The organism is Vibrio coralliilyticus ATCC BAA-450 (assembly GCF_000176135.1).
Lineage (GTDB): Bacteria > Pseudomonadota > Gammaproteobacteria > Enterobacterales > Vibrionaceae > Vibrio > Vibrio coralliilyticus.
Map to the genome: position 1 here is coordinate 749,728 of NZ_ACZN01000017.1, position 57,671 is coordinate 807,398.

The 57,671-nt window shown below is 46.8% G+C and carries 39 protein-coding genes (2 of these 39 only partly in view); 26 read left to right on the plus strand and 13 right to left on the minus strand.

Annotated features, from left to right (window positions below):
- Positions 1-2,291, minus strand: the 5' portion of a protein-coding gene (locus VIC_RS18545; protein ID WP_006961672.1) for a glycoside hydrolase family 38 N-terminal domain-containing protein. 331 nt of this gene lie to the left of the window's left edge; only the first 2,291 of its 2,622 coding nucleotides appear in the window; the start codon lies at positions 2,289-2,291; its stop codon lies off the left edge, out of view.
- Between the two features lie 80 nt (positions 2,292-2,371).
- Positions 2,372-3,775, minus strand: a complete 1,404-nt coding sequence (locus tag VIC_RS18550; RefSeq protein ID WP_006961674.1) for a PTS fructose transporter subunit IIC — start codon at positions 3,773-3,775, stop codon at positions 2,372-2,374.
- A 172-nt stretch (positions 3,776-3,947) separates the two neighbouring features.
- Here VIC_RS18550 and VIC_RS18555 point away from each other — a divergent pair, with 172 nt between their 5' ends.
- Entirely contained in the window at positions 3,948-4,595 is a 648-nt protein-coding gene (locus VIC_RS18555; protein ID WP_006961687.1) for a MurR/RpiR family transcriptional regulator, read from the plus strand.
- Here VIC_RS18555 and VIC_RS18560 read toward each other — a convergent pair.
- Entirely contained in the window at positions 4,592-5,152 is a 561-nt protein-coding gene (locus VIC_RS18560; protein WP_006961688.1) for an SOS response-associated peptidase, read from the minus strand. The two genes, VIC_RS18555 and VIC_RS18560, sit on opposite strands and share 4 nt — an antisense overlap.
- Positions 5,153-5,388: 236 nt before the next feature.
- Between VIC_RS18560 and VIC_RS18565 the strand changes: the two genes are divergently transcribed.
- Positions 5,389-6,048: a nitroreductase family protein gene (locus tag VIC_RS18565; RefSeq protein WP_006961689.1), complete on the plus strand. Its 660-nt coding sequence runs from the start codon at positions 5,389-5,391 to the stop codon at positions 6,046-6,048.
- Between the two features lie 31 nt (positions 6,049-6,079).
- On the plus strand, positions 6,080-6,370 hold the full coding sequence (locus VIC_RS18570; protein WP_006961690.1) for a putative quinol monooxygenase: 291 nt from the start codon (positions 6,080-6,082) through the stop codon (positions 6,368-6,370).
- Positions 6,371-6,593: 223 nt separating this feature from the next.
- Here VIC_RS18570 and VIC_RS18575 read toward each other — a convergent pair whose 3' ends face one another.
- Positions 6,594-7,526, minus strand: coding sequence for a LysR family transcriptional regulator (locus VIC_RS18575; protein WP_006961691.1), 933 nt, complete (start codon positions 7,524-7,526; stop codon positions 6,594-6,596).
- A gap of 147 nt (positions 7,527-7,673) precedes the next feature.
- Between VIC_RS18575 and VIC_RS18580 the strand changes: the two genes are divergently transcribed.
- From VIC_RS18580 to VIC_RS18600, 5 genes are all read left to right on the plus strand, one after another.
- Positions 7,674-8,603 (plus strand): alpha/beta hydrolase family protein, encoded by a 930-nt coding sequence (locus tag VIC_RS18580; RefSeq protein ID WP_006961692.1) that lies wholly within the window; start codon positions 7,674-7,676, stop codon positions 8,601-8,603.
- Positions 8,604-8,644: 41 nt separating this feature from the next.
- Positions 8,645-9,460: an SDR family oxidoreductase gene (locus VIC_RS18585; RefSeq protein ID WP_006961693.1), complete on the plus strand. Its 816-nt coding sequence runs from the start codon at positions 8,645-8,647 to the stop codon at positions 9,458-9,460.
- Between the two features lie 281 nt (positions 9,461-9,741).
- Positions 9,742-10,440, plus strand: a complete 699-nt coding sequence (locus tag VIC_RS18590; protein ID WP_006961694.1) for an IclR family transcriptional regulator — start codon at positions 9,742-9,744, stop codon at positions 10,438-10,440.
- Between the two features lie 123 nt (positions 10,441-10,563).
- Positions 10,564-11,253, plus strand: coding sequence for an SDR family oxidoreductase (locus tag VIC_RS18595; protein ID WP_006961697.1), 690 nt, complete (start codon positions 10,564-10,566; stop codon positions 11,251-11,253).
- A gap of 188 nt (positions 11,254-11,441) precedes the next feature.
- Complete coding sequence (locus VIC_RS18600) at positions 11,442-11,780, plus strand: hypothetical protein (RefSeq protein WP_006961698.1); 339 nt, start codon at positions 11,442-11,444, stop codon at positions 11,778-11,780.
- 150 nt (positions 11,781-11,930) lie between these two features.
- On the opposite strand, the gene VIC_RS18605 is transcribed toward VIC_RS18600, so the two are convergent.
- Entirely contained in the window at positions 11,931-12,479 is a 549-nt protein-coding gene (locus VIC_RS18605) for a TetR/AcrR family transcriptional regulator (protein ID WP_006961699.1), read from the minus strand.
- Between the two features lie 207 nt (positions 12,480-12,686).
- On the opposite strand from VIC_RS18605, the gene VIC_RS18610 reads away from it, so the two are divergent.
- Positions 12,687-13,304: a hypothetical protein gene (locus tag VIC_RS18610; RefSeq protein ID WP_006961700.1), complete on the plus strand. Its 618-nt coding sequence runs from the start codon at positions 12,687-12,689 to the stop codon at positions 13,302-13,304.
- A 95-nt stretch (positions 13,305-13,399) separates the two neighbouring features.
- On the plus strand, positions 13,400-14,269 hold the full coding sequence (locus VIC_RS18615) for an SDR family oxidoreductase (protein WP_006961701.1): 870 nt from the start codon (positions 13,400-13,402) through the stop codon (positions 14,267-14,269).
- 148 nt (positions 14,270-14,417) lie between these two features.
- Here VIC_RS18615 and VIC_RS18620 read toward each other — a convergent pair whose 3' ends face one another.
- Positions 14,418-14,900, minus strand: coding sequence for an Lrp/AsnC family transcriptional regulator (locus tag VIC_RS18620; protein WP_006961702.1), 483 nt, complete (start codon positions 14,898-14,900; stop codon positions 14,418-14,420).
- Between the two features lie 121 nt (positions 14,901-15,021).
- Here VIC_RS18620 and VIC_RS18625 point away from each other — a divergent pair, with 121 nt between their 5' ends.
- Positions 15,022-15,621, plus strand: a complete 600-nt coding sequence (locus VIC_RS18625) for a LysE family translocator (RefSeq protein ID WP_006961703.1) — start codon at positions 15,022-15,024, stop codon at positions 15,619-15,621.
- A 92-nt stretch (positions 15,622-15,713) separates the two neighbouring features.
- Here the strand turns inward: VIC_RS18625 and VIC_RS18630 are convergent, their stop codons facing one another.
- From VIC_RS18630 to VIC_RS18640, 3 genes are all read right to left on the minus strand, one after another.
- Entirely contained in the window at positions 15,714-16,616 is a 903-nt protein-coding gene (locus VIC_RS18630; protein ID WP_006961704.1) for an AraC family transcriptional regulator, read from the minus strand.
- 665 nt (positions 16,617-17,281) lie between these two features.
- On the minus strand, positions 17,282-18,208 hold the full coding sequence (locus VIC_RS18635; RefSeq protein WP_039952188.1) for an alpha/beta hydrolase: 927 nt from the start codon (positions 18,206-18,208) through the stop codon (positions 17,282-17,284).
- A 42-nt stretch (positions 18,209-18,250) separates the two neighbouring features.
- Positions 18,251-18,649 (minus strand): hypothetical protein, encoded by a 399-nt coding sequence (locus VIC_RS18640; RefSeq protein WP_152472557.1) that lies wholly within the window; start codon positions 18,647-18,649, stop codon positions 18,251-18,253.
- Between the two features lie 265 nt (positions 18,650-18,914).
- Between VIC_RS18640 and VIC_RS18645 the strand changes: the two genes are divergently transcribed.
- Positions 18,915-19,832 (plus strand): helix-turn-helix domain-containing protein, encoded by a 918-nt coding sequence (locus VIC_RS18645; RefSeq protein ID WP_006961707.1) that lies wholly within the window; start codon positions 18,915-18,917, stop codon positions 19,830-19,832.
- An 88-nt stretch (positions 19,833-19,920) separates the two neighbouring features.
- Here VIC_RS18645 and VIC_RS18650 read toward each other — a convergent pair whose 3' ends face one another.
- Complete coding sequence (locus VIC_RS18650) at positions 19,921-20,805, minus strand: LysR family transcriptional regulator (protein ID WP_006961708.1); 885 nt, start codon at positions 20,803-20,805, stop codon at positions 19,921-19,923.
- Positions 20,806-20,922: 117 nt separating this feature from the next.
- On the opposite strand from VIC_RS18650, the gene VIC_RS18655 reads away from it, so the two are divergent.
- Entirely contained in the window at positions 20,923-21,594 is a 672-nt protein-coding gene (locus VIC_RS18655) for a type 1 glutamine amidotransferase domain-containing protein (RefSeq protein WP_006961709.1), read from the plus strand.
- A 52-nt stretch (positions 21,595-21,646) separates the two neighbouring features.
- Here VIC_RS18655 and VIC_RS18660 read toward each other — a convergent pair whose 3' ends face one another.
- A complete protein-coding gene (locus VIC_RS18660) occupies positions 21,647-22,030 on the minus strand; it encodes a winged helix-turn-helix transcriptional regulator (protein ID WP_006961710.1) in 384 nt (127 codons plus the stop codon).
- 149 nt (positions 22,031-22,179) lie between these two features.
- Here VIC_RS18660 and VIC_RS18665 point away from each other — a divergent pair, with 149 nt between their 5' ends.
- The 12 genes from VIC_RS18665 (at position 22,180) to VIC_RS18720 (ending at position 53,248) form a co-directional block, all read left to right on the plus strand.
- Positions 22,180-22,722 carry a nuclear transport factor 2 family protein gene (locus tag VIC_RS18665; protein ID WP_006961711.1) on the plus strand — a complete coding sequence of 181 codons (543 nt, stop codon included), beginning with the start codon at positions 22,180-22,182 and terminating at the stop codon, positions 22,720-22,722.
- Positions 22,723-23,102: 380 nt separating this feature from the next.
- Positions 23,103-24,167, plus strand: a complete 1,065-nt coding sequence (locus VIC_RS18670; RefSeq protein ID WP_006961712.1) for a 3-deoxy-7-phosphoheptulonate synthase — start codon at positions 23,103-23,105, stop codon at positions 24,165-24,167.
- Positions 24,168-24,452: 285 nt separating this feature from the next.
- The gene (locus tag VIC_RS18675) at positions 24,453-25,433 is read left to right on the plus strand and encodes a helix-turn-helix transcriptional regulator (protein WP_006961713.1); all 981 of its coding nucleotides are present in this window, start codon (positions 24,453-24,455) and stop codon (positions 25,431-25,433) included.
- Positions 25,434-25,593: 160 nt separating this feature from the next.
- Entirely contained in the window at positions 25,594-26,565 is a 972-nt protein-coding gene (locus VIC_RS18680) for a helix-turn-helix transcriptional regulator (protein WP_006961714.1), read from the plus strand.
- Between the two features lie 258 nt (positions 26,566-26,823).
- Positions 26,824-28,791, plus strand: coding sequence for a TonB-dependent receptor (locus VIC_RS18685; RefSeq protein WP_039952191.1), 1,968 nt, complete (start codon positions 26,824-26,826; stop codon positions 28,789-28,791).
- Between the two features lie 4 nt (positions 28,792-28,795).
- Positions 28,796-30,034, plus strand: coding sequence for an MFS transporter (locus VIC_RS18690; RefSeq protein ID WP_006961716.1), 1,239 nt, complete (start codon positions 28,796-28,798; stop codon positions 30,032-30,034).
- Positions 30,035-30,141: 107 nt separating this feature from the next.
- Positions 30,142-36,291, plus strand: a complete 6,150-nt coding sequence (locus tag VIC_RS18695; RefSeq protein WP_006961717.1) for a non-ribosomal peptide synthetase — start codon at positions 30,142-30,144, stop codon at positions 36,289-36,291.
- Positions 36,292-36,346: 55 nt separating this feature from the next.
- Positions 36,347-48,340 (plus strand): hybrid non-ribosomal peptide synthetase/type I polyketide synthase, encoded by an 11,994-nt coding sequence (locus tag VIC_RS18700; RefSeq protein ID WP_006961718.1) that lies wholly within the window; start codon positions 36,347-36,349, stop codon positions 48,338-48,340.
- On the plus strand, positions 48,333-49,418 hold the full coding sequence (locus VIC_RS18705) for a thiazolinyl imide reductase (protein ID WP_006961719.1): 1,086 nt from the start codon (positions 48,333-48,335) through the stop codon (positions 49,416-49,418). Before VIC_RS18700 ends, VIC_RS18705 begins: the two co-directional genes overlap by 8 nt.
- Entirely contained in the window at positions 49,415-50,251 is an 837-nt protein-coding gene (locus VIC_RS18710) for a thioesterase II family protein (protein ID WP_006961720.1), read from the plus strand. Before VIC_RS18705 ends, VIC_RS18710 begins: the two co-directional genes overlap by 4 nt.
- A complete protein-coding gene (locus VIC_RS18715; RefSeq protein WP_006961721.1) occupies positions 50,244-51,644 on the plus strand; it encodes a salicylate synthase in 1,401 nt (466 codons plus the stop codon). Before VIC_RS18710 ends, VIC_RS18715 begins: the two co-directional genes overlap by 8 nt.
- Entirely contained in the window at positions 51,641-53,248 is a 1,608-nt protein-coding gene (locus tag VIC_RS18720; RefSeq protein ID WP_006961737.1) for a (2,3-dihydroxybenzoyl)adenylate synthase, read from the plus strand. Before VIC_RS18715 ends, VIC_RS18720 begins: the two co-directional genes overlap by 4 nt.
- 55 nt (positions 53,249-53,303) lie before the next feature.
- Here the strand turns inward: VIC_RS18720 and VIC_RS18725 are convergent, their stop codons facing one another.
- Positions 53,304-54,992, minus strand: coding sequence for an ABC transporter ATP-binding protein (locus tag VIC_RS18725; protein WP_039952194.1), 1,689 nt, complete (start codon positions 54,990-54,992; stop codon positions 53,304-53,306).
- On the minus strand, positions 54,985-56,637 hold the full coding sequence (locus VIC_RS18730; RefSeq protein ID WP_006961753.1) for an ATP-binding cassette domain-containing protein: 1,653 nt from the start codon (positions 56,635-56,637) through the stop codon (positions 54,985-54,987). The genes VIC_RS18725 and VIC_RS18730 overlap by 8 nt, the downstream gene beginning before the upstream one ends.
- A 529-nt stretch (positions 56,638-57,166) precedes the next feature.
- Between VIC_RS18730 and VIC_RS18735 the strand changes: the two genes are divergently transcribed.
- Positions 57,167-57,671, plus strand: the 5' end (the start) of a protein-coding gene (locus tag VIC_RS18735; RefSeq protein ID WP_006961754.1) for a methyl-accepting chemotaxis protein. Its footprint extends 1,055 nt past the window's final position; the window shows 505 of its 1,560 coding nt (coding positions 1-505); it begins with the start codon at positions 57,167-57,169; its stop codon lies beyond the right edge, outside the window.

Consider the following 57,671-nt stretch of genomic DNA (forward strand, 5'->3'; position numbering starts at 1 on the left):
AATGGGCTATCAAGATATTCACTTTCCAGCTCTCGGATTGTCTGATGCTCAGCGTTGTCCGCCAACGCAATAGCAAAGCTGAACTGCATGGATTTTTGCAACTGAGCATCCGGCGTGTACACCACGGTGTTGTTGATGCCAGAGGCGCGGCCAGGTCGCCATAACAGGTCATCTTTACCAAGCTTGCCCGTTGCCTTGAACAAAGTCAGAGCAATCAAGTCACTGGTATCACCTTTCAGGATCTGGAACTCTTTCAAACCACGACCGTTAACAATCAAAGCTCGATCCTCTGCCGCTACCGCAATCGCGCCATCGGTGGTTTCAATGTCTACCGGACATTCGCGGAAGCTGTCACGCCAGCCATCAACATTTGGTGCCACTGGACGAGTCATCAACGCAAATGGCTGAGTGCTGATGGATGTATCGGTCTGAACATCTGAATTAATCAAAACGCGCACACGGTGATCATCAACCTGATTAAGCGTATCGATCTCTACTTCCAGCGATTGTTTACCTTGAGTAAGCGTCAAGCGAACGATAAATTCCGCTAGAACAGATTTTTCACCGTTCTGGCGAGCTTCTAGGTTTTCCGGAAGCTCAAGACTTGCTTTCAGGATCATCGACTGCTGGCTTTCACCCACATGAGATTCAACCCAGCTGAGTTCACTAGTGTACAGTGGCGTATCGCCTTCCAGCGGTGAGAAGTCATAAGAATCGCCGTCATCGGCCTGCTCTTCAAAGCGGATAAGCTGCTCAATAATACGCTCTGAACGTTTATCTTTAAGCTTAAGCTGACCATCTTCCAACCAAAGCGCTAGTTGGCTGTTTTCAATCTGAGTTGCAACAGATACCTGCACTTGGGTATCGCAATCTGTTTCCACTACCTGAAATACCTGATAACCCATTGCTGGCAGATCTGCCACATCAACATTGAGCTCAAATCGGTAGTAAGGAGGAACAGGCACTTCTTTTTCGCCATCCTTAGTCACTTCGATGACCTTACCGCCATCTAGTGTTTCACGAGTGACCACTTCACTGCTAAGGATTTTCTCGCCATCTCTTAGCGCGATGGATTCGTGCTTGGAAAACGCAACAACACGGGTAATGCCGCTAAACGGCGTTGTCTGACCGTTGAAGATCATCACTTCCGAATCATCACAGGCATTAGTGGCAATTTCTTTGACCACCAAGTTGTATAAACCATGACAGATTTCTTCCGCCTGCTTAAGACGATGCATGATATCAGCGTTGGTCGCATCGCTATTACAACCACCCATGCTGTCGTGCGCATGGCACTCAAGGATCTTCTTCCATGCCAAGTCCACAAGCTCTGTGTGTACCGTTATGCCCTGTGCTTTGGCAATCGCAATCACCACTTCCAGCTTCTTGAGCAAGAACTGTTCGATCTCAAAGTTAAGCTTTTTGATGTCGTAACGCACAGAACCAATGGTCTTGTGAATACGTGTGTAGCGTGGTGTTTTGAACTCACCATAGTAAGTCTCAAACCCTTCACTATTTCGGCGTAGGAAATCGACAAAGCTTTCCATCGAAGAAATAGAATACACATCGCCAGATGGAGAACGCTCAGACGCAGCCGCTAACGTGGCTGGCAAATTCGGGTCGATATTGACTTGGTCGCCACCCGATGGAATCAATACTTCATCAAGGCCTGACAACGACTTGATCTTCTCAATCATTGGGAAGATTTTCTTATCCAGATGCTCAGCATCCGGCACGATGTTCTTCGCTGCACCGTAACCATGAACTAGGTTGTAAGCGTATATCTTATCGCCACCGTGAGATTGCCACATGAAATGGGATTTGCTGACATGTTGGTCATAATCAATACCGCGCCAGAAGACGATGTTGTCGATACCCATACCGCGGAATAGCGTTGGCATTTGCGCGTTATGACCAAATGTGTCAGGCAGGTAGCCGACTTTCATGCTGTGGCCCAACTCTTCTGCGATGTGCATGCCGTATTTCAGGTTACGGATGATGGACTCACCCGCTACGTTGTAGGTATCGGTCTGGGTGTACCAAGGGCCAATGAATAGCTTTTTGTCTGCCACCAGCTGTGCCATACGCTCACGCATATGCGGCAGAACCTTCAGATAATCTTCTACAATCGCAGACTGACCATCAAGGTGATAGCAGCTGTAATCTGCCTGACTTTCCAAAGTTTCAATCACTTTGGTGAAGTTGTAAGTCGCTAAAACGTCACTGTCTTGCTGAGTAAAATACCACTCACGATCCCAGTGAGTATGTGGAATGACATGTACTTTAGTCATGGGAGTTTCTCTAATCTAAATTCTGATTCTTGTTACCAGAGGCTCAATTTTGGAGAGCAGAGCCTCTGGTAAGTGACGTGTTAGGCGTTAGCGCTTTGTGGCTTAGTACACAGCAGTAGTGCTACTGCAATAAATAGTGAGCCAGCGAAGACGGAAATGGTGTAGCTGATTGGGTCTGAAGATAGGAACCAACCCCATACAGCTGGTAGTGGCAGGCTTTGCCATACATCCAGTACAACCGCGAGCTGTGTGCCGATGATAGAACCCAGAATCATGATTGGAATCATCTTCGGATTCTTCAGAATGAATGGGATTGCGCCTTCTGAAATACCGATCATACCTAGCATCAGTGAGGTTTTACCTACCGTCTGCTCTTCAGGAGTAAAGACACGTTTGCGGAACTTGCCATCCAGAATCGCTGCCAGACCAACACCAATCGGCGGAATAACGATACCCAGTTCGCGAGCAATCAAGTCAAAGCCTTCGCCCATGCCGTTCAGGCCAAGTGCCACCGAGCCAGCAGCTTTGTTGATCGGGCCGCCAAGGTCAAACGCAGTACCCGCAGCAATCACCATTGAGTAGATACCGCGACCTGCATCACCTGCCTGAGTGAACAGTTCAATCATCGCAATGTTCAAAGCGCCAAAGAATGGGTTGATCACGTATTCCATGGTCAGCACCATCACGACACCTGTGACGGCTGGAACCAACAGCATAGTCTTGAGCGTGGTCAGCTCTGACTTCACTTTGATCACATCATTGAGGTAACGAACCAGATAACCAACAAGGAAACCAATCGCAATCGCGCCAAAGAAGCCCGATGGCGCCCAGCCTTCAAGGTCAAAGAAGCGCTTGTAGACCTCATCACTCATGATGCCGCCGATAAAGGCTGGAATCAGAGCCGGTTTACCCGCAATCGAATACGCCAGATACGCAGCAAAGATTGGGTACATAAACTTGATGGTCATAAAACCAAGCTTATCGAGCGTTTCGATTGGCGTGCCGGAGATATCGACAAATTCACCCGTGATCTTCGCGACTGCCATTAACAGGCCGCCAAGTACCACCACTGGCAACATATAGCTGATGCCCGTCATGATGTGGCCAATTGCCACCTGATAGGCGGAGCGTTTTTCTTCTGCCACTTCAATATCGGCGTCAGACTTCTCTTTACCGCGTAGGAAGACGGTTGGCAGGAGTTCATCTACGCGCTTAATCAATTCCTGAGTGCGAACTTTTAGCGGGTTGGCATTATCAAAACGTTCCATGTCCATGATCGGCACATCAACTGCCAGAACCACACCGTCTGCTGTCGCAATATCATGCGCTGTCAGCTTGTTCTTAACGCCATCACTGCCCTGGGTTTCAACTTTGACTTCGTAGCCTTGCTTCTCAGCCCATGCCTGAATTTTTTTCGCTGCCATAAATGTGTGTGCAATGCCGGTAGGGCAAGCGGTCACTGCAACGAGCTTTTTCTTACTCATGGTTGTTCACCGTATTCTTATCAACTCCGCCAAGTATATTTAGCCTCCATGTACCAAGGTACAGTTTCCTGATACAACCTACGTATGACGATACTTTTGTGATAGCAATCAAGGAAAATATTTGCTAGTTAGCGCCTAATAATGACAATTTCATTACTAATGATTGTATGCGATGAATACATTTAAGGGCATTGAGCGCGTTATCTATGAGTACTTGATCAGTCACGCGAGTGAGCTGGCTGAGATTTCTGCGAAGACCATTGCAAACAAAGCACTCACGACGACGACCTCAGTCAATCGTGTGTGCAAGAAGATGGGCTACGCCAGTTACACGGAACTCAGGTACAAGCTCGCCGATGATCTGAAAAAACAGACAAACTCTGTGATTGAAGAAGATGACCAGATTCAACGCATCGAAAAGATCGCCCAGTCATTAGATCAGTCGCCAGTGGTGTACCTATATTCCCGTGGCGCCTCGATTGTCAGCGTCTCTTACCTTTCGCGATTTCTATCACTGGCGAATGTTCCCCACTTAGTGATCACAGACATACACCAACTGGCGCGCGCCGAAAGTGGTACGGTTATGCTGATCAGCAAATCGGGAGAAACGCAGTCTGTGGTGGATATGGCCCACAATGCAAAACGCAAAGGCTTGAAAGTATTCGCGATCAGCCATACAGGGTCAACACTCGCAGGGATTGCCAGCACCAACTTAGATCTTGCTGAACAAGTCGATGGTATCTCGCCATACAGCCGAGAATCCCAAATCCACATTCTTGAACTCGTTGATGCCATTGGTCGCGCGTTATTAACGCATTAAACCGCAGTAATTAAAAGTTCATCGCTCCAAGCTAACTCAAGATAACTTTGTGCCTGTTGTGGCGTTGCCGTTAACCACTGCTCGACACCAATATCAGGGACAAGAAATGGCATACGATGATGGTATGGTAAGCATTGTGTGTTCGGGCTTGTAGTCAGAATGACCAAATTGCCATCATCCGCCAGAATTCCGGCCATATACAGAGGCATGCCATCTGAATTGGTAAACAAGAACTTGTTCTTTTTTCCTCCACTCTCACACCACTCATACCAACCGTTACAAGGCACAATGACACGCCTGCGGATAAATCCGTTACGAAATGTGGGCTTACTGGCCACCGTTTCTGACTGAGCGTTAATAATCAGTCGCTTAGCCCATTCAGGCCGAGTTCCCCACTTGATATCTTTCTGACAATACGCCTGTGCTTCAAACGCCACCACAGAGACATTTTCAGTCGGTTTCAAGTCAAGGTTCATCTGAGGGAAGAAGTCGATCCCCACCAGTTGGGAAACCACTCTTGCCAGTGGATCATCCGTTACATTCAAGCGTCCGCACATCTTGCTCCACCTCTTGTCGAGCACTCTGTCTAATTATGGACAATTATTTCCATAATGATTGGAAATTTTCGCTATTTTTCCCCTTCTTTAATGTCGTTAATCTACGCCCATCGACATTGTTCATATCGAAGTCTTCGAGTTTTTGAGCTTGTTCGTTTACTTGAAATAAGGGTTCAAAATCGTCCGAGCGGTTCGTGAGACCTAATGCAATTATTTAAATTCAACTAGGAGCCAACATGACTCACCCAATCATCAAAGATCTAAATACTCGTTACACAGCAAAAAAATACGACGCAAGTAAGCGTATCTCTGCTGAAGATATGGAAGTCATTAAAGAAGCGATTCGTTTATCTGCTTCTTCTATCAACTCACAACCTTGGAAGTTCATCGTTCTTGAAAGTGACGAAGCAAAACAACGTTTCCACAACACGTTTGCCAACATGCACCAGTTCAACCAACCGCATGCCAAAGAAGCGTCTCATACGATTTTGTTTGCTCACAACCCTCGCTTTACCAAAGACAACTACAAAAAAGTGGTCGATGCAGAAGTGACCTCAGGCCACCTGCCAGCAGAGCGATACAATGACATGCTAAATGGTGCGTTCGGCTTTGCGGAACTCAACACAGATGAGACAGGTTTCAACGGTAATTGGACAAAAGCTCAGACCTATATCGCACTGGGTAACACGCTACACACGTTGGCGCGTATGGGCATCGCTTCAACACCTATGGAAGGGGTAGACCCAGAGCTAATCGGTGAAGAATTCAAAGAAGAGTTAGAAGGCTTTGTGTGTGATTTTGCTCTAGCACTGGGTTATCACAAAGACGGTGAGGATTATAACCACGGCCTGCCAAAAGCACGTCTACCTCTAGAAGACGTCATCACAACACTGTAAAGCATTAGAAATTGACGAAAAAGGTAAGCACATGAGCAAGTTAACGATTATCGCCAATATCATTGCCAAAGAAGGCCAGGTTGAATTGGTTAAAGCTGAGCTAATCAAGCTGATCGACAAAACACGCGCTGAAGATGGCTGCATCAACTACGATCTGCATCAAGACAACGACAACCCGGCACATTTCGTTTTCCATGAAAACTGGACGTCAGAAGCCGCACTGGATACGCATCTCGCCAGCACGCATATCGCTGACTACGTCGCAGCTGTTGACGGCGCGGTAGAGACTTTCACAATCAACCGCATGACGCATATAGCCTAAGCGCAGAGTTATCGGGATAAAAAAGCCGCATTAAGCGGCTTTTTTGTATGTGGAGGGGTACTCCACTAAAGAAATTAAGCTCACAAAGATGTGCCAATTGTTTTAGCAAGTTTTTGGACAATTCCGATTTTCAGGGATGGGTTGATTCCTACCCTATCGATTAGTATTAGTATCCTGTCGTTTAATTAAGCACTGCTTGTTGAGCTGTTACCGAGCCCATGGGTTAAACAGATTGCTGAGACATATACTCAAGAAAACAAGCCACCCTACGCGTCTGCCGGTTTTCCGGGTCATAGTACATGTACACGGTGGGTACTTCGCACCAATATTGTTTTAAGATGGGGACGAGTTGCCCACTTGAGAGTTCGTCTTTGATGCTTGCATCCATCAGGTAGCCTATGCCGATTCCTTTTAATGCGCAGTCAACCATGACCTTTGAGTTATTGACTACCATGGCCGTATTTGATGGCAGTAATGAAACAAGCTCACTGCTCTTGTCTTTCGTTTTGTGTAAACGTATTGGCAGAAGCTTGTGACTTGAAGGGGCTCTAAACTGGATCATTGAATGTTGCTGAAGCTCATCGACAGAAGTTGGTTCACCAAAACGGCTAACATAGTCAGGAGAGGCGAACAGTGCCAATTCTGTTCGTTGTTCACCACTATTGAGGCGCTTAGCAATCATGCTGTCATTGACCGTTTCTCCGAAACGAAAGCCGATATCAAAGTGATGCTCTACTTGACTGTCAAAAGAATCAGATAGGGTGATTTCGAGCTGGATAGTCGGGAACTGCAACTGAAAATCCATAAGCACGTCTTTGAGAAAAACATCGTAAATGTCTCTTGCCATATTTAGTGACAAGCTGCCACTTGGTGCTTTGTTATGGTCGCAAACAAGCTCAATTGCGTTTGTTAAATCGTCAACGCTAGGATGAATTAACTCATACAATCGTCTACCGACTTCTGTTGGCGAGATAGCTCGAGTAGTACGATTAAATAAAGGTTCGCCTACATTCTTCTCTAATACTTTTAATGAATTACTCACAGAAGCGGAGCTGATACCAAGCAGTCTTGCAGCCTTACTGATATTTCCTTCTTCATAAATCGTCTTAAAAGAAATCAATTGGTTGTAAGTAATATCATTTTTAAATTCTTGCACACTGACCCCAATTGTTAGCTTCAGGTTGATATTTATTCAGTTTAACACCTTCTAGTTATCACCTGAAGTTACATATAGTCTAGTAAACACACTCATTAAGAACGATAACTGATTGTTGAATACATCAGATATGCAGGAGTTATAGAAATGACTAATCAATTAAATGAAGAACAAAAAGCAACGTTAGCGGCGGTGGCAAAAGGCTACGTGAGCCTTCCTGCTGACAGAGCGCCAATTTTAGAAACACCAAAAAATTACGGCCTTGCATATGAAGACGTTAGGTATATGACCGAAGATGGCGTTGAGCTGGCGGCATGGTTTATACCGAAAACAGGTTCAGAAAAGCTGATCATTTGTAACCATCCTGCGACTCTTAATCGTTATGGTTTCCCAGGACATAAAGCTCCTTGGAGCCAGTTTCAAGACATCGAAGTAAAATTCGGTAATGTTCATAAAGTCCTTCATGACGCTGGGTACAACGTACTTGCATACGACTTACGTGGTCACGGTGAAAGCGGCGATGCTAAGAACAACTCTTGGGGACAAGGCTTTGGTGACGAGCATAAAGATGTCATTGCTACGTTTGAGTACGTGAAGTCTCGAGTGGATCTACGACATATGATAATCGGGCTTTTCAATCCTTGTGCTGGTGGTAATGCCGCAATCAACGCGCTGAATAAATACCCTGAATATGCTGAAAACATAAAAGCATTTGTCTGCGCCCAGCCGGCTTCTATCAACATCATGTCTAAAGTTGCGTTAGATGGTATGGGGCTAGGTGCATTTTTTGATGTATTTGCTGAAGAAGTTGAGAAAAGCATAGGCATCAAACTTGATGACATGACACCACATAAATATGTGCAAAACCTCCACATCCCGACTTTTATTGTGCAGAACAAAGATGATGTTTGGACAGTGCCTGATGATGTACAAACTACCTTTGACTTGATTCCTACAGAGGAAAAGAAACTGCACTGGATAGAAGACGGTGATACCAGACGCTTTGTCGGCTACAACTACTGTGGTGAGCACCCAGAGCAGATGATTGAATGGTTTGACCGCTACATGAAACTTTAAGTCATGCGAATTAGCATTACTCGATACATTGAGGATCCATTATGAAAAAGACTGTTTTGATTACAGGTACAAGCTCAGGTTTTGGAAAGCTAGCGGTTAAAAAATTTCAATCTGAAGGGTGGAACGTTATCGCCACAATGAGGACACCTGAAAAAGAACAAGAATTGAATACACTCGAAAACGTATTAGTGCTCAAGTTAGATGTGACCGATAAAAGTTCAATAGACCAAGCGGTATCTGATGGTATTGCTCACTTTGGCAAAATTGATGTGTTGGTCAACAATGCTGGCTATGCATTACAGGGGGTATTTGAGTATACGTCTGATGAGCAAATGCGAAGAGAGTTTGATGTCAACGTTTTTGGCTTGGTTGATACTACCAAAGCATTGTTACCACATTTTCGCACCAGCATGAACGGAGTGGTTGTTAATGTCTCGTCGATTGCTGGGCGTGTAGCATTTCCATTTACGACATTTTATCACGCATCAAAGTTCGCAGTGGAAGGGCTTACGGAGTCGCTTCAATATGAACTATTACCTTTTGGTATTGGCGTTAAACTGGTTGAGCCAGGGGCGTTTGGCACAAACATAAACAGTTCCGCTTCCTGGGCAAATGGTGAACACAATAACCCTTATTCTGATAAATTGCATATCGCAAAAACTGCAATGCAGACGATGGCTGCAACTTTGCAACAGGATCCAAAAGAGGTCGCAGACAAGATATTCCAAGCTGCTACTGATGATTCATCTACTCTGCGTTACCCTGTTGGTGGAGATGCGATACAAGTTCTTGGGGCTAGAGAAAAAATGGGCGATTCAGAATTCAAGGATATGATGATCACTAACCTTGGAATCTAATTTCAGTAGAATATTCGCCCAACAGAAGAGAGGAGACATCCATGAATTAGCATTAAGAAATGTTAGGCAAAATTCGACAGGGTTTCTCCGCCCACCTTTCATCCTAGCACGCAAAGGGGCACTTTTGAGGTACGAAGTGTCGCCTGTGAAGGTCCTTGGCAGAACTGCTCTAGAATTACCGCCGAATTTTCTCAGCTCTCCAACCCAACTTATTTATGATGCGCTGTGTGGGTTATATTAAGTCTTAGTGATTTATCTAACCTAGTTCCATAGAGACGCTAATGACAACCAAAATCCGTAGTATTCAGTCTATCGAGCGTACCTTCTCTATACTTGAGGTACTTTCTCTTCACCCAGCTGGACTCTCTCTACAAGAGATCAGTAACAGAGTCGATATCAACAAAACAACGGTTCACGGCTTGCTCGCAACACTTCATTCACTTGGATATGTGATGAAAAGTAAACAAGGTTATAGCTTGGGGCTGCGCTTTCGCGAGCTATCTAAACCTTTGGAACAAAAGGACGAGACTATCCGAACGCACTTTGCCCCACTCATCGGGAAAATGGCCCAGCTCACCCATAACACTGCCTATCTAGCGGTTCAAAGCGGCTTGCAAGAATATCTCTATATAGATGCTATCGAACAAGATAACCTTCTCACTATTCGCAGTCCGCGTGGAAAACGTGAAGGGTTAACGTCATCAGCTATCGGCAAAGTGTTTTTAGCTTTTGATGAGGGCCTTTTACGAAATTTACGGCTCAATAATCAGATCTCTAACGCTCTTGAAGCAGAGCTTACAGAAGTGAAAAAGCAAGGCTTTGCCCTAGATCTGGAACAAGCAGAGCCCGATCTTCATTGTCTAGCTATCCCGCTTTATATAAATGGTGAGTTTGTCGCCGTCGCTGGCGTAAGTGGCAATGCAAAAGAACTCAATCGTGAGCGGCTCATCCATTTTGCCGGTACTTTTCTGAGTAAGTAGATGAGCTCAGCCAAGCTGAGTTTGATAATGTCGAATCTCGCCCATTTATCCATGCAATCTTGAGGTAATCGTAGCTCTCTGTAATAGGCTTCTTTTACCCAAAGAACCTATTGAGGATAAATTATGTTTACTGTACTGATTACTGGGGCTAATCGTGGTCTTGGCCTTGAGTTTGTTCAACAATATCATGCAAAAGGCTGGAATGTATTGGCTGCTTGTCGTGCCCCAGAGCAGGCAAGTGAGTTGGTTAACTTATCTGAAACCCATAATATTGAACTGCTTAAGTTGGACGTGACCTCTGAGCAGGATATTAACCAACTTGGCAAACAGCTAAAAGATCGCCCAATTGATCACTTAATCCTCAATGCAGGTGTTTTAGGTGAAGATTGTGCAACACTTGGTGAAATGACTCAGTCCAAATGGCTTGAGGTTTTGAACATTAATACCGTTGCGCCAGCCCTTCTTATCCAAGCGCTTAGAGAAAATGTTGCTGCTAGCAAGCTTAAAACTATTGTTGGTATCTCAAGCCGAGTTGCCAGCATTGGTGACAACAGCTCTGGCAATATGTATAGCTACCGTACATCAAAAGCTGCGCTTAACCAGATCCTAGTCTCTGCAGCACGAAACCTAGCAGAACAAGGGGTTAAAACCTTAGCGGTTCATCCTGGTTGGGTTCAAACAAATATGGGGGGGAAGGATGCAACCTATACTCCACAAGAGAGTGTGGCAGGTATCATCAATGTGACAGAGTCTTTAACACTAGAAGGGTCTGGTAGCTTCCGAGTATTTGATGGCTCAAACATAGAGTGGTAATAAACAATTTTTAATATGTGTAATTCATAGACATCCTTTCAACTGTACTGGATGTCTATGGACAGAAAAATCCAGACAAAATCTGCAGTGGGTACAGATGTAGTAGCTAAGTAAAGCCACTAATTCTCTACTCCGCTCTCCCCCCTGATAGTGATACAATCCCCGCATCAGAATTACCGAGAAACTCTATGTTTATCCATCATGTTAACGGCATCGATTGGCTGGTGATTACCGCCTTTAAAGAACTGAAACCTCTATTTATTGAAGAAGCTGGTGCGATCCCCTCTTGCTTCTCTGCTGACAGCGAATTGAGCCTGATTGATCAAGCCAAGCGCGCTTATGGATATTTGCCTTCACTCGACGGAGTAATCACTGATACCGGCACTTTTCAAAGCCGTGATAACGAAGAAGATTTAAACCCACAGCTTGCGTGCTTAGTTGAGGGACGTGGTCGAGTGTTTATCTACCACGGCGGCTTTGTCGCTTTTGTGGATGACGAGCAAACCTTTATTACTCGAATGCACTGAAAGCTATTCAGTAAGTTGAAATCGGCAAGTTGTCCCCTATCAGGATTGGGGCACTTTTGAGTTACGAAGTGTCGCCTGTGAGGGTTCTGGACATAAACGTGTAGTACTTTGCTTTAATTCACTTTGCCCAGAACAGAACAAGAATATCTGCTAGCTCGCATCACTTCCTGAAAGCTGGAGGATCCAAGAAGCTATCTCTTCGATTGTGGTTTGATTGCCATTTAGTAGTCGAGTCATTAAACCGCCCAATAACAAAGCATAGGCCTGATTAGCATTCTCTTTACCTACAATTTTATGTAGCTCTGCCAAAAATTTGCTATCTGCCATTTTTAGAAGCCGATCATTGGCTATGTCTTGACTGTCTCTATTTTTAACATAGTCCAATAGCACCGTCATTTCGCCCCTAAAGCGACTATCCAAAGCCTTTATCAATTGGGTAATGGCTTGCCCTTTGTCTTCAGGTAGGGCTGAATTACGCTCTACGCCATAAAGTGAGTGAGGCTCTAGCACAAACTCTGTACAGGCAGTAAATAGCTCTTCCTTACTTGAGAAGTAGTGGTAAAGAGCACTTTTGGATACGCCTAGAGCTTCTGCAATGCCTCGCATTCCTAATCCATTCAGCCCGTGCTCTGAAAAAACATCAACGGCTTTGGTGATAAGTTCATTACGGTATGCTTCTCGATCTACGATTTTTGGCATTATTTCGCCTCTTTTAAAGTCCATCTGGACTATATCCTCACTGAGTTTAAAAGTCCACTGGTCGATAAAACGAAACCTTTAAAAGACCACCTGGACTAAAAACATTGACAAGATCAAAAATGATCAAGTAATCTTATTTAGACCACACGGACTAAATAAGATTACATAATTACTCGTTCGTAGTTATTTCAGATAAAGGGGGACACCATGAACAAAGATCAACTTACCTTAAAAGATGCACCTATTAACTGGCAGTGCAATGGTAAATTCAATTTCACAACGGGCTATGGTGCGACTAAAACTGAGAGTGCGATTGCAAATTATGCCGCATTCATCGCACCAGCAATCCTATACTTTTTTGCATGGAAAGAGCTTGATTGGAGTGTGCTACAAATTATCGTAGCCGCTGTTTTAACCTTAGATATGATTGGTGGTGTGCTAACGAACTCGCTTGGTTCAATGAAGCGTTACCTTCATACCAATCAAGACCTAGATGTTAATTGGTTGGGGAAACTAGTGAAAAGTAAATTCCTATTCCCAGCAATCCATTTTCAATTGTTCGCGATTCCACTGTGTTTTGACGTCGCATGGTCTTATGCTTTCTTTTGGTATGGCATGATGATGGCATCAATTGTATTTATGCTTTTTATACCTTTGTATCTACACCGTCCTGTCGCACTGTTGATCGTAATGCTATCGATCATTCTTGCTCAACTTATACCTTCACCTATCGGTCTTGAGTGGATTGCTCCCATTTACATGATTAAGTTAGTGCTTTCTCATGGCGTAAGAGAAGAGCCATATCGTCCAACACTAGAAAGCTAACGACACTGAAGCAATGGTGACACAAATTTAGTCCGCTGTTGCTTCAAAGTAATTCAATCCGGAGAGTACGTAACTCCATACCTAAGGGTCAAAACATGTTAGAACCACCAAGAGTATTGGTCGTCGGTGCAACAGGCTACCTAGGCTCACACATTATCAAACAGTTACAGCGAGAAGAATATGACTTTAAAGCTCTCGCCCGGAATAGACAGAAGCTACTTGATCTCGGGTTGCATGACCATCAGGTAGTTGAAGCGCAGGCAACGGATCCTGATTCCCTTGTGGACTTATGTAAGAACATAGATGTTGTCATATCTTGCTTAGGTATTACCCGACAACGAGATGGTTTGAAATATATGGATGTTGACTACCAAGCCAACTTTAATATCTTGGTAGAGGCGGAAAAATCAGGCGTAGAGAAGTTTATCTACATTTCAGCATTCAATGCACAAAAATATACCAATGTTCGCATGTTAAGAGCTAAAGAAAGATTTTCTGACCGTCTACTTAGCTCAGAAAGACTACAACCATGCGTAATTAGACCAAATGGTTTCTTCTCTGATTTAGAAGAAATCTATCGCATGGCAACCAAAGGTAGCGTTTACATTTTTGGATCTTCGGCTATGAAGTTAAACCCGATACATGGCGAAGATCTCGCTGAATTTTGCATCAAATCTATCCAGTCGAATATGAAAGAATTAGATGTAGGAGGCCCAGAAGTATTAACAACAACCCAAATTGCCCAGTTTGCTTTTGAAGCCCAACATAAAGACGAGAGCATTGTCCGATTACCAGACTATCTAAGACGCGTAGCTTTATGTTTAGTGGAGCGTCTACCTGAGAAATGGGGTGGTGCCACAGAGTTTTTCTTAACTGTTATGGGGAATGACTCCATTGCTCCAACTTATGGGAAACATAAAATAAGCGATTACTATGCAGAGTTATTTACGATGAATAACAATTAGTGATCGTAAAGAGTCTAAGACATAATCGGGCACAGACTTTTCGGAAGAGAGAAAAGCCTGCATTAGCGCTTATCAACAGTCTGCTTTTTCAGAGGGCCTCAGAAAGGGGGAATTGTAAGTCAGCCCCCCAACCAGCCTTATTGCCCCGTTAACTCAAAGGCACATGGAAAGTGCTCTTGATCTCTTTAACCGATACATTGGACTGAATAGCGCTAACGCCTTTGACTCGTCGTATGGAACTAATTCGTTCAAAGTACTCATCTAAGTCTTGTGCCACGACCTGTACGATATAATCTGCGCCACCAGCGATGCAGTGACACATAGTGATCCAGTCTGACACCGCTACATAGTCTTCAAACGGGTCGGTGTTTTCTACTTCATGGCTACCCAGTGTCACCAGAGTGAAGCCCGAGACCTGAAAGCCAAGCTTCTTACGGTTCAGTCTTGCGGCATAACCTTCGATATAACCCTCTTGTTCCATCTTCTTCCAGCGTCGCCAGCAAGGTGTTTCACTCAGATTAACTTCTTCGGCTAACTTGCTGTTGCTGATACGGCCATCTTTCTGGATACGTTCAAGAATGGAGAAATCTGTACTGTCCAACTCGAAATTGGTTGATTCTTTCTTTTTCATGACCTGTTTAGAAATAGTCTGCTCAAATTTACGAATACCATAACCCAGATAGCAATTTTATTCCTGCGGAGATCGGTAGACTGGATCTCATATTGCAACAATGACTTTTTGGGAGTGAGCAATGAGTGCTCAGTTAATGACAGCTTTTATGCTGTTCGCAGTATCAATTTCGATGACCCCTGGCGCGGGGAATATCGCTTTGATTGGTCTTTCTAGCCGCTATGGTGTAGGTGCGACCTTACCTTTTATCGTCGGTAACGCAGTTGGTGTGATCGCCATTCTCGCTGGAGCCAGCCTTGGCGTTGCAGGGCTACTGAATCTCTATCCGACGTTGTACCTAGTCTTGAAGTGGCTTGGTGCCGCGTATTTGCTATACATGGCATGGGGTATTGCCCATATGGAACTCGACAGTGATACCAGTGTGAAAAAGTCCGGCCTGTTGTCCGGCGTCTTAGTACAGATCCTTAACCCGAAAAGCTGGGTCGCATCCATCACAGTGTTTTCCCAATTCGTCTCGCCTAGCAGTAACTATATCGCTCAGGTGGTGTTTATTATTGGAGTGATGGTGATAACGGGTGTCATTGGTATGTTGGTCTGGGCTTACTTTGGCTCAATGTTGACGCGCCTGATCAACTCTCCTGAGAAAATGGTGATGGTGAACCGTTGTTTTGCCGGCAGTTTGGCAGCAGTCGCGGTGTTTGTGGTCACTCAACCGATCTAACGACCTTTCGCCAAGACTCGCGAGATTGCTGGACAAATAGAAAAGCCTTCAATAAATGAAGGCTTTTTATCGGGATACGCTACCTTAATCAGTTACTGCTTAATCGCAGTACAAAAGCTCACATCGGAGTGTTGAGTCACTGGGTCATAACTGTGATAAAGCTCGAAACAAGGTCGATCATCGTTTTCCATTCCAGAATTAATCACGTTACTCATTAGATCATCCCATGCTTTTGAGTACTGAGTAGGCTCGGTAATCTTCTGACGCATAACCGCGTAATCGCCACCCGGAAAATCCTGCAGTTCTATATTGCCCGGTACTTCCGTGCCCTCTGGCACCATTAAGCAGATATCGGTACGGCACTTATCATTTGGGGTAATTTCTGGATTGTCGTGGAAAATAAAGATACAGGTGTTTTCAGCCAGTCCCTTCATTCCAGCCCACTGATAAAGGCGACTTGATGGTTCCTGATAGCCTTCGCCATAAGGACCAGTAACTCGAACATAGGCTAATTTTGTTGCTTCAAACTTTTGAATTTCCATTGTCTTGCTCCACATCGTTGGTTCCGAGCCAGTATATGGATCGCCACTCTCGCCTTCGTTTCCATTCTTGCGCAACGTGTGTCCAATCTTGCTGTTTCGCGCCAGTTTGGAAAATTCTTGATAGTTTTCACAATCTCTAAACTCAGTTGGTGTTACGCCATAGTGCTGCTTGAATGCCTTAGCCAGACTCTGCGAAGAGGAGAAACCATACTCAAGTGCAATGTTGAGTATTGGTTGCTTAGACTTGAACAGATCATCAGCGGCGGCGGCCAGTCTCAGACGACGAATGTAGTCAGCCAGAGTCTCACCCTGTACCGCTTTAAACGTGCGGTGAAAATGGTATGGAGAGAGGTTAGCCAAGGCGGCGACTTCTGGCAGGTTTAAAGGTTGGTTAAAATGTTTTTCCAGATAGCGAATGACTGGAGTTAGCCGTTTTTTGTAATCAACGCGCATTCTTGGTTCATCCTTGCTTAATTTGCTGAAAAGCCTACCCCACAGCACGCTCGCTTCAAAGCTATGATTGGATAAATGTATAGCGTGTCTCGATTCGCCTCAGACAAGAACAACTTTCAGCACCCTCCAGCCGCACATAGCAGGCTGGAGGGTGATATAACAGTAATAGTAGGTATCTGACTGATATACAGAGAGTTGTGTTTAGTAGATCATGAGTGGTTACAAAATGACCATTGTAAAGAAAATAAAAAAGAGGAATATGGACTTAGGAGCTGCAAACAGGAGATAGTTTTATGACTTTATTTCTGACAATCATGATTTTTCTGAGCTTCATGGCTATGCTCGCTATTGGCGTTATGTTTTCCCGCAAGCCTCTAAAAGGAGGTGGATGTTTCAAAGCATCCGACGTAGATAGTATTACAAAAAACAACATCAAGAATCGCACTGATATTTAACTGAGTAAACGTGCTCTGAACATCTACTCAAACGATTCTGGCACAATAGATTTGTTCACCAATTTGTCTTTCAACATCATTGACTCTTAGCGCTATGTTTTAGCCATGCTGCTAACTCTTTTTCTACATAGCGAGTCAGTATGAACCTAGAGTTACGACATGACAAAAGCGCTTTAGTGCAAGCACACTAAAGCGTTTTTCTTGATCAGATTATTTATTGAAGAAATCCGCTACAGCATTTGCTGATAATGCTACCGCTTCTGGTTTGTAGTAAAAATCGACATGACTAAACTCGCTCAATGCTAGCACTTCGTGCTCATTAGTTAGTTTCTCAATAAATGCAGTTGAGCAAATCGCAGTTGGTGCATCCTGACCATATACCACTAATGTTGGCTGCACGATTTTGTCGGCGTAATGCTCACAAAGAGAGAACAAGGATTGCATTGGTTGATCAGCGACATGCATATTAGTGAAATTCTCGACCGCTACAGGGCCTCGATAGCCATCACGACCATAATAGTCATAGGTCTCGCCTGCCATTTCTGGGAAAGCTGCTTCACCAACAAACTCCTCTTTCGACTGTTCGTCATTCAAACCAAATGGAGCAACATAATCTGGCTTCCCCGTATCAAACATTTGCTGTTTCGAAGCGTTTGCTGCCGTAATCATCTGGTGAACCATTGTTTTATCTGTCCACTGGAAGGCATCCGTCGCCATCATTCCTGACACTAGGGCCAGCTTTTTAATACGATGGTCAGTCACAGCGGAAGACGCCATGATTGAACCACCTTGGCAAATACCAAGGCCATAGATTTCATCGACATAAGGTAGTGAGCCCAAGAAAGAAACCGCATCCCATGTATTCTCGATTAAGCGAAACATGTATCGAGCTTGCATGTGCTCTCCAGGGAGTGATGGAGAGTCCCCCATGCCTAAGTAATCAAACGCAAGGAAGATAAAACCACGCTCTGCCATTTCTGGACCGTAAGTGGCTAGCACCTGCTCTTTGACTTGTGGAAACGGGCTCGCACCAAGAATTGCTTTGTATTTTTTCTTCTCATCAAACCCTTCTGGCAGGTACATATTACCAACGAGTTCCACACCGAATGATTTAAATGTTACTTGTTTAATATTCATCGCTATACCTTTTGTCTCTGTCGCTCTATGGGATTGATTTGATTAGTTTTCAAATACAGGAACCAACTCTAATGTTGTTGCTTCATGCTTCTCTTTATCAAACGTTAAACGCATTATTGGATAAATAAGCCCTAGTAACTTTCGATAGGCTTTATTAACTCGAGGAGTCACCATTTTTAAGTCATCAGGGACTTTGCCATTCACGAGCACTTCTAGATCACCGATTTTCATCGCCCCATTTGGTCGACAATCAGTGCTCGGGGCGTTGATGAATGCGTCATACCAACTACGCTTGCTGAACTTATACTGTCTGATAAAAAATCTACCTTCTGTTTGCACAATGGTGATGTCTATAAAGCGGTGTTCGCCACATCTAATTTGATGCACTTTTTGACCATCAACGGCTTGAATCAACTTATTCAACCTTGCTTCATTTCGCATGATAGTTATCACCCCGTATAAGCTGTCTCGTAATTGATAGCGTTATCTTAGGCGGGAATTGCTGAAGTAGCAGTGCACAAAACCACGAGAGTTGTATACAAATCTCCGAGATGCCCCTTTTCGTTATTTTGTATACACATTACGGTGTTTTATGTACTGTGATATTGCCTAGGCTAACGCATAGTAGCTTTAGCAATAACCGACATTTGCGTGAGTTATTGTCTTTGACTGGCGCCAAAGTTGCGTTACGAAATGAGGTTTAACTATGAAAAAATTCCACTTTGATACGATTGCAGAACAAAATGAAATCCTTGGGCTTCGCCCACCAGAGCACCCTCTAATTGACGTGATAAAGATAAGTTCAAACAGTGATGATAACCAATTGAACTGCGAAGAGGATATTTCACTTTCTACTAGCTTCTACTCGATATCGCTCAAACATATCATTTCTGGTGAGCTCATGTATGGGCGTACGCGGTACGACTGCTCGAATGGCACCATGCTGTTTTTTGCACCTAATCAAGAGGTATCCGCCAGTGGAATTAAAGTGGATGCGGTAGCTCGAACTATCTGTTTTCACCCAGACTACATTCGTGGCCACAAGCTACAAGATGAGATAAGGAAATATCAGTTCTTCAATTATTCTGTCAATGAAGCTCTTCACCTTTCACCAAAGGAAGAGCGACATATGGCAAATATGTTTGATGCACTTGAGCTTGAAAACAGCAATAGCCTGGATGCCTTCAGCAAAGAGCTTATTTTGTCACAAATCAGCACCCTACTGATGTATGCCAACCGTTACTATCACCGCCAGTTTTTAATGCGCAAAGAAGCAGATACATCTGTATACGATAGATTTTCAATGCTATTGGAGGCTCGCTTAGAAGCTGTTGTTCATGAGTCGGCTACAATCCCTGAAGTTGAAGAACTGGCTCAAGGCATGAAAATGACTAGTCGATACCTAAGTGACGCTCTGAAAGCGGAAACTGGCAAAACAACCAAAGATTGGATTCATTATGCTTTAATCGAAAAATCAAAAGATCGCTTGCTTTCAAGTAAGGATTCTGTGGCGACTATCGCGTACGCTCTTGGTTTTGAATATCCGCAATATTTTTCACGTCTGTTCAAAAACAAGGTAGGGATGACACCATCTGAATATCGAGCAGAAAACATTCGTCATTGACAGAAAGTTGCACTCAGCAAGAGTTAAAAATTCTTATACTCGAAAAGACTGCTATCTCTTTTTGCGGGAAACAGTTCATTAATGTTATTTACTCTTGCCAATCGGAAAAATAAGAGACCAAGTAATCTATCGCCATTCTCGCTTTCTGAGGTAAAAACCGTCGATTCTGATACACAATCCAACTGCTTGAGCCTTTTCCCCAAAATGGTTCCAGAACTGGAGTCAGTTTCCCTTCTTCAAGCGCATGGTTAAAGCTGCTTTTGGGTAAATACGCGATACCGAGGCCTTGCTCACAAGCTTCAATCACCGCTGTGGAGTTATTGCTGCGCCACCGACCATGAACACGGACGGCATTCAGTGGTTTACCTTCATGTTCGAACAGCCAATGATCATTGTTGGCAATAATACAGCTATGTTGCTTTAACTGTTCAGGATGAGTCGGTTGCCCAAATTGTTCGAGATAGTCACGACTTGCCACGGCGGCCATAGGCCTGTCTGCCAATTTTCTTGCCACTAACCCTGAGTCATTAAGCCGACCATAGCGAATAGCAAAGTCGATACCGTCTTCAATGAAATTGACCATGCGAGTATTGAAGTCGAGTTCCACCGTCAAGTTTGGATACTTCTTTGCAAACGCCATCAAAGCCGGCGCTACATAATTCTCCGCAAATGCCCCTGCGGCGCTCACTCGCAGCGTACCACTAAGCTGAATGTGCTGTGAGGAAAGCTGCTCATTCGCATGCTGAAGCCCGTTCACCAGCTCTTTGCATTGGCGATAGTAAATTTGCCCGGCATCCGTCAATGACACCATACGCGTCGTTCGGGCAAGCAACGCCACCCCAACACGCGATTCAAGTCGGGAGACTTGCCGGCTAACGTGACTCGTACTGCATCCCAGCTGCTTCGCCGCAGATGAAAACCCTTGGCTCTCTGCAACCGCAACAAACTCATTGATCCCTTCGAAACTGTCCATACTCACCTTTGCTATATGGCAATAATGTTTTGCAGATTACTCATATTATCAATCAAATGATTCACAATTAGTATGTGGGTGAACTAAAAATATGAGTCAGCGAGAAAGGATAGAATCATGAAAAAAGTACTAATACCTGTCACTAATCACGCCACACTAGGCAGCACAGAACAAGCAAATGGCACATACGCGCCAGAACTCACTCACGTGCTTAAAGAGTTAATCAACGCTGGTATTGAATACGATATTGCTTCGATCAAAGGTGGTAAAGCACCGTTATACGGGACAGATATCGAGGGAGATTACGTCAATGCGGAGATCTTGGCAGATGATGATTTCCTAAATCGTATCAACAACACGATTCCGGTATCTCAGCTAAACAGTGACGATTACGATGCCATTTTCTATCCGGGTGGTTTTGGCTTGCTGTCTGATCTTGCCGTCAATAAAGACTTTGCCACGATCGCCGCTAAACATTATGAAAATGGTGGTGTTGTAGCATCGGTATGTCATGGCCCTGCGGCGCTGCTTCCAATTACACTAAGCAATGGCGAGAAGCTATTGGCTTCTAAGTCGGTAACAGGCTTCACCCGAGAAGAAGAAATCGACTTCGGCACTATTAACGATATTCCATTCTTACTGGAAGAGTCACTGGCACGAAGTGCAGCACGCTTTAGCAAGGTTCAACCTTGGCAAGAGCTTGTCATTGTCGACGAACGTGTCATTACAGGCCAAAACCCAACCAGTGCACACGGTGTAGGCCAAAAGTTGGTGGAAATTCTAGCTTAATAGATTTGGCATCAAGGCATAAATTCCACAGCCTGCCTTGGTGCCAGCTCTTCTATGCATTTCTCTCGTCGTAAGCTTTGCGTGCACGTTCAATATCCTGCCTATGGTCATCAGCCCACGAGACTAATTGATAAAGAGGCTTAACTAGCTCTCGTCCCATCTCCGTCAGGCAGTATTCTACTTTTACCGGTACTTCGGGGTAGACCGTTCTATTCACATAGCCCTCTCGCTCTAAATCTCTCAATGTTTGAGTCAGCATCCGTTGAGATATGCCTTCAATCCTTGATTTTAAAGAGTTGAACCGATCTTCCCCATCCACCAACGCAAACAAAATCAAGAGCGACCACTTGTCACCGATTTGCGAAACCACATTGCGCACCGCGCAATCTTCATTGTTATGAAAAACACGTCTTTCAGCTTTAGCTTGTTCAGCCATTTTTTACCCCTTATCCAACCCTAAGCGCCGCATAGGTTACCAAAATGTGCCTAGCGAACGCGAAAGTGCCTTCTTGTTATGTAGGTTACTATTAATTACTATAATGATCAATATATACCTAAACAACAATAAGTACCTTGGAGAGAGCTATGCTAAAACTAATCACATCCACTATTCTTTTGCTATTAACTACAACGAGTTATGCGCAATCATCAGACAACTTAACGATTGACCTACAAAAGTTACAGAAACCAAATTGGACTGAGCAGGAGCTGGCCAACGCCGAATTGATTACCGATTTTGTGCAGAACTTAATGAATGACCATAACTTTGATTATGTTCTGGAACACTACAACGACAGTGCCTATACACAACACAATCGTAACTTGCCTGACAAAGTGACAGGTTTGGTTGGCTTCCTGAAAGAGTTCGTGGAGGATTACCCTGATTACACCTACGACGTAAAACATATCTATGTGGATGGTGACTACGTGATTTTCCATTCACATGCCACTTTGGATAAAGAAGACCGAGGGAACGACGAGAAAGGCATGAATATCATCGATACGTGGCGAATAGAAGATGGCAGAATCGTTGAACACTGGGATTCAATCCAAGCGCTCGACTTCTCGATGAGACTTTATTCTCTGCTTAGTGGTGGTGATATCCAGAATGCCAATGGAGTGTATTAAGCCCAAAATCGGTCAAAGGGGCGACTCTCGCCCCAACTCCACATCAACGTCAAAATTAACGCTACTATTACAAAAATTAGTGAGCACATTCGCTTAAATTTTAGCGCTATTGATACAGCAGTTAGTGACTATTTCCCCCAACTCAAACCCATCTCAATTTTTTGACTTTGCTCCACAACATTCAGATAAAAATAGCGATATCGGCCTTTTTTAAACGCCAGTTTTAAAAAACATGATCAACTTAACCTATTGTTTTTATTTAATTTATATGAACATTAAAACAAATACACCCATTTGCGTCATTGACAACAATCATTAAGCTTCACATCATGAAAATGATTACTATTTTCATTTTAATGAGACTGTAGGACGACAAACTCATGTCAATGCTCTCTAACATTTTCCATGCTAAATCATTCACCCCTTTGCCTAGTTTCAAAGAAATCCGCTCTCCGATAGGCATGTCGCAACGCCGCTTCATTCATCAACAGAGGGAACAAATTCAACAAATATTGGAAGGACGAGACCCGCGGTTACTGGTGATTGTCGGTCCATGCTCAATTCACGACCCAAATGCTGCGCTGGAGTACGCCAATAAGCTGGCCGCCATTCAACGAGAATTTGCTCCGACACTCAAAATAGTCATGCGAACCTACTTCGAAAAACCTCGAACCCGAGTAGGCTGGAAGGGGTTCGTTGTTGACCCAGATCTTGATGGACAACACAACATCGCGCAAGGTATCAAACTTACCCGTGAACTACTGGCATCCATTCTAGATCTCCAGCTTCCAACTGCGACTGAATTTCTCGACCCCAATTTTGCCCCTTATTTTGCCGATATGATTTGTTGGGGAGCGATTGGCGCAAGAACAACAGAATCCCAGCCTCATCGCCAGTTGGTATCGGGGCTGCGTTGCCCCGTAGGCTTTAAGAACAGCACCGACGGTAACATTGATATTGCAGTCGATGCGATTCACGCTTCTCGTATGCCACATTCTTTCATTCAGTGCGGTGATGATGGCACTCACGTCGTCGTACACTCTGAAGGCAACCAACATGGTCACTTGATTCTACGTGGAGGCCACTCACCTAACTACGCGCAATCACACATTCAAGCCGCGGCTTCCACGTTAAAACGTAACGACCTCGCAGCTAAGTTGGTGGTCGATTTTAGCCATGGCAACAGCCAAAAAGTTGCCCAAAACCAGCTCAAGGTCGCTGATGATATTGCTGAACAACTTCGAGCAGGCGATGACTATATCGCAGGAGTGATGTGCGAAAGTTTCCTGCAAAGCGGACAGCAATCGGTGCACCAAAGACCATTCAATTACGGTCAGTCAATCACTGACGAGTGTCTGAATTGGCAAGATACCGTTCACTTACTGCGTGTTTTACACCATGCGTGTCTTGACAGAATGAAGCTCCGCCAACCCGCCACAGCGTAATGCTCATCTGGGGTTAAACGACAAAACACGATCGATGAAGAGGGAAAGACTACTCAATTTCGGTGCAAAGAGGAAAGAAATGGCTTCCGATCCGAGTAGACAGAAACCGAGTGGCTCAACAGAATGGAGCTCTCGTTTATAAAACCAATAATACGAGCCAAAGAATAAAATAATAATATGAGACAACGCGTGGAAAATGAACACTTTATCGTGTGGCCCGCTTCTCAATACTCCAATGAAACATGTGTGCATTAGCTGACTAAGCCGTATTGAAGGGTACCAACTATGAACTGCGTTGACTCAAAATTTCAATCTAATTGCTCAGGTGCAGCCACACCGCGCGCAAACAGTGAAGCTTCACGCTCACCGATAAAACCAACCTGTCACTCATTCGGCGGATGTTTAGGATGTCAAATCCATACCTTATCGGGGTATGGAGGTTGCACAGCCTATGAAGCCCAACCCGTGGAACCAACCTGCTGCCTGCGCATATTAACTGTTGTGCGCGGTGAACGATTATTTTGGCACAATGGCCAGGATCAACCGCTTGAACTGGAACCGGGCAAGAGTGTTCTGATCTTATCCACCAACAAATTCAATGATGTATTTATAAGTGCAGAAGAAACCTTTGTTGAGATCGCCGATATCCGATTTGAGTGCCACTACTTAGGCAAGATTCATCACCAGATTCAAGAAGTGCTCAAGAATCGTATCCTTGAACCTTTAGCTGAAAATCGACCTTGGATCTTTGATACAAGCTTTGATATTCAACGCTTTCTCAGTCAACTCGATGTGAATGACACAAGCCATTCTTCAGATGCAACGACACACTTGTACACCGTGTCCCAAGCCTACCAGTGTTTGTCGAAGCTTCTGAATCAATTGGACATGATTCAACCGAACAAAAAGCCTGAAGAATGCGCGTGTTTATCCAGCCGGACTCTAAACAAAATCCGTAAAGCACACACTTTGATCGAGCATGAGCCAGGGAAAAACTGGAGTATCGCAGAACTGTGCAAAGAAGTGGGTACCAATGAAACGAGTTTCAAGCGAGGTTTTAAGTTACTTTTCAATACAACGTTCTCCAAGCGGCTGCAACAAACACGAATGGATATCGCGGCAACAGAACTCGAATTCACTGATCAACCGATCATAGATATTGTTTACAAAGTTGGCTATTCAAGCCCTTCTCATTTTACCAAACTGTTTAAACAACATTTTGGACAAAACCCTCTTCAATATCGTAAGTGCCGTCAGCGAGCCTGATATTACCGTTCTGTCTTTCCCTCTGGTAGCAAGTTGAGACCAGCCCCCGGTGCGCGCTGGGGGACTTTTTCCTAGAGCCTTTGGACTAATGCAAGAATAGACATAACGCCCACCCAATGATAATGTTTCTCATTATCAAAAAATAATTATTAATAAAACTATGGCTTACTACCGTCTTCCTTTCCACTTAGATCTCATGGAGGAGTCTATCCAAACCAATGGCAACATTGTGTTTAAGCACCCTAGCTGTGAGTTTTCTCTAAGGTGTAATCAGCTTAATGATGACATTGTACTGAGTGAGTTTCACGGCAACTTTTGCTCCCCAACTCAGCTAGATACACCAGATAAAACGGAATACGATTCCGTCACCATCATGCTCAATCTGGGCAATGCGGTTTACTATCATATAGACAGTTTGGCCACACCTCGTATCCTCCCCAGCCAAGCATTAGCCTTATGTTACTCCGATGCGAGAACAGGCATGTGCCGCTATCAACCTCAGGAGACACGACTCTTTGCAATACAGATGCCGAGAAAAGTCTTGATGGAATATCTGGATGTCATGCAAATCGGCAACCACATTCAAGATAAGCTTCGAAACAGGGAGCCATTTCTGCTAATGAAGCCCGCAACAGAGGTCTTCAGACGGTTTGCTGCTCGCCTATCTTTACCTTCTGCGCCAAATGACACATTGCACCACCATTTGTCCTACTCCTTCATGACGGATGCGACCCGATACCTGATTGCAGATGATGGAGTCCGACGTACGCGTATAGACAGCTGCAATGGTCTGGAAAAAGCCATTGATATTCTCGATAAAGAATACATGGTGCCAACAACTATCACACAGTTAGCTCACCGGATTGGCACTAACGAAACATCACTCAAGCAGTGGTTCCGTAAAGAGCTAAACACCACAGTACATCAATACATCGTTCAGCAACGCATGGCTAAAGCCGCCGAGTTATTAAGTATGAGTACTTTATCCATCTCACATGTTGCGCAAGAAGTGGGTTATGCCAATCATGGTCATTTTGCCGCAGCATTTAAAAAAGAGTTTGGCTGTGCGCCCTCAGCTTACCCTTCATCGCCAAAGTCCCCTCTCTACCGTGTCACCACACCATGTAAGTAACTCTTAACACAATACGGCAGACTGTTTGAATTCCAAAAATCCATTAAAAAGAGCTAAAAAAAATATCATTAAATACAAAAACTTAAATCAATAAGATCGAGAGAGGTAGCGTTCATCTGAAATCAATCTCGTTTGAATTTTACTTATTAATCATCGAAAACGCCCATTCGCGCGTTTTTTTCCCCTGATTGAGTTAGCGCCTCGGCGATGAGATTTGCACCATAGACGATAAAATCATAAATAGAAGGATTCCGTAAGATGTACAGGCACAGTTTTTCACTTTCTCCCCTCTCACTTGCAGTCTTGGCGGCAACGCTAAGTCCTGCTGTCGCCGCTCATGACCATACTCAGGAAGTTATGATCATCGAAGCCACTAAGCAGGACATTCCGTTAGAACGCGTCGACAACTCCGTACTAATCAAAACTGGTGAAGAGCTTGAAAAAGCGGGAATCCACGAAGTTAAAGATTTAGAGAAAGCATTTCCAGGCCTGATGATTCAGACACGAGGCAACCGTACGTATGCTAATACCACCATACGAGGCGTTAGCTCACCAGACTACTATTCACCAACAGTCAGTATCTACGTTGATGGTGTACTTCAAGACAGTGCATTCCTCACTCAACAGTTAATGAACGTAGAACAAGTTGAGCTACTCAGAGGCCCTCAAGGCACGCTCTACGGGGGCAATGCTCAAGGTGGTATCATCAATATCATTACGAAAAAGGCGACAGATGAGACTGTAGCTTCAGCAGGTGTGTCATATAGTAACCTAAGCAGGCAGATCGATGGCTCTGCGGCTGTCGCGATTAGCGAGACAACCTATGCTGATTTTGCCATTCGCTCATTAAAAGACGAAGGCAACATTCGTCATATTCCAAGCAACACTGATGATGCGAATGAAACCGAAGACTTTAGTGGTACTGCCCGATTCCATTACCTACCTGAACAATCGCCACTCTCCCTCACTTTTTCAGTATCTTCTGCGCACTTAGACAGCCATGAAGAGTGGTATTTGACTCAAGAGGAATATAATAACAAAGCCACCAGCCAAAACATTCCTGAACTTAAACGAGTCGTCAACAGCTACGCCTTAAACGTGGGTTACGATCTGGGGACAACCCAGTTAACCAGTATCACGGCGTACCAGAACCGCAACGTTGACCGCGAGTATATCGGTGGTAAGTGGGTTGAAGATCAAAACACGTTCAGCCAGGAGGTGCGCGCTAATACCCAATTCAGCGATGACCTTTCAACATTAGTTGGTGGCTACTACGAAAATCGACGCTTTGATGTTAATACTGGCGCTCAGAATGACATCAAGACCGATACCTATGCTCTATTTGGTCAAGCCAATTATGCTCTGACTGACAGCGTCGACCTCACTGGTGGGTTACGTGCATCAAGATTCTCTTCCGAGTCCGACTTTGGCGGTAACTCCGCCTGGATGATTGACAGTTACCAATCGGACAAGTCGGAAAATGTGGTCTCACCAAAAGCGGCAGTTGGCTGGCAAGTTGACGAAGATTCAAGAATATTTGCCTCATTAACCAGTGGTTACAGACCAGGCGGCTTTAGCCCAGTTCCACGAAGTTCAGGCGATAAAAATGGTTATGATGCAGAGAAGTCTCTAAATGGTGAATTAGGTTGGCGAACTATCTTACTCGATCACACCCTACACTTGAGTGGCGCTCTTTACTGGATCGACACTAATGATATTCAATTGTATACGGGCAACCCTGGCAGTCAGGTTCTCAGAAATATGGGAGATGCTCAAAGTAAAGGTATTGAACTCGATCTTGCTTACTACCCTACAGATGATCTGACTCTGACACTTGGTGCCACCTTCGGTCAGTCGACATTCGAATCTGGCAATGATGATATTGAAGGTAAAACTCTACCGTACGCACCAGATACAACCGCTGTGGCTGGGATCGAATACTACTTGCCTCAAACATGGGTGGACGGCGACATTTCGATCATGACCAACGCGCGTTACACGTCAAAAATCTACTTTGATGAAAACAACACTGTGGCACAAGACGGCTATACTCTGGTCGACTTAGCCATTCAGTATGCCATGAATGAAAACCTCTCTTTCCGCTTGTTCAGTAACAACTTGACCGACAAAGAGTACGTCACTTACGCCTATACCCAAAACAACACGCGCTACAGCAACTACGGCACAGTGCGAGAAGTTGGCGTGAACATGAAACTGGAGTGGTAAGGCCATGAGCACTTCTCAAACGACGCTGGGCCTCAAACCACTGTTAGCGGTTCTTGCTGGCGTATACACCATACAAAGCCTCGTTGGGATGTTTACACTGCAGGGTCTGCCTGCAGTGTTGCGCTCCGAGGGTATTTCAACTTCCCAAATCGGCTTGTTTTATTTAGCAATGCTCCCATGGGCGTTAAAATTCCTTTGGGCACCCTATGTTGAAGCAAGGCGAAAGCGCAATGGGCTGTTGAGTCATGGGCGACTCATCGGGCTTGCTCAGTTAGGAGTCGTGATCGTCCTCGCAGGGATGGCTTTAACTTCAGCGATACAACTCCCTGTCCTGTTATTCGCCGGCGTGTTTGCTCTGGCATTACTCTCCACGGTTGCGGATATAAGCACGGATGGTTTAGCTGTCGATCGATTGCCCCAAGAGAGCCGCCATTTAGGCAACTCAATGCAAGTCGGGGGGGCTTATATTGGTGCGTTGTTTGGTGGTGGACTTTTCATCTATATGATGGGCGCATACCAATGGCAAACTGCACTATATGTCTTGATGGCACTCATTCTCGTGATGTCGCTACCAACAAGTGCACTGTTTCGTAAAGACGTTTCTTCACCAGAACTTCACACTGAAGAGCGCCCTTCATTACGCCGAGCCTGGGACAGTTCCAGCGTTCGCTTTGGGTTACTGATGGTGGTGTTATGCCAGATAGGGACGCGAGGCGTACAGTCAATGATGATGCCTTACCTGTTTGATCAGGGACTGCAATTGACCGATCTGGGAGTGCTGGCCGCTGGTGGAGGAGCCGTCACTGGGCTGATTGGTGTGTTAGTCAGCGCCATCTTAATGAAACGCTTTTATGCCCGTACCATGCTATTGGCTTGCTTAGGTTTGGAAGCTTTAGTTTTTGTCGGCTTCTTCCTCGACACGATAGACCTAATCGCAGGTACTTTAGGTTTGCAGATCCTATACGTACTTAGCTCAGCAGTAGCCGCCGCTAAGTTTGTTGCCCTTTACACTCTCATGATGGAATGGGCATACGGCAAGCAAGCAGGTGTCGACTTTACACTTTTCCAGTCGACCGATATGGCGGTTGCCATTCTGATGGCGCTTGTGAGCGGCAGTGTCATCGCTCACTTGGGTTATACCGTGCACTATAGTATCGCGATTGTTGCAACTGTGATTGCTTTTGGGCTCGGCCTTCTTCGTATCTCTATACCAAGGTCATCTCCTCAACCCCAAACGACATAGTTCCATAGCCCATCTCAGATGGGCAAATTCCCCCTCTCAAATCAGCCACACGATGTCGTGTGGCTTAGGGAGGCTTTACCTAAATTTGATAAAAGTAAGATGCCAACATGTCCAATAACACTGATTTAATGACCCAGTTTGAACAGGCGCTCTGCGATACTTATGCACTCTCTCATTCCGCCCTCAATGACGAAGAAAATATGTTCGCATTGGGCGTAGATTCCATGTTTTTAATGCGTATGGTCAGTCAGTTTAGGCGAGCGGGCTGTAAAATTAGCCTCAAACAGCTCTACGCAAATCCTACACTGGGGGATATACGAGAGCTGCTTCGTTCACACTCAGGCAATAACATTGACCTGCACACGCAACCCGAAGTATCGCTTCCAACATTCCCCCGTATGCTCGATGGTCAACCCTTCCCGATGACACCGGTACAGCACGCCTATTATGTCGGTCGAGACCCCAACCAGCCTCTGGGAGGTAATGGCTGCCATCTTTATCAAGAGTTTAATGGACGCCTGCTTGACCCAGATCTTTTAGAGCACGCTCTAAACACCTTAGTAAAACGCCATCCGATGCTAAGCGTCGCATTTCAAAATGATGGCATGCAGCGCTGGCAAGCTCCAACAAGCTTATTGAAAGTTATTCGTCACGACTTGACGGATGCACCGGTTGAAAAAGTCGACAGCGTATTACTCGACTTGAGAGAGAAGCTTAGCCACCGTCCATTAGACGTACAAAATGGTCAGACGATTGAATTCCACTGTTCTTTATTGCCTCAAGATCAGTTCCGAGTGCATGTCAGCATCGATCTATTGGTCATGGACGCCGCGAGCTTTAGCTTGTTTTTCAACGAATTGTCGCAGCTACTACAGGGCATGTCGTTACCACCTCGCTCAGAGCACTATGATTTTTGCAGCTACCTGGCACAGGAGAAAGCTGAACTTACGACTTCACAACAAGCCGCCAAAGAATTCTGGTTCGAACAAATGGACTCGTTACCTACGGCACCAAAATTTCCTTTAGCTAATGAGCCTAACCAAATTGATAAGCCCCAGTTTCACCGACGTCGCCATACTCTAAATCAAGAGCAATGGGCGGTGTTTCAGGAACACGCTTCGGCACATCAAGTCACACCAACCATGGTACTGGCAACAGCTTATGCAGCAGTTCTCTCCCGATGGAGCGGTCAAACCGATCTCCTGCTTAATTTGACCTTATTTGATTGCCATCCATTCAACGAAGATGTCCAACACTTACTCGCAGACTTCACCAACATTCTCCTGCTGGATATGCACCTTGAAGACAAGAGCGTTATCGAGCTGACTCAGGCACATCAACAACGTTTCGCTGAAGTTTACGAGCACAGGCATCACTCTGGCGTCGAAGTTCTTCGAGAGCTTAAAAAGAATGGAACCCATCCGCACGGCGCACCTATCGTCTTTACCAGTAACCTGAACAACTCCCTGTTCGGTGACGATGACTCATCTCCTTTGGGCAAACCCGGTTGGGGCATCTCACAAACACCTCAGGTCTGGCTCGATTTTGTCGCCTTTAAGCACAAAGACTGCATCATGTTGCAATGGGATAGCGTGGACGCACTGTTTCCTTCAGGTTTTATGGATAGTCTGTTTGCGGCCTTCATAAAGTGTGTCGAACATTTGATTGCCAAAAACGCGAACTGGTCAGAGCCTTTCCCAGATCTCTTACCAGAGCAACAAAAACATCAAAGGCGGGCTCGTACTCCTCTAGCGACCCAACTGCCTGACGGACTTCTTCACCAACGCATTTTTGATGTCGCTTTCCGTCACCCAGATGCGATAGCAGTAGTGCACAATGGGGAAACGATTGGCTTTGAAGCACTGACCTTTCGTGCTAAATGCCTCGCCAACATATTAATCAAAGCAGGCTTGGAAAAAGATGAACGTGTCGCGATCAGTATGGAGAAAGGTCCCGGGCAAATCATTGCTGCACTTGCAGTTCTCCACGCTGGCGGTATCTATGTGCCTATTTCCCCTGACCAGCCTTTAAGTCGCCGACAAACAATACTAGACAGCGCAAACATCCGATTTGTATTGCGCTGTCAGAGTTCGTTCTCCCGCTATGACTGGACAGATGCCCATCATATAGAGTGGCAAACTGCTATTGATTCCCCTTTGTTATCTCCCCCTCATGAATGCACGCCTGATGACACCGCGTACATCATCTATACATCAGGGTCTACGGGAACACCTAAAGGTGTCGTGATCTCTCATGAATCGGCTCTGAACACTTGTATCGATATTAACCAACGACACCAAATCACCGCAAAAGATCGCGTATTGGCTTTATCTGCTCTGCACTTTGATCTGTCTGTATATGACATATTCGGTGTGCTTTCAGCGGGGGGAGCATTAGTCATTCCACTTGAGACACAACGCCGGGACCCTATGGCCTGGGAGGCTCTGGTTGATGAACACAATGTCACGCTCTGGAACACGGTGCCCGCTCTGTTTGACATGTTTTTGACTTACTGTGAAGGCATGAAGCTCAAAACTCCATCCCACATCAGAACCGTGATGCTCTCGGGGGATTGGATCGATTTATCCCTGCCGGCGCGCTACCGCAAGTTTCGCCCACAGGGAACGTTCAGTGCTATGGGCGGAGCAACAGAAGCAGCCATATGGTCAAACGAATATTTGGTCGATCAGGTTGATCCAAAGTGGCGCTCCATTCCTTATGGCTACCCATTAAGCAATCAAACTTATCGTGTTGTTGATACTGCAGGTCGTGATTGTCCTGACTGGGTCATGGGTGAACTGTGGATAGGTGGGGCAGGTGTCGCGCAAGGCTATTGGAATGACCCTGAACGCACCAAAGCACAGTTTATAGACACTCAGGATTCAGCAAGCGGCGAACGTCAGCGATGGTATCGAACCGGAGACATGGGATGCTACTGGCCTGACGGCACGCTTGAGTTTTTAGGACGCTTAGATACTCAAGTCAAGGTCGGTGGTTACAGGATAGAATTGGGCGATATTGACGCTGCGCTCAACCGCGTAGAAGGTGTTCGCCATGGCGTATGTTTAGCACTTAGTGCATCTGGCGGGAAAGATCGTCAATTAGAAGCGTTTGTTGTCGCCGAAGGCAAAGCACTTTGCGGTGTTTCAGACCCAGATCCCCGTCTTCCCGACAACTATCGCGATCTATTCCCTGCAAATGCCACTCCTGTTAACCAACTTGCAGCAAGTGAAGTTGCTCATTTCCTACAATATCATCTTTGCGCCAGTATCCCTGCAAGCGAAGCATCACGCTCAATCGAGTCTTGGTGTCATGCCTATGGAGTAACGGAAGTCTACCAGCCACTGTTCATGCAATGGTGGGCTTTACTATGTCAGCAAGGATTAGCGACCCAATCAGAAACCCATTACCAGTTGCACCCTCCAATCGGTGAGTGTCCAAACTGGTTTGAAACACCTTCAGAATTTACGCTCAATAGTGAATTGCTGAAAGCCATCATGACGGGACACAAACCCGCGCCTGCCCTGTTAGACAGCGTACTCTCTCCTGAAGCACTAATGACACAAAGTCCTGCGTTTCAGGCGCAAATCCGAGCGTTTGCTCAAAGCCTATCTGAGCTGTCATCTCAACTTGGCCGCCCTGTCGTTCTCGCAGAGTATGAGGCAAGAAGCGGACGAGTTGCGAGTGCACTATTGGATTTGTGCGGTCCTGATACCCTGCACTACCATGCAATGGATACTTCTTTGTCCTTAGTGCAATCAGCCCAATCAAGATTAGCGCACTTCTCTCACGCCAGCGTTCACCATTGGGATGACAAAGGCAGCCATGAATTGTTCGGCAAGTCCGACGTAGCTCTGATCAACAACGTTCTCCACCGACTAACGGAGCCACAAAAGGGGCTAGCCAACGCTCAAAAACTGTTGACGCCACAAGGCTTGATGCTGGTGCTTGAAACCTCCACTCTGGGAGAAGGTGCCCTTATCAGCGCCCTAGTCATGGAGCCAGCACTATCAACACTGCCTACTCAGACCGAACTGCTCACTTGGTTTGAAGGCACTTCTCTGCGTCTGGAGCATACGTTAGACCAATGGCCTTTGATGGGCTATGTCCTTCGCAATCACACCCGAGTGCTTGCTCCTGAAGATGGCATTCTAAAAGCAAAACTGGCTGAGCTTTTGCCTCCTTACATGCTCCCCAAACGTGTCCATTTCCTAACATCTCTTCCATTGAGCCCAAATGGGAAAGTTGATCGCAAACGCTTAGCACAAAACAGTAGCCCAACGGAAGAAGCGTCACCACTTGAATCACCGCTACAAACAGAGAGCGAACACGCTTTAGCCCAAGTCTGGCAGTCGCTCTTCCCCGAACAATCTTTTGACCGCCACAGCGACTTTTTCTTACTCGGTGGCGATAGCCTGATGGCAACCCGCTGCATTGGCGCGTTACAAAAACTTGGATACGTTGGCGATCTCACCGATCTGTTTACGTACACAACGTTAGAAAGCTTTGCAGCCAGATTAACTCAGGCTGAGGCTCCGGAAGAGTCAGCCAGACTCATACCAAATCCAGAAGATCGCTACAGACCGTTCCCAATGAACGAAGTCCAAGAAGCCTATTGGATTGGCAGACAAACCGGCTTTGCTTTAGGTAATACAAGCGCGCAGTTCTTCGTCGAGTTTCGTGTCTCCACGTTTGATGCACCAAGGTTTAATCAGGCGATGAACCAATTGATAGATCGCCACGATGCCCTGAGAACAGTTGTACGCAATCATCAACAGCAAGTCCTGATTCATGTTCCGGCTTTCTCGGTCCGATGCCATACCTTCGCAGATATCGACAGTCATGAAGCTGACCTGATTCGTACTGAATTGTCCCACCGAGTGAATGACCCTGCCTTGTGGCCACTGTTCACAGTAGAAGCCATTGTGTCACCAGAGCAATCCGATGCTCGAGTGTGCATAGGATTGGACAACATGATGTTGGACGGGTTGAGCATGCAGATTTTCTTCTCAGAGCTTGAAGCTTTGTATCTGAACCCAAGCATTAAGCTTCCGGCGCTCGAACTGACATTCCGAGATGTTCTTCAGTGGCAGAGAGATCACCGCTCACCTCAATCTGAAGAGCACGCTAAATCCTATTGGCAACAGCAACTTATGAATCTCCCTCCGGCACCCGCGCTTCCTTTGCGAGCCGATCCTGTGACATTAAGTCGCCCGAGATTCATACGTACAGCTGGGACTTTATCCTCAGATGAATGGCAAGCTCTCAAGACACAAGCAAGCCAACATCAGGTCACGCCGTCTGTCATTTTAATGGGGGCATACGCTGCAACCTTAGCAGCATGGGGACGCCAATCATCGTTAACCCTCAACCTGACTTTATTTGATCGCCCTGATGTACACCCACAGATTGAGAAGGTGCTAGGTGATTTCACTACATTGCTCCTATTGGCCTGGCACAAAGATTCTAGCTGGCTGAGTAGTCTCAAACGCCTACAGCAACAACTGGCTCAAGACTTAAAACACAGTAATGTGTCCGCCGTTTGGGTCATGCGAGAACTCGCTCGTCAACAGCAATTATCCAGTGCAAGCATGCCCGTCGTTTTCACCAGTGCGCTGGGCACCTCCGATGGCGACTTTATGTCGGATAAGGGCTGGCTAAAACCTGCTTGGGGCATCTCTCAGACGCCTCAAGTCTGGCTTGACCATCAAGTGTATGAATCCAAAGGGAAGCTGTGTCTGAACTGGGATGCGGTTGAAGCGCTATTGCCTAAACCATTGCTGGAGCAGATGTTTACTCAGTATGTGGCATTGTTAAAAACACTGGCCAGCCAGCCTCAGAGCTGGTCCCAATCCTTAGAAACTCTGCTGCCTGAACATTCACAACCGGTCACCTCGCCGATCCCACACGCGACAGGTCAACCTATCGCCTCCCAACCAGAGAGCAACCGAGGCAAACCAGAAAATGTGCAACGGATTCAGGCGGCCTTTCGTCAAATTGTCTCGGTACCGATTGGTGAACATGACAACTTTTTCGATGCAGGAGCAAGCTCATTGCAGTTAGTCCAACTGCACGGGTTACTCACCCAGCAAGGCGACACACTGTCGGTTACCGACCTGTTTACCTATCCATCACCAGCCTTACTTGCTGGCGCGTATCAGGCACCAACAGAGTGTACTGAACCTAATTCTGACCGCACTCAGCGTCAGCAGAGACAGACTAAACGCAAACTCACACGCCGACAACGCGTTAATTAAAGACTAGATCGAGATGAGCTCTATTGAGAGCTCATCTCGAAATTAGAGGATAACCATGGACAACAATCACTTATATGACAATTGTGACCCGATTGCGGTCATCGGAATGGCGTGTCGGTTCCCCAAAGCTCCAAACATAGACGCTTTTTGGCACAACCTGACTAATGGTCTTTCTGGTCAATCTTTCTTCAGTGCTCAAGAGTTACAAGCAGCGGGGGTCGATGCCAACGTTTGTCAGAGAGAGCACTTTGTTCCAAGCGGAGCCGTTATTGATAAACCCGAGTACTTCGATGCCGCTCTTTTCGGCTATTCGCCTGCTGAGGCAACCTCTATCGATCCACAGCAACGCCTTTTCTTACAAAATGTATGGCACGCGCTAGAACACGCAGGTTATGCCCCAACGCAAGCGCCATCAAGAACGGGCGTCTTCGGCGCAGTAAGAACCAGTACCTACCCTTCCTTTGAAGCATTCGATGTCACTCAGGTTGGGCAAGTAAAAGGGCTACAGGCGTTATTAGGCAATGACAAAGATTATCTCGCGACCCGAGTCGCACATAAATTCAACTTCACGGGCCCGGCTTTTACTGTTCAAACCGCCTGCTCCAGCTCATTGGTTGCAGCGCACCTTGCTTGTGAAAGTCTAAGGTCTGGTGAGTGCGATATGGCTATCGCGGGTGGCGTAGCTGTATCGTTCCCACAAATTTCAGGTTATGAATATCAGCCTGGCATGATTTTCTCGCCTGATGGCTTATGCCGCCCCTTTGATCAACAGGCCAACGGTACTTTTGGTGGACATGGCGTTGGCAGTGTCGTATTGAAGCGACTAGATGATGCCATTGAAGCCGGTGATAACATCCTCGCAGTTCTGCGTGGCAGTGCCATCAACAATGATGGCCAGGATAAAGTTGGCTTCACCGCCCCATCAGTGAATGGCCAATCTCAGGTTCTGGCAGATGCACTTCACCTCGCAGACGTCCAACCCGATGAAGTGGAGATGATTGAGACTCACGGAACCGGTACCAAACTCGGCGACCCTATCGAAGTCACCGCCATTAAAAATGCGTACTCACGCAGTTCTGGCGCGCCAGTATGCCACTTGGGTTCAGTCAAAAGTGGACTTGGACATTTAGATACCGCAGCGGGTATTGCCTCACTGATTAAAACAGTATTGTCGGTATCACGAAAAAAGATCCCAATGTCATTGAATATTGCCCAACCCAATCCTGAACTTCGCTTAGATGGTTCCGGCTTTGACTTGGCAACACAAACACTGGACTGGCGGAATTCCATCCGTACCGCCGCTGTCTCTTCATTTGGCATCGGAGGCACTAACTGTCATATGCTGGTGCAATCTTCGCCAGAGCAAAACAATACTTTTCAGCCACTCACAGCAGAGAACACAGATATTCCCCTGCTCCTATCTGCCAATTCTCCTAAGTCTCTTCGTGAAATCGCTCGTCGTTACTCCGAGCACTTGGAGCAACACCCTAATTCTGCCGACGTTGCTTACTCAACCTTGCGCTCTCGTTCATTAGATTTGCCGCATCGATTGGCCATCATTAATACCACTCAAGCAGAATCGGCACTCCGTGCATTTGCTGAATCCGGCGAAGCGTCCCATCAGGTGCGAACAGGCCATGTCCAGTCGCGCACTAAGCTGGCATGGACATTTACAGGGCAAGGCAGTCAGTTTGCAGGGATGGGTGAAACTTGGTACCAAACCAGTGAGGCTTTCCGACACAGTATCGATCTCAGCCAGTCCTACACAAAAGGCAAGCTTGAAGCACCTCTGACTGAGATCATGTTTGGCTCAGGCACACACCTGCTTTCTCGCACCGATGGCGCTCAGGTAGCAATTGTCGCCTTTGAGCTGGCGTTAGCGGCTCACTGGCAGTCGAGGGGAATCACTCCAGACGTTGTTTTAGGCCACTCTGTCGGTGAGATCTCAGCGTGCGTCATTGCGGGATATTTGAGCCACCAACAGGCAATTGAGCTGGTCATCGAACGCGGCCAGCGAATGCATCAATGTACTCAAAATCAAGACGGCGCCATGCTCGCGGCTTTCGCGCCATTTGGACAGCTGAACACCATCCCATCTCTGGCGGAACTGGATCGAGCGGCCCATAACGGTGCTGCACATTGGGTCTATTCGGGAGATATTGAGAAGGTTGAACAGGCGAGTAAAGAACTCGACGCTGCCGACATTCCATATCGTCAATTAGAGGTCCCTTGCGCTGCACATTCAAGGCATCTCGATTCGATGTTGTCGTCCTACGCCAACTTCACTGAACACCTGACTCCGACTCAAGGAAAAATTTCGCTGATTTCAGGCGTAACAGGCCAAGTTATCCGCTCAATGAGCGAACTTAACGCCGACTATTGGACACGTCATGTTCGAGAATCGGTTCAGTTTCAACCAGCCATCGAGCAGGCGCTTGCATTAGATTGTCATGCTTTTATGGAAATCGGCCCTAAGCCTCACCTTACGTCCATTGGCCGTCGTGAAACCTGGACTTCAGCGTCGTTCTGGCTCCACGCTGACGATAAGAATGTTTTGAGCGAACTCTTTACACTCGGCGTAGATGCCCCTTGGAAGGACGTCTTCGACAATGTCGGAAGACTATGTGAATTGCCTCTATATGTCTTTGACGAACAAAGATACTGGGTCGATTCTCACAAAGACAACAAACAGCAGCCATTAATCAGTCCAGAAACCGTCACGACATACCCTCTGGAACCGTTAACACTGCGCTGCGCAATCATAAAAGACTTCCTGAAAACCTGCACCAAACGCGACTCCTTCAGCCTTATCGAAATTATTCGAGGCGGAAGAATACTTCCTCGCCATCGACATCATATCAAGGCGCTATTAGATCTCTTGGTGACACAAGGGTACTACCACAAACAAGACAAGCAGTGGGTGCCGTCTGAATCCATACTGCCAAGTGCCAACGTTATTGCTCAACACTGGTTGTCCGACACAGGTAATCAGGACTTGGTCAGTGTCCAGCATTCCTGTACACACCTGTTAGCTTTAGGGCAAGCCCTACCAGAATTAATGCGCCAGCTCGACCATGCAGAAAGTCTGCGCAAGCAATTGGCACCATTGCTGGATGACGACAGTTCAGCGCCAGTCAGCCCATGCCATGATGCAGAGGTAACTTGGCAAAACACGCACTCAAGCCTCATCTATCAAGACTGGTCAACAGTGGCTGAACACTCTGATTTACGTGCGGCCATTCACCACCAATGTTCACAGTTCCTGCCAAGCGGTTTCAAAGATAGCGATCTATCGGTGTCGTCTAAATATGGGCTCAAAGATGTGTCGAGAGTCGCCATCAACCGACTAAGCAAAATGTGGGGACAAGATGTTTATGACTTGCGAGCACAAGCCCCTAAAGGGCACTGGGAATGGCTTGCCCGATTTGAGCCTCAGGCAAGCAAAAAAGATGACCCAGCGGAGCTGCTCCCTTCACCACACAATCGTTATCACTGGCAAGCTAGTCCTGTTGAAGCAAACCAACAGCTCAATCCGATCACCGCTGAACAAGTGGCATCGGCATTCAATCTACGAGGAACAATCCATAAGACGGCAACAGATCAGGGCATACTTGCCTTACCTTCGACGTCATTATCAGAAGCGGTCACACAGCTTGCTCAACTCTTAGGCAATAGCCCTGATAACTTGTGGATACTGACTTGTGGTGCAATGAAAGTCGCTACTAACGACATCACAGAGCCTAATGCAACTGCCTTGTTGTCTCTGATACGCGTTGCGCGTGCAGAATATCCCAACAAACGCTTTTTCGTTCTGGATACACCAGATAGTTGCGCGGAAGAAGTTGCACAAGCACTAGCTCATGCACCATTTTCTTCGGCTGGCGATCTTGCCTATCGAGATAATCAATATTGGGCCTATCAACTTGAGCATGCACCAACCAATGGCGACTCAATTCCGGCGTCTTGGTTCAATGCCGATGGCAGTCATCTCGTGACGGGTGCGATGGGGGGAATTGGCCGCTTAGTAATTCGTTGGCTGGCCTCTTCCGGAGTCAAGCATGTCATAGCGATTGGCCGCAACCAGCACTCAGACTGGTCAGAATTTTGTGCCCAAATGGCTAACTTCGGCTGTCACATCGAAACACATTTGGTCGATTTAACCGTGAGTGGAGAGCTGGCTAACCTTCTCAACCAGCTGACTGATAGGCGGGTTGTGGCAGGCGCCATTCATGCCGCTGGTAATCCTCATCATGGTCTGATCGACCAGTGGGATTCACTGACGGCAGAACAGGTAATCCGAGTAAAAACCGAGACCTTCGAAACACTTTATCATTGGTTAGAGGCTCGACAGGCGGGTTACCTGATCGGCTTTTCTTCAGTCGCCACTCTCGGCGCTCCGGCACAAGGGCTGTACGCTGTCGCCAATGCATTTCTTGACGGTTTTGCTCAGTCTCATCATGCCGATGGACACTGTCGTGTCATGAGTCTGGCTTGGGGGGCATGGGATCACATCGGCATGACCCGCGACGCTGCACTGGTCGCCAAGCTTAGCCAGGAAGGAATGCATACGCTGTCTCCAGCCGAGGGCCTTTGGCACCTAAGTCAAAGCTTATTAATGGGGAGCGAGCATGCCTTTGCCATGAATATAAGCTCAAATTCCGCTCAATTTGCCAAATATTTTACGATGGATTCACAAGGGACAACCGTTTCTGCTTGTGCAGCTTTAGCCGTTGAGACGGTAGCGACAAACTCGTGGCTTCAGGATCGGGTGCGATACCAATTAGGCTTGGCTGAAAATTACCTGCTGGAACCTCAACAGGACCTTATGCAGCTAGGTATGGACTCGTTACAATTCCTGGAGCTCAATGCTGCGATACAGAAGCAATTTAACGTTAAGCTAACGGCTGAAGAGGCGTATCAGGCAATGACTATCCAGGGGCTGGAAGCATTAATTGATACCAAAAGTCATGACGCAGTGCCTCAGCAGTCCCTGCCTTTTGTAATCGAACCGGATCAGCAGCATCTGCCGTTCCCACTGACTCCCATCCAGCATGCCTACTGGGTAGGCCGCGAGTCTTGGGTCCCTTATGGGGGGATCGCATGTAACGTCGTTTTTGAGTGGGATCTATCACACTCTCAGTTTGATATTCAGCGGCTAGAAACGGCGTGGAATGCGCTGATACAGCGCCACGATATGTTGAGAATGTCCGTCTTACCCACTGGTGAACAAGTCATCTTAAAAGACGTTCCCAATTACACATTCTCCACTCAGAACCTATCTCGTTTAGATGACAACGCCAAAACACAGGCATTAGCAGAAACTCGTCAGACAATGAGCCAGCAAGTCCGTCCTGCAACTCAGTGGCCTTTGTTTGATGTGCGTATCAGCAACCTTACTGAACACCAATATCGACTTCATATGAATCTTGATTTGCTTCAGTTTGATGTCCAGAGTTTCAAAATCATGATGGATGATCTAAATCGCGCTTACCACGGCGAAGATCTGCCTCCACTTTCCCTTTCTTTCCGGGACTATGTGGTTCATGAACAGGCGTTAAAAAGCCAGCCCGACTGGCAGACTTCCTGGAATTACTGGATGGAGCTGATTCCATCAATACCTAAAGCGCCTCAGCTACCACTAGGTAATGTGGCTGATTCGTACAAGCCCGAATTTGTGACTCGAAAAGGCAGCTTACCAAAAGCCCAGTGGTCGAATCTGAAATCACACTGGCAACAAGCCGGTATCACACCGTCTGCAGGCTTACTGACGTTATTCTCTCACATATTAGCCAAGTGGTCAGAATCCCTTGCTTTTACGCTGAATATGACCTTCTTCAACAGACAGCCGTTTCATCAGGATGTACAAGACTTAATTGGTGATTTCACATCTGTTCTATTGATGGATTTTGATTGGTCTCAAGATCTGAACCTGAAAGATCAATTTTCTCGCACTCAGGAAACGCTTTGGACCCGTCTGAGTCACAGCCAAGTCAATGGCGTTGAAGTGATGCGAGAGCTAGCAAAATACCGCAAAGCCGAAAAGCACATGACGGAGCAGGAAGCATCGCTCCCTATGACACCCGTCGTGTTTACTAGCATGTTGGGTATGTCGATGGACGGAATGGACATCGAAAAAGCAATGACACACTTGCTCGGCGATCCAGTTTATGTACTCAGCCAAACACCGCAAGTCTGGCTGGATCACCAAATCATGGAGGTTGATGGCGAACTAAAGTATCACTGGTACTGCATGGATGGCGTGATCGCATCAGATGTTCTGGATGAAATGTTCACGCTGTACGGTCAGTGGCTGTGTCAAATGGCAGAGGCGCCAACTGAATTCGAACGTACAAATCTAGTATCGAAATCAAAACCAGCATCGAAATCAGAACCAACATCATACGCAGCGACACTTCCTGAGATTAGCTCAGCGGTCGAAAATGAAGTGACCAGTGCTTGGTCATACTTAGAACATAAGGCACTCACCGGACTGTGGGCGACCCTGCATCAACATCAGTTGTTTAACAAGCGGAACCAACTGTTCAGCTACTCTGAGATCTTACAAACACTGCGCGCCGCACCAAAGCATCATAAGTTAGTTCAACTATGGCTGGATCAATTAGTAAGGGAAGGCTTACTCCATGTATACAATGGCCTCTATCAATGGCAAGGGGATGAGCCCGTTGTGCCAGAGTGTGAATTACCACAGAGCGACTGGTGTCAGCGTTTATCTCAATATCTCGACGAGTCCCTTCAAGCACACCACGAGTTATTGAGTGACCAAAAATCCGCACTGGAGATCTTATTCAAAGATAACCAGATCACTGATGCGCTATACAGAACTAATCCTTCTCTAAGGATACTCAACCAAAGCGCTGCCAATCTCATTTCGGCTCTGGGAGAGGAAAAAGGAGCGCCACTAAAAATCCTAGAAGTGGGGGCAGGTACAGCAGCAACGTCTACTGCTGTTCTTAGCAATGCAGCCCGATACATTGAGCACTATCGCTTCACTGACGTATCGCATGCTTTTTTGAACGAGGCGAGGCAGTCTTTAGCACAATACAACCAAGTTGATTTTGGATGGTTAGACATCAACCTCGATATCGAACCAGAAATGCAGGTAACAGGCGGTTACGACGTCATCATTGCAGTCAACGTTCTTCATGATGCAACGGACCTACCTGATACGCTTGAACGACTTAAAGGCATACTTGCGACCAATGGACATATACTGCTGATCGAAGCCACCGATCAATTCAGCCCGATGCAGCTCGCCACTGTTGGGTTTATCGAAGGGATCAACGCCTTTACCGATTTCCGTCAACATACAGGCAGCGCTATGCTCAACGCCAGTGACTGGCAGCGAGTACTTGGCGAGCAAGGTTTCATCACCGAATGTCGTTTCCCGGACTCTGAGCAATCAGTGTTGCGCCAACATTTGCTCTTAGCACGAACGACACAGAGTAAATCACCAGCGGAAAAACCTTCTGCTTACCCGTCCTACGATGAAAACGAAACACAAAAGGTGGTCGTAGAACCTCAGGCTACGCCAATACAAGATGTGCTCATGTCACGCATCGCTCAAATATGGACATTGTTACTCGGGCAGGAAGTGACTCCGCAGACAGACTTCTTCCAGTGCGGTGGCGACAGTTTAATGGCCACTAAGATGATTGTGGAAATCAACAAACAGGAGATCGCTCACGCTAGCTTGCAGCAGATATTTGAACAACCAACGCTCGAACAATTCGTTCAGGCGCTGGACAGCACGTTCGCTCCGCAAGCGAGCAATGAGCCACCCGAGCCTAACCCTGAAGAACAGAAGGTTCAGCAAATCTGGCAGGCACTCCTTAGCCAGGACATCACTTCGGAGACAGACTTTTTCCAGTGTGGTGGCGACAGTCTGATGGCGACCAAACTGGTCGTTCAACTGCAACAGGCGGGATTTGCAGCGGTGACGCTGCAGCATATCTTTGAGCAGCCAGTCTTCGCTCAATTCTGTGAGCATTTATTCAAGCCGGATGCTGAAGCAACGGTCAATGCACCGAAAGCTAATCGGGACTACCCATTGACTCCGTTGCAGAACGCGTATTGGCTGGGGGAGAGCAGCCTATTCTCTTTAGGTCAGGGAATTGCGCACTTTTACGCTGAGTTAGAAATTAAAGATCTGAACCGCTCAAAACTTGTCGACGCATGGAATACACTGATAAATCACCATGACCAGTTGCGTGGAGAAATCCATGAAGGGCATTACTGCATTCTTCAAGAAGTGCCCCATTATGAGCCTCACTATGTTGATCTGACACAGAGCGCTGAGTCGGACAAAGCACAATATTTAACCGAAGCACGATCTCGCATTGCCGCGCAAGGGGTAGCGACGGATTGCTGGCCTTTGTTCGACCTCAGCATTGTGAAAACAGATCAAGACACTCACCTGCTTCACCTTGTGGTTGATTTGGTCGTGGCAGACGGGAGAAGCCTCAACCTGCTATTCCAGCAGTGGCAACACTTATACGACAACCCATCAGTGGCTCTCGACAAACCCTTAATGACCATCGCTCAGTATCTGGAAAACAAAGCAGAACAAAGTACCAATGGTTCGAAACAAGCCGCTCGCCAATACTGGAACGATCGCTTGCCGACTATGCCGGATGCTCCTGCACTTCCCTTAGCGGATTCAAGAGGTGACAGTTTGGATCAACGCGTGCTGACGCACCGTGTATCTGCACAAAACTGGAACCTGCTTCAGCGTCAGGCGTTTGGTCACAATGTGTTACCTTCTATGGCAATGCTAACAACGTTCTGCCTCGTGTTGCGTCGTTGGAGTGATACAAACCACTTTTCGTTAAATGTCTTGCACAGCAATAGACCCGCTAACGAACCTGATTTAGCCAATTTGGTGGGGAATCTATCGACGACATCCATGCTGGAAGTAGACATCAGTGAGGAACCAGCCTTACTTGCTCTTATCCAGCAAGTTCAACAGCAAATGTCAGACGATCTTGCCCATGCCGAGTTTGACGGTCAGGACGTCTTAACCGAAAAGAACAGGCTCAATCGTAACTTCAGCGCTGGTATGCCAGTGGTCTTTAACGATACCGTATCGGTAGGCCAGCAGAGCTCTATGACTATGGGAACGCTTCGCGATTTCGGAGCGCAAACGCCGCATGTTTACTTAGATGCGATGTTAATTTCCTCACCTTGCGGCGGCATAGACATCAAATGGACCGTACAACACGATCACCTCAAGTCAGGCGTCTTCGAGGCTATGTTCCATGCCTATATCAAGGCTGTAGAATCGCTGACGAGCAGCAACTGGCATGATGTACTGACTCTGAGCTTATCCGACAATCAATGGGGGCATCAGCCAAACACTCAACCTAACCTCATCGAAGAGCCAAGCGGTTCAAGACCTCAGACCTTACTGGAAATGATCAAGCAGGGCACCGAGGCATATCCGGAAAGAATCGCAATTCAACAAGGTGAACTCTTCCTAACGTATCAAGACGTTTGGAATGCAGCGAGTGTACTCGCGGCAGACATTGCGGCCAAAGACGATGATGCACCTTTGGTCGCCATTGTGATGAACAAAAGTTGGGAACAAGTAGTTGCAGTGATAGGAATCTTGATGGCTGGTAAAGCTTACCTGCCTATAGACGCCGACTATCCTCAAGCAAGAATCCATGCATTGCTTAATCAGGGACAAGTCACAACCGTTGTTGCTCAACAGGCGTTAACAGACGCTCTGGAACCTTATCGTGTCCTCACCCCATCAATCAGCCACACGGAAAACAACACATTCAAACCTAAGGCGCTCAAACCATCTGATCTAGCCTATGTAATCTTTACGTCCGGCTCTACCGGGCAGCCCAAAGGCGTGATGATGGATCATCAAGCGGTGATCAATACGCTTGTGGACGTAGAAAATCGTCTCACTCTCAATAGTGACGACAAAGTACTGGCAATCTCCGCGCTCAATTTTGATCTGTCGGTGTTTGATCTGTTCTCAACCCTTCACTGCGGGGCTTGCCTTGTGATACCTGAGGTATCACCAGCCAAAGATCCTGATGCCCTAATTCAACTAGCCGAAAGCGCACAGGTCACAATCTGGAATAGTGTTCCGGCGTTTGCTCAGCTATTAGCCGATGGGCTGGCAGCGCAATCTTCAGTGCTTCCATCATTGCGTCATATTATGATGAGTGGTGACTGGATTCCTGTGTCCCTGCCTGAACAGCTGAATACCCTTGCACCCAACGCTAAGCTACTCAGTCTGGGCGGTGCGACAGAAGCAGCCATTTGGTCAATTGCCTATCCCATCGAAGGGAGTCACTCGGATCGCACTAGTATCCCTTATGGGCAGGCGCTAACTAATCAAGCCTTTTTCGTCCTAGACAGAGAACTCAAGCCCTGCCCTAACTGGGTTTCTGGTGAACTTTATATCGGTGGTGCTGGCTTATCACTTGGCTATTGGCAAGACGAAGCGAAAACGCAGGCCGCGTTCATCATCCATCCAGAATCCGGCGAAAGATTGTATAAAACCGGCGATCTGGGGCGCTACCAAGACGATGGCAACATCGAATTCTTAGGCCGGAACGATCATCAGGTCAAAATAAACGGTTACCGGATTGAACTTGGTGAGGTGGAACATACGTTGCGCCAGTGCCCGAATGGAGGGTTGAAAGATCGCCTGCAAAACGTAATCGTTCAGCCTGTCGCGATTGAAGGTGTAGGTGCGAGATTAGTTGCATATATCGTCAGTACACAGCACAAGTCTCAAGACGCGGCACATTTACTCGACTACACGAGAAATAATCTGCCCACTTATATGTGCCCGGTGCAAATAGTCTCGCTTGACGCTATTCCCCTGACATCTAATGGAAAAGTAGATCGTAAAGCTCTGCCGACTCCGGACGTTGAGATCAACGCGAATTCGCGCCCTCCAATGACGGAGACAGAAGAACAGATTGCAAAGATATGGCGTGACTGTCTGCAGCAACCTTCCATTCCAGCCAATCAAAGCTTCTTCGATCTGGGAGGAAATTCCCTAGCTGCTGTGCGGGTCATAAGTCGAATCAACACACAGTTAGCAAGCCAGCTTACCGCTGGGCACTTGCAGTCTCATGACACCATCGAGCGATTGGCGTCGCTGATCGATCATCAGACAACGGATGAGTGCTCTAAGCCTGTGTTACTCAACCCTGCCAATGAGGCACACCCAGCTCTGTTTATCGTACATCCGATTGGTGGACACCTACTCAGTTACCAGCCTCTAGCCCAGCGATTAGAGCACGTTTCGTTATACGGATTGGCTTACCCAAACACGGGATCCGAGCACGATGAGTTGGGCGTGAAACAACTCGCACAGCACTATCTAAACCAAATCCAAAAGATTCAACCACATGGACCCTATCGTCTGGCGGGCTGGTCATTTGGTGGCATCGTCGCTTATGAGATGGCGCATCAGTTGATAGAGAAAAAGCTGGAGGTTGAAGAGTGCATCTTAATCGACAGTTACAAGCCAACCCCTCGAAAAGAGGTGATGTCTGATGAAGAAGTACGTCGTCATTTTTATGCTGATGTTATAGGCCGTTTCCCGCAGCTTACACAGGCCGAGGCGCCAGATCTATCAACCGACGACACACTCTGTGCACATCTTTCTTCAGCGTTTGGCCATATCACAGCAATTGAGGATGTAACGACAGATAGCGTGCAGCGATTACTTGATGTTTATCGCCGAAATCTGTCCGCCATGTTGTCGTATGTCGTGCCTGAACTCACCTCTGTGAACACAACCCTGATTGCCGCAGGGCAGAATAACCATCTCGATTTCATGAGTTATCAAGATCCTGACATTGCGCGCTGCCCTCATCATGGCTGGAAAGATGTGTGTGACCTTACCGTTCATGAGCTGAATGGCGATCACTATACCTTGCTGCAAGAGCCTAACGTGAGTGAGTTGGCCAATACGCTTGCTTCTTTACTTCGCCGAACTCTCAAGCGCAATCAGAGTTCGCAATCTTCCACTACGGAAACCCTAGAAAATGAATAAAACAAAAAAAGTCATCATTGTTGGCGCCAAATTTGGAGAGCTTTACCTCAATGCATTTATTGATCCCCCCGAACATCTGCAACTGGCAGGTCTGCTTTCAACGGGCAGCCCACGTTCACAGAGCCTTGCTAAAGCGTTCGGCGTGCCTTTATATCAGAACGTTTCTGATTTGCCACAAGACATCGATATTGCCTGCGTAGTCGTTCGAGCCTCCGTTATCGGAGGCAGCGGTAACCTGATCGTAGAAGAACTGCTAGAACGTGGCATCAATGTCATTCAGGAACACCCAGTGTCAATTCAGGAGATGACGCGCCATCAACGTCAGGCTGCACAGCATCAGGCACACTATTGTGTCAATTCTTTCTATGCCGCCTCGGCGGCAGGACAAGCTTGGTTAGCCAGTGCCAATCATCTCAGACAAAGTACAGGCAAAAGCCCGAGCTACGGTAACATCACCACCAGCAGGCAGCTTTTGTACTCAACACTGGATTGGCTACTGCAAAGTTTTGGAGCTCAAGCAGAGGCGTTAACACCTGAATTACTGAGCAAACAACCTCAGTTTGATGTAATTAATTTGCGTTCAAAATCCGGTCACTATTTATTGCAGTTGCAAAACTATCTGGATCCCCGCGACCCTGACATGCATAGCCTGGCTATGCATCGAATGATGCTTGGCTGGGAGAATGGTTACCTTTCACTGGCAGACAGCTACGGCCCAGTCACCTGGACACCTGTACTCCATGCCAACAACCACCAAAACGATCATCTCAGCCTGTATCAGCGTGCAGGCACACCTGAAGGTGATTACCTTCAGGCTCCAGCGACCCAGATGCTCTACCAACAGAGTGCTTCACGACTCGATACATTCGAAACACTGGGGCCAAAGGGCGTAGAAAAAACGCTGAGCCTGTTCGCTCGTCAAATTGACGGGGAACCCGATATCACTTCGTTGACTTTCACTCATCAACAAAATGTCGCTCGCCTATGGGAAGAGATCTTAACCTTATGTGGACCTGTTAGAGAGTGCTACTTAAAGCCAGCCGATACCATTCACTTCGCATCGGGAGGTGAAGCATGACCACACCAGCCTTCAAAACCTTATGTCAGCGAGGAACGATTGTTGATGAATTATGGGTGCTCTGCCCCTTTGCTGGCGGCAGTCACAGCGCATTTAACAGTTGGGCCTCCTTGAAAGAAAACGACTTGCCCAATAATACGCAGGTCCTTCTGGCCACCTACCCTGGCCGCGATCAACGGATGAAAGAACGCGCCCTCTCTAGCATCGGTGCGATCGCCTGTGATGTGTTTGATGCACTAATGGCACGTATGGCTTCGACACCACAAAGCCAAACGCCACGTTTGCGTATTTGTGGACACAGTATGGGCGCACAGGTTGCCTTTGAAGTGTGCAAACATTTCGAAGACCATTACGGCTCATCGACACCAGTATCACAGCTGGTTTTATCAGGTTGTCATGCCCCTCATCTCGAAAGCAGGCGCAAACTGAGCCACCTTAACGACCAAGACTTTGTCGAACAGTTGATAGAAATTGGCAGCGGCAGTCCTGTGCTTAAACAACACCCTGAACTGCTGGCACTCTTTTTACCTATGCTCAGGGCAGATTTCTCAGCCACAGAAAACTATCTAACGACTCAGGGGAACGCACCTAAATTAGCGTACACCCCCTGCACTTTGTTGTTCGGTGAGCAAGATCCTGAGGCATGGTCTAGCGAAGTGACCGCTTGGCAAGACTGGCACACATACCCGGAAATGACTTCCGTATCGGGTCTTCCCGGTGATCATTTTTACATTACAGCTCAACCAACACAGTTTATTCAGAGCGTGATTACGCATGCTCATGATGCCCCTCACGCATCTCATTACGAATTTGGAGAACATCATTATGGCTAAGCCTGCTATTACTCAATATCACAACCACATCATTCCACATCAATGTAACCCTCTAGCCATAGCGACTGAGCTCAGTATCGCTGAGTTTTGCCATGATTATGTGGTGTATGAACACGACAAAGAATGGTCAATCGGTATCAATAAACTGATACAACTGACCGTCGATACACAAGGCAGGGTCACTGACTTTTCTGGTCACGTTCATCAGCCAGAACAAGACATGATTTGTGACACCATTCATCAGGCTACCCAAGCCTTACCTTGGAAAGATTGGCGTGTATTTGGCCGAGTCGATTTCGAGTTCAGCCACTTTGCCCATCATCTGGCTCAGAAAGAGGCAAATCGCACTCTGCTTGAGCTATTTGTTGCTCAACATGATATTCGGATTTCGAATGATCAACTCGCTGTACGCACAACCGATAACTCAATATTACCTGAGATTCATGAAGCGATAGCACGAGCATCCACGCCTCTATCCCTACCCAAGCCAATGGCACCACTCACTCAAGCTGACATTCTCAACCATCAGCAAATTCAGCACGACTATCAAACCATGGTCGCTTCAGCAGTCAGAGAAATCGTCGCGGACGACTATAAAAAAGTCATCTTGTCGCGCTCAGCCACCCTGCCAGCAGCGATTGATATTCGTCGCAGCTTTGTCTCTGGACGTCGTAACAACACGCCAGCCCGATCTTTCATGCTGAAACTAGGTGAGCTTGAAGCCTTTGGGTTTTCACCTGAAACCGTATTGGAGGTCGATAATCTTGGTCATTTAAGCACTCAGCCTTTAGCAGGTACTCGATTCCTGCCGACCAATCCCGCGGAAGCACAGAGACTGAAACGAGAGCTGACGACGGATCCAAAAGAAATTGCAGAACACGCCACATCGGTTAAATTGGCCGTTGAGGAACTTGAACAGGTTTGCGATCGAAGCACAGTTAATGTCGCTGAGTTTATGGACGTATCTGAACGCGGCACGGTTCAGCATCTTGCTTCACGTGTGACTGGGCAACTGGCACAAGGAAAATCAGCATGGCATGCATTTAAAGTCCTGTTTCCGGCGATCACAGCATCGGGAATCCCAAAACGAGAAGCCATTGATGCCATCGCACGCTTTGAACCTAATGCGCGTGGCTTGTACAGCGGCAGTGTCTTAATTGCCGATCAGGATGGGTTCTTTGACGCCGCGTTGGTGCTACGTGCAGCTTACAAACGTCACTCCGTATCTATGCTACAGGCCGGAGCTGGAGTCATCAGCCTATCCACCCCAGATAGAGAGTGGGAAGAAACGTGCGAAAAAATGGCTTGTGTCCTCGACCACCTGATTTTTGAGGCACCAGAGGAAGACCAGCCTTCTCCGACAGCTCAGCGTAATGAAGAGGTGAAAGCATGACACTTCTCAAGGAAATGGAGCCTGTTATCCCTCATCGCTATGAAAAAAAGCAAGAGTACGAACAAGCTGGCCTCTGGGAACAAGTACCGCTATGGCAATTATTGTGGTCTCACTGCGCAGATACACGCAACCAAGTCGCCGTCAGAGATGACAGTCGGTCTCTGACTTACGAGGAGTTAATCAGTGAGGCAGACCAAATCGCTCAAGGGTTAATATCTCAGGGCTGGGCAGTGGGTGATCGTATCGTGATGCAGCTGACCAACTCCTGTGAGTTCGCCGTCACGCTCTTCGGATTCCTGCGTGCGGGGCTCATTCCGGTCATGGCATTACCCGCACATGGCCTAGCTGAAATAGAGCACTTCATGCGTGTCTCAAATGCTCAGGGTTATGTTGGAGAAGGTCAGATTGGCGAGCAAATCATGGCGAATCTCAACAAACAGACGGCTCTCAAACTCTACTTAGTGAATCAATTCTCACCAACTTGTGCTTTGCCTCGCTCAGCCGCTACCAACTTCGTCCCTGCGAAAATTGATCCAGCAGAAACCGCTTTATTTTTGGTCTCCGGAGGCACAACCGGACTGCCTAAGTTGATTCCCAGAACTCATAACGACTACCTCTACAATATTCGCTGTTGTTGCAGCGCGAGTGAAGTGACAGAAAAAGAAATCTACTTAGCCGTTTTGCCTGCTGCTCATAATTTTACCCTAGGTTGCCCTGGGTTTTTAGGCACCTTGTCAGCAGGCGGTGAAGTTATTTTTACCCAGTTGGCTAGCCCTGATCACTGCTTTGAACTTATCCAACAGTACGGTGTGACAGCAACAGCTCTTGTTCCCGCTCTGGCACAACTATGGACCGAGGCGACCCAATGGGAAGAAGCTGATTTGACCAGTCTCAGGCGTATCCAGGTGGGAGGTTCTAAGCTTGCGTATAGCGACGCGATAGCAATGCAAAAAGTCTTTCCGGGAGTCTTGCAGCAAGTCTTTGGTATGGCGGAAGGCCTGATTGCCTGCACCCGTCTCAGCGACACACCCGAGGTTGTTGCCTCAATGCAAGGTAAGCCTGTCAGCCAGTGGGACGAGGTACGTGTTGTTGACGCTGACGGCAAGGACGTTGAACTGGGAGAGGAGGGCGAACTGTTAACCCGAGGCCCTTACACACTCCGTGGCTACTATCGTGCTCCTGAACACAATGCCCGCTCATTTACGGAAGATGGTTTCTATTGCAGCGGGGATAAAGTACGCATGAATGACCAGCAATACCTCTCTGTCACAGGCCGCATCAAAGATATCGTTAATCGAGCAGGTGAGTGCATTGCTGCTGACGAAATCGAAGAGCAATTGCTGGCTCACCCTAAAATCGCTCAGGTTGCGGTTGTTGCAGTCCCTGATCCGCATCTAGGTGAGCGAATAGGAGTGGCAGCGGTAGGACGCGATGCGTCTTTGACACTGCAAGATTTGAGACAATTCCTACTTCAACAGAATCTAGCGACATTCAAGATGCCCGATGAATTGTTGTTGGTTTCGACACTGCCAAAAACAGCAGTAGGAAAAATTGATAAAAAAGCTATCCTGGGTCCATCAGGCACTCCTTGGCATCTAGGCTAATTCCATAAAAAAGCCTCGCTTTACAGCGAGGCTTATGCTTTGAATTCCGGTGCGGCTAGGCGATTTGACCGGCTTGCCACAATTGTTGATAACCCCCTTTTTCAGCCATCAACGTGTCATGCGCTCCGTAATCGGTAATTTCACCATTATCTAAATAGTAAATCGTATCCGCGTCTTGAACGGTTTCTAACCGGTGAGCGACTGTAATAACGGTCTTTCCTTCAGATAACCGAGCAATCGACTCTAACACCTCGTTTTGCGTAGTCTCGTCGAGAGCCGAGGTAATCTCGTCCAATAAGAGAATCGGCGCATCATGCAGCAGCGCACGAGCAATTGAGACCCTCTGACGTTCTCCACCAGACAATTGGTTACCGTTTTCACCAATATGTGTATCAAGACCTTCAGGTAAACCCGCAACAAAGGCAGCCAGACCCGCAGCCTCAATAGCTTGTTGCAACTCCTCATTACTCGCTTCTGGTTTAGCAAGTAACAGGTTGTCACGCAAACTGCCACCGAGCAGTTGAACATCTTGCGTGACATATGAAATCAGCTTATACCAGTGATGTGTTCCGATCTCATCAATACTGCGTCCGCCAATATTCACCGTTCCCGAAGAGGGGATATGGAAAGCGGCTATGGCATCCAGAAGACTGGATTTCCCCGCACCACTTGGGCCAACAAAAGCGACACGATGTCCTTCAGGGATAGTGACATTTACGCCACTCAGTATCCTTTGCTCATCAATGGAAAGGTGCATGTTATCAATCACGATGTCATGATGAATCGGCGCAACCCCTTTCGCTGTTTGTTGTGGCAATTGAGCGAGCGCCAGTAGGCGGTCGGCAGCATTAAGCATGTATCGTAATAAAGCAGCGTATACTGTCATACGGGTTAAAGGGCGAATACAAATCACACTGGCCACAATCACGACTAAACATTCCGGCCATGTCAGCTGACTAGATTGTAGGAACATACTTGCGAGGCCAAGATTCAAAACCAGCGCAAGCTCCGTAATCAATGTGGCGATAAGAACACCCATTCCCCCAGCCCACTCCAGACCAAGACCCGCGGCTCGTTGTTGCTCTATCTTTTCACACAGTGGTTCCGCCAGACGCTCACTTTGAGCAAATCCACGAAGCATTGGCAGACAATCGACATATTCCAGAAGTCGACTGGAGACTTCAGTATTCATGCTGTGCTGGTGCTTTGCCCGTTGACTGAATGTCCTTTCTGCGAGAGCTAACGCACCCAGCGCCAGAACAAACGTTCCCAAAGTCACAGCACCCAATACAGGATGAATGAAGCTAATCACCAGTAGCATCGCGAATGGCGCGACCCACGCCGAAATGAAATCCGCTAACAGATGACTGAATATATCTTCAAACTGCTTCAAATCTGCAGTCAGAAGTTTCATTTTTTCACCTAAACGTTTCCCTTTTAGTGCTGCAAGCGGTTGTCTTCGAATATCAGTCAACAACTGGCTTCTCAGCCCATGGGTGATTTCATAGGCGCCGAGAAACGTCTGCTTGGCACTCTGACCAACCCACCATTGGCCCGCCACCACCATCAGTGATATGACTCCTATCGTCATCCAAGAAACCAACTCGGGGACCAAAAGCCAAGCAAATAATGCCCCAAACACCAACAGAGGTAATGCCTCAACCACAAGCTTTCCGGCAAGTCCAATCCAGAACTGCCGCGCACTGATACCACTATGACGTATCAAGATCTGAATATTAGTCATGACGACTCTCCTGCACTTCCCCTGCCTCCACTCGTAAACGGCGATTAACCTGCTGAACACGAGTCGCACGGTGACTGATAATTAACTGAATCTGTTCAGGGTGAAATTGACGAAGTCCTTCCAGAACCGTTTGTTCTGAGATTTGATCAAGATGCGCTGTCGCTTCATCTAAAATTAAAACGGGGGTTTTGGCTAACGCAGCCCTAACGATCGCTAATCGCTGCATTTCTCCACCACTGAATAAACGCTGGGCTTCTCCAATAGGTGAATCTAGGCCTTGCGGCAATTTCAGAACTAGTTCTTTCAGTCTCATGAGCAACAGCAGTGACCACAGCTCATCATCACTTAACGCCTCTCTAACCAGTGAAAGATTGTCACGTAATGAACCGGAGAAGAACACCACCTGTTGATCGACGGAAGCAACATAACGGCTGCGTGTTACATCATCCCAATCCTTCATTGATACGCCATTCACATGCCACTCACCGCCGTCCGCTGTCAGAGCCCCACTCAAGGTCATCAGCCAGGAACTCTTGCCTACTCCAGACTCCCCTTCGATCGTCACCCGTTCACCAGGATAAAACTCAACATTGACTTCGTTTAATAGCGGGTTGTCGGCGCGAGAAAGAGTCAACTGAGCGCAGGATAGGCTCTCAAGCGGTGCATCGTAACTTGGTACGACAGTCTGAGTAGTATGAAAGAAAGGTAACAGGCGATCGACAGCAACAAAAGATTGTTGGATCTGAGAAAAGACCTGAGTTAGATCCAGCCAAGGTTTTAAAATACCCGCACTGATACATACCACCATAACCAATTCTGCATGCGACAACTGTCCCATTTGCACAAATGCTATCGCCGCAGGTACAACCAACATGAGTGATGCCTGAGCCAGAGTGACAAAAGTCACCCACGCCCCAACCATCATGCGAGTATAGCCAGTCACAATTTTATTGTGTGAGCGAATTGTGCGGCTAAGTGCCAAATAAGAATCTGCATCTACTGAGAACAGTTTCATTACGCCAATACTACGCAAAAACTCCATCTGCGCTTGATGCATATTGGCAACGATCTGCATGTATTTTTCTTGGCGATGACGGAATCCACTCATCAACATGATCTGAACGCCCAGTGCCACAGGCAGTGGTAACAGGGCGATAAGCGCCAGACGCCAGTCTATGTAACCCATCAGAATGGTGAGCAATATTGGCATCAAAAGACCGTTAATCACGTCAGTGCCATGATGGGCAATGAGAGGCTCAAGACTTTGGCAGTCATCTGACAAACGCTTTTCGATATCTCCTCGTTTCTGACTTCGGAGTTGTTCGATCTTCATGGATGCTAAAGCACGAACAATGTGCTGACGTGTCTTTTGAATAATCTGATACGCTGCTAAATGCGCCAGCCAAACCGCAAAAGCGTACAACCCGTAACGCCACAGCAATGCAATAACGAATACAAGCAGATATAGAATTGGAGATTCTCCAGAAGCCATGGCTTCGAGAGAAAGAAACAAACATACCCAAGGCACGACTTCTACCAGACTGCACATGACGGCGCTGCCCAATGAAAAGGCGATTTGACGACGCTCACTCTGCAGCATGACTTTGAGTGCTTCGCCACGACTCATGTCCTTTGACAGTAACATACATACTCCCGACAAATGGAGAGTATTGTCCGGCAGTTTGTCTTGAGCCACTAACGTAATAAGGCGTTAAAATAACGACTTCCGTCCTTATTGCTGTACTACTCGACAAGAAAGAAATGACGAAGCATTACTTGTCTCAGAACTCTCACACTAAGGCGTATCTCTTTATTCACTGTTGGGGAAAGACCATCTGGCATCTGGAGAATTGGTAGGGTTCAAAATTCAACAGAGCAATCAACCGGTATTAAGTTGGCCGTTCCGCTAGCTCAATAGGTGTGCAGTCATTGCCTATGGTTGGTACATGAAAAACAATCTATAGCTCCGCCTTCCGACAACACAGACACCCCGATAATTCATGGACGTTACTTCACAAAAGTGTGACACCAAATTAGAGTTTTCATTCTGATAACTAAAGTTATTGAAATTTATGCAGACAAACTATCTATAAGATTTGTTGCTTATCATAAAAGCTATCTTTTATTGGGCATCAACAAACATTATTAAGCAGATTTGCATAGAGACGTTCAGAATGAAGAAAATAATCCTAATCGCGGTTTGTATCATGTTTGGCATTGCGGTGGCCGCCAGCATGATCTCAACCTACCTCATATCCAGCCAGAAAATCGATGAGATCATACTCCATAAATCACAAGTCCAAGCCGAATTCCTCGCTGGCAATGCAGGCTACATTCTTGAAAACTCACAACAACCTCTTAAAGACCTGCAAGCGTTAGTCAGCAAGCTGAAACAACGCTCTGATGTTAGCTATGCGATTGTTATCGATAGCAATGTCACCGCCGTTGCTCACAGTGACAAACAGAAGCTCAATAAAACTTATGAAGACAGCTACACCGTAGATGGAGCAACGAGAGGCGTGCAGCAATACTCGAAATGGTATGCAGATGTACAACAAGTATGGGTGTACGACATTATGGCGCCAATCTATGTTGACGGTAAGCTATACGGCACCTTTGACATTGGTATTCCTATTACCGAAGTCAGTCAGGCAACCAATGGTATTGTGGCGTATCAGT

Coding starts and splice junctions, on each gene's coding strand:
- VIC_RS18685 (WP_039952191.1), top strand. CDS start 26,824: ATGTACAGGCACAGTTTTTCACTTTCTCCCCTCTCACTTGCAGTCTTG.
- VIC_RS18580 (WP_006961692.1), top strand. CDS start 7,674: ATGACTAATCAATTAAATGAAGAACAAAAAGCAACGTTAGCGGCGGTG.
- VIC_RS18725 (WP_039952194.1), bottom strand. CDS start 54,992: ATGACTAATATTCAGATCTTGATACGTCATAGTGGTATCAGTGCGCGG.
- VIC_RS18550 (WP_006961674.1), bottom strand. CDS start 3,775: ATGAGTAAGAAAAAGCTCGTTGCAGTGACCGCTTGCCCTACCGGCATT.
- VIC_RS18595 (WP_006961697.1), top strand. CDS start 10,564: ATGTTTACTGTACTGATTACTGGGGCTAATCGTGGTCTTGGCCTTGAG.
- VIC_RS18640 (WP_152472557.1), bottom strand. CDS start 18,649: ATGCGAAATGAAGCAAGGTTGAATAAGTTGATTCAAGCCGTTGATGGT.
- VIC_RS18645 (WP_006961707.1), top strand. CDS start 18,915: ATGAAAAAATTCCACTTTGATACGATTGCAGAACAAAATGAAATCCTT.
- VIC_RS18585 (WP_006961693.1), top strand. CDS start 8,645: ATGAAAAAGACTGTTTTGATTACAGGTACAAGCTCAGGTTTTGGAAAG.
- VIC_RS18715 (WP_006961721.1), top strand. CDS start 50,244: ATGGCTAAGCCTGCTATTACTCAATATCACAACCACATCATTCCACAT.
- VIC_RS18700 (WP_006961718.1), top strand. CDS start 36,347: ATGGACAACAATCACTTATATGACAATTGTGACCCGATTGCGGTCATC.
- VIC_RS18660 (WP_006961710.1), bottom strand. CDS start 22,030: ATGGCTGAACAAGCTAAAGCTGAAAGACGTGTTTTTCATAACAATGAA.
- VIC_RS18680 (WP_006961714.1), top strand. CDS start 25,594: ATGGCTTACTACCGTCTTCCTTTCCACTTAGATCTCATGGAGGAGTCT.
- VIC_RS18610 (WP_006961700.1), top strand. CDS start 12,687: ATGAACAAAGATCAACTTACCTTAAAAGATGCACCTATTAACTGGCAG.
- VIC_RS18635 (WP_039952188.1), bottom strand. CDS start 18,208: ATGAATATTAAACAAGTAACATTTAAATCATTCGGTGTGGAACTCGTT.
- VIC_RS18620 (WP_006961702.1), bottom strand. CDS start 14,900: ATGAAAAAGAAAGAATCAACCAATTTCGAGTTGGACAGTACAGATTTC.
- VIC_RS18560 (WP_006961688.1), bottom strand. CDS start 5,152: ATGTGCGGACGCTTGAATGTAACGGATGATCCACTGGCAAGAGTGGTT.
- VIC_RS18650 (WP_006961708.1), bottom strand. CDS start 20,805: ATGGACAGTTTCGAAGGGATCAATGAGTTTGTTGCGGTTGCAGAGAGC.
- VIC_RS18710 (WP_006961720.1), top strand. CDS start 49,415: ATGACCACACCAGCCTTCAAAACCTTATGTCAGCGAGGAACGATTGTT.
- VIC_RS18590 (WP_006961694.1), top strand. CDS start 9,742: ATGACAACCAAAATCCGTAGTATTCAGTCTATCGAGCGTACCTTCTCT.
- VIC_RS18730 (WP_006961753.1), bottom strand. CDS start 56,637: ATGTTACTGTCAAAGGACATGAGTCGTGGCGAAGCACTCAAAGTCATG.
- VIC_RS18670 (WP_006961712.1), top strand. CDS start 23,103: ATGTCAATGCTCTCTAACATTTTCCATGCTAAATCATTCACCCCTTTG.
- VIC_RS18690 (WP_006961716.1), top strand. CDS start 28,796: ATGAGCACTTCTCAAACGACGCTGGGCCTCAAACCACTGTTAGCGGTT.
- VIC_RS18655 (WP_006961709.1), top strand. CDS start 20,923: ATGAAAAAAGTACTAATACCTGTCACTAATCACGCCACACTAGGCAGC.
- VIC_RS18555 (WP_006961687.1), top strand. CDS start 3,948: ATGAATACATTTAAGGGCATTGAGCGCGTTATCTATGAGTACTTGATC.
- VIC_RS18600 (WP_006961698.1), top strand. CDS start 11,442: ATGTTTATCCATCATGTTAACGGCATCGATTGGCTGGTGATTACCGCC.
- VIC_RS18665 (WP_006961711.1), top strand. CDS start 22,180: ATGCTAAAACTAATCACATCCACTATTCTTTTGCTATTAACTACAACG.
- VIC_RS18675 (WP_006961713.1), top strand. CDS start 24,453: ATGAACTGCGTTGACTCAAAATTTCAATCTAATTGCTCAGGTGCAGCC.
- VIC_RS18705 (WP_006961719.1), top strand. CDS start 48,333: ATGAATAAAACAAAAAAAGTCATCATTGTTGGCGCCAAATTTGGAGAG.
- VIC_RS18565 (WP_006961689.1), top strand. CDS start 5,389: ATGACTCACCCAATCATCAAAGATCTAAATACTCGTTACACAGCAAAA.
- VIC_RS18625 (WP_006961703.1), top strand. CDS start 15,022: ATGAGTGCTCAGTTAATGACAGCTTTTATGCTGTTCGCAGTATCAATT.
- VIC_RS18630 (WP_006961704.1), bottom strand. CDS start 16,616: ATGCGCGTTGATTACAAAAAACGGCTAACTCCAGTCATTCGCTATCTG.
- VIC_RS18605 (WP_006961699.1), bottom strand. CDS start 12,479: ATGCCAAAAATCGTAGATCGAGAAGCATACCGTAATGAACTTATCACC.
- VIC_RS18615 (WP_006961701.1), top strand. CDS start 13,400: ATGTTAGAACCACCAAGAGTATTGGTCGTCGGTGCAACAGGCTACCTA.
- VIC_RS18720 (WP_006961737.1), top strand. CDS start 51,641: ATGACACTTCTCAAGGAAATGGAGCCTGTTATCCCTCATCGCTATGAA.
- VIC_RS18570 (WP_006961690.1), top strand. CDS start 6,080: ATGAGCAAGTTAACGATTATCGCCAATATCATTGCCAAAGAAGGCCAG.
- VIC_RS18695 (WP_006961717.1), top strand. CDS start 30,142: ATGTCCAATAACACTGATTTAATGACCCAGTTTGAACAGGCGCTCTGC.